Here is a 56,035-nt window from a genome sequence, read left to right as displayed (position 1 = left end):
TACGGCGAGCAGGAGGCCGACGATGAAGGCGCCGGTCAAGAGAAACACGATGCGGACAACAAAGGCAGTGGTGTTGAACTCGAACTCCGCTGGGTTGGGGCCCTCGGGGCGGGAGTAGTTGAACACCATCACCAAGAAGATCAGCGGCACGACCACCACGAGCGCGATGCCGATCCACCGCAGACAGTCGCTAATGAGCCGCCAGACTTCCGCTTTCTGCTCCGGCGTTTGGTCCTCGTTGCGGGCCGAGGGGATGAGCCGCTTTATCAGGGCTGAGTCTTCGAGCCAGTTGTAGGAGATCAACGCCACCGCAATAGAGAGCAGTCCGGTGACCGCGCCCGAAAGGTAGAACGCTGCCGGCGTCGTCCAGTGATTCCACGCCGGCACGGTTGGCAGCATGTACAGCCGGGCCATTGTCGCGATAAAGACGATGCCGACTGCGGCTGTGAGGAGTGCAAGGGTGCGTCGGAAAGCAACTGAGCCCTTGTCGAAGAACTGGCACGCAGCGAAGAGGAAGCCCAGCACCGCGAAAACACTGCCCGCGACCAGCTCCTGCGTGAGGCCGGAAGACCCGATGTTTCGCATGACGTTCAGCGCGTTCGCGGGGTTGCCGAGGTGGAAGAAGGCGAGGAAGAATCCCGCGATCATGATCGGGCCGATGGCGTAGAGTGCCGGCACACAAATCCTGTCGATGGCGTTGCGGGAGTACTTGGCGCGGCCGGCGACGGTGATGACGCCGAGCACCACAAAGGCGCCGACGGCCATTTGGCCAAACGTGGTGAAGAAGGTCAACGGCCACTCATGCATGTTCATGTCGCTAGATCTCCCCGTGGTTGGTGATCTCGCCGGCGTTGTAGGCATCCCACCGCTTGGCATCCTTGTGCGGGGTGATGCTCAGGCGCGGTTTGGTCAACGCGGGGTTGGGCAGCGGGGCAATGCCGGCGGCGTCGCCGTGCTCGGCGCGCAGCTGATCGATCGGGCCCCAATCCAGGGCGCGGGACGGGCAAGCCGAGACGCACGCCGGGTCTTTGCCCTCTGAGCGGTAGTCGGCGCAGAGATCGCACTTGGTCATCACACCCTTGTCCACATTGAACTGGGGTGCGGAGTAGGGGCACGCCCACTCGCAGTACCGGCAGCCGATGCACTTCTCAGGGTCCACGGCCACCACGCCGTCTTCCCCGACGTGCATGGCGGTGGTGGGGCAGACCTGCGCGCAGATCGGGTTGTCGCAGTGGTTGCACGAGATCGAGGTGTAGTAGGTGAACGTATTGGTGGTCAGCGTCCCGTCCGCGGTGTTCCAATCGCCACCGGAGTACTCCACCACGCGGCGCCAGTTCACACCGATCGGTGTGTCGTGCTTGTCCTTGCACGCGATCTGGCACGCCTTACACCCGTTGCACAGGCTCTGGTCGAAGTAGAAACCGAGGCGCTGATTCAGCCTATCCTTGCTGGTATCAGACATTGTTGATCACAATCCTTCTTCTTATTGCGCGGGTGCTTAGGCCTTCTCGACCTGGCAGATGGCGGTGTGCTGGGCGTTGCCTTTCGCCAATGGGGAGGGGTGCCAGCTGGTGAGCGTGTTCACCGACGCGCCGACGTCGACGCCGCCGTCCTTCGGGTTGAACCACGACCCTTGCGGCACCGAGATCACACCCGGGGCGATGCGCGGGGTGACGCGCGCGATAGAGCGGATACGACCGCGGTCGTTGTAGGCGAACACCGCATCGTCGTTGCGGATGCCCCGCTCCTTGGCGTCGACAGGGTTGATCCAGAGCACCTGCGGGTGCGCGTCATCTCGAAGCCAATCCACGTTCCCGTACGAGGAGTGCGTGCGGCCCTTGGTGTGGTGTCCGATCAGCTGCAGCGGGTACGTGTCGCTGGCCGCGGCGGCCTCCGCGCCCTCCCAGGTCTCGACGTACTCGGGCAGGGCGGTGATCCGGTCGCCGGTTTGAGCGTCGTCGAACTCCCACTCGCTTGCGATCTTGTGCAGCTCGGAGGAGAAAATTTCGATTTTGCCGCTCGGCGTCTCGAGCGGGTTGGCGTTAGGGTCCTTTCGGAAGTCCTCTAACGCGATGACCGATTGGCCCTCGCGGCGCCACACGCCCATCTCTTTCAGCTTCTCGTACGTCGGCAGCTCCGGGATGTCCTTGCGGGACTCGTCGAGTGTGTATCGCACCCACTCCTCCTGGGTGCGCCCCTCGGTGAACTTGTCCTTCACGCCGAAGCGGTCGGCGAGGTCCGCAACGACGTCGTAGATGGGCCTGCAGTTGTAAAGCGGGTCGATCGCTTGCGAGGCGAGAATGGTGTACTCCAAGTTGCCGGCCGAGCCCTGCTGAATTAGGTCGGTTTGCTCGGCGGTGGAGCAGTCGGGCAGGATGTAGTCGGCGTAGCGGGCGGAGACCGTCATCTGGATGTCGCTGACCACGATCAGCTCTGCCTTGGAATCGTCGCGGAGCAGCTCAATGGTGCGGTTGACGTCCGCGTGCTGGTTCGTGTTGGTGTTGCCGGCGTAGCTCCAGATCATCTTGATCGGCACGTCGAGCTTGTCCTTGCCGCGGACGCCGTCCTTTGTGGCTGTCATCTCCCGGCCATGGTCGACGGCCTGCGGCCACATCGCAACAGAGATTGAGGTCTCCACCGGGTTTTCGTACTGGGTGTTGAAGGGGTAGGTCATTGGCAGGGAGGCGGATCCTTCGCGGGCGCCGGTGCCGCCGCCCGGAATGCCGATCTGGCCGAGCAGCGCGGCCAAGGTGAACACTGCGCGGGCCTGGTTCTCGCCGTTGGCGTGGCGTTGCGGGCCCCACCCCTGAGTGACCGCGGTTGGTTTAGCGGTGCCCATTTCTCGGGCAAGCTGGCGGATCCTCTGGGCGGGCACGCCGCAGATCTTCGCCGCCCACTCGGGGGTCTTTTCCACGCCGTCGGGGCCCTTGCCCTCGATGTAGGAGCGGTACGACGCGTTTACCGGCGCGCCGTCCGGCATGTGCTCCTCGTCGAAGCCGAGGCAGTAGGTGTCCAAGAACTCTTGGTCGTGGAGATTTTCCTCGATGAGGACGTGGGCGATACCGGCGACGAACGCGGCGTCGGTACCAGGGCGGATGGGCACCCACTCATCACCTAAGCCGACTGCGGTTTCGGAGTAGCGCGGGTCGACGATGATTGTCTTCACACCGTGTTTTCTCTTCACCTGCTGGGTGACAAACGTTTCGCCGCCGCCGGACATGCGGGTCTCAAGCGGGTTGTTGCCGAACATGACCTGCAGCTTGGAATGCTTAACATCGTCGAAGGAGTTCGACGTGACCCACGAGCCGTAATGGTAGGGGTATGCGGCGGTGATCTGCGCGGTGGAATAGTCGGCGTAGTGGTTCAGGTACCCGCCGATCAGGTTCATGAACCGAGCGAACGGGGTTTCCGCGGGCGGCCACGACCTCGCGACAGTCGCGCCAATCGTGCCTGTCCCATACGCCAAGTAGATCGATTCGTTGCCGTACTCGGCGAGCAAGTCTTTCATCTTGTCCGCGATTTCGTCGAGCGCCTGGTCCCAGGAAATCTCCACCCACTCCCCGTCGCCGCGTTTAGTGCCGGGTTTGCGTTTCAGCGGCGTTTTCAACCTGTCCGGGTTGTAAATGCGGTGGCGGATGGAGCGGCCGCGGACGCAGGCGCGGATCTGCTGTGAGCCGATCTCGTCGCCGCCGGCGTCGTCGGCGAGCACCCGGGTTACAGCGCCGTCGTCAACTTGCAGGCGCAGCGGGCAGCGCGAACCGCAGTTGACCGTGCAGGCGGACCAGAAAATGCTGGAAGAGCCCGAGGCTTCCGCAGCGTTGCTTACCCCCACGCCCGGTACGCCGTGAAAGAGGTTGCCCGCCGCCGCGGCCACAGCGGTGGTGCCGCCTGCCAGTGCGGACCACCGCAGGAAACTTCTTCGGCTGACGTTGCGCGTAGGCCTAGTCGCAGTCTGCCCAGACTGCTCAATTGTGTCCATCGTGGTCCCTTCATCGTCCCCGTTTACATAGAGACTTCGAATGCAAACGTTAGGTAGTACGAATAGAGAGTAGGTCAGCTCAAACTAAAGTTGGACAATTTGCACCGATTGTGGCGGAGTTAACTTCTTTCGGGTGCGGGGCCTGCGATCGTGCGTTGGGGTGCGAGCCGCGAAGCTCAAGCGGGCTTAGTCTTTGCCGGGTGAGCTGCTAGAGTAGTGGGGTCCAATATGTACGGGTGAGCGTTCGCCTGCCTTTCGGCAGGTGGGGTGACTCATTTGGAATACTGTCCATACTCTTCTGCCGTGTTCGCGGCGGAAGCCAGGAGGCTTTGTGTCCGCAATTGCTCAGGCGTTCAGGGATCCGGATCTTCGCAAGAAGATCCTCATCACCCTCGCGCTGATGATCCTGTACCGCGTCGGTGCTCAAATCCCCACCCCGGGTGTTGACTACGCGCTGATTAACCAGCGCCTCCAAGACATCTCGCAGGGCGATCAGGCCTCGATGTTCTCCATCATCGGGTTGTTCTCCGGTGGCGCGCTGCTGCAGCTGTCGATTTTCGCGATCGGCATCATGCCATACATCACCGCCTCCATTATCGTGCAGCTGCTTACGGTGGTGATTCCGAAGTTCGAGGAGCTGAAGAAGGAAGGCCAGGCCGGGCAGGCCAAGATGACGCAGTACACGCGCTACCTCACGGTGGCGCTGGCGCTGCTGCAGTCTGCCGGCATTGTGGCCCTCGCCGACCGCGAGCAGCTGCTCGGCCGCGGGGTGCCGGTGCTCGTCGAGGACCGCAGCGCGTGGACCCTGATCATGATGATTATCGTCATGACTTCGGGCGCGATCCTGATCATGTGGCTGGGCGAGATCATTACCGAGAAGGGCGTGGGCAACGGCATGTCCCTGCTCATTTTTGCGGGTATCGCCACCCGTATCCCGATTGAGGGTGTCACCATCTGGCAGAACTCCGGCCCGGTCACCTTCTTCCTCGTGCTGGCCGCCGTCATCGCCCTCGTGGTCGGCATCATCTTCATCGAGCAGGGCCAGCGCCGCATCCCGGTGCAGTACGCCAAGCGCATGGTGGGCCGCCGCCAGTACGGCGGCTCCTCCACGTACCTGCCGCTGAAGGTCAACCAGGCCGGCGTGATCCCGGTGATCTTCGCCTCCTCGCTGATGTATGTGCCGGTGCTGATCACCCAGATCGTCACCATGAACCAGACCGCGCAGCCGGACAACTGGTGGATGAACAACGTCATGGCGTGGCTGCAGAACCCGGGTTCGTGGCAGTACATCCTGACCTACGTCGTGCTGATTATCTTCTTCGCCTACTTCTACGTCTCCATCCAGTACGACCCGGTGGAGCAGGCGGACAACATGAAGAAGTACGGCGGGTTCATCCCGGGTATCCGCCCGGGCCGCGCCACCGCCGAGTACCTCGGCTTCGTCATGAACCGCCTGTTGTTCGTTGGCGCGATTTACCTTGCGGCGATCGCGGTGCTTCCGAACCTGGCGATGGACGCGGGTGTTGCCGGCACCGGCGCGAACGGCATGAGCGGCTTCGGCGGCACGGCAATCCTGATTATGGTTTCGGTCGCCCTGACTACCGTCAAGCAAATCGAATCTCAGCTTCTGCAATCTAACTACGAAGGACTTCTGCGATAATGCGTCTCGTACTTCTCGGCCCTCCCGGAGCAGGCAAGGGCACCCAGGCCGCGATTCTCTCGGAAAAACTCGGCGTTCCGCACATCTCCACCGGCGACCTTTTCCGCGCCAACATCGGCGAGGGCACCCCGCTGGGTGTCGAGGCGAAGAGCTACATCGACGCAGGCAAGCTAGTCCCGACCGACGTGACCGCCCGCATGGTGGAGGACCGCCTGAACCAAGACGACGCCAAGGACGGCTTCCTGTTGGACGGGTTCCCGCGCACGGTTGAGCAGGCAGAGATCCTCACGGAGCTGCTGAACAACCGCGGTGAAGCGCTGGACGGCGTTTTGAACTTCGTCGTGGACGAAGACGTCGTGGTTGAGCGCATGCTTGCCCGCGGCCGCGCCGACGACAACGAAGACACGATCCGCACCCGTCTCGGCGTGTACCGCGATGAGACTGCGCCGTTGATCGACCACTACGGCGACGCCATCATCTCGGTTGATGCTGTCGGCGATGTCGACGAGATCAACGCCCGCACGCTGCAGTCGCTGGGTAAGTAAGCCCCGCATAAACTCGCGCGTTTTGGCCGGTGCTCGCACCGGCTTTTTGCGTTTCACTATCCACCCCGCGAAAAGGAGAACCGCCATGGCATTCCGCAAACGGCGCATCGCCGCGAAGACGCCCGAGGAGCTCGACGCGATGGAGGCGGCAGGTCGCATCGTCGGCGCCGCGCTGAAAGAAGTCCGCGCCGCCGCGAAGCCGGGAGCGACCACGCTCGATCTGGACACTGTGGCAGAGACGGTGATCCGGGACCACGGCGCCACGCCCACGTTTTTGGGGTACCAGGGCTTCCCCGGGTCCATCTGTGCTTCGGTGAATTCGGTTGTGGTACACGGCATTCCGTCGAAAAGCATTGTGCTTGCCGACGGCGACCTTATCTCCATCGACTGCGGAGCCACGCTGAACGGCTGGGTGGGGGACTCCGCTTGGTCGTTCGGAATCGGGGAGTTGGCGCCGGACGCGGAAAAGCTGAACCGCGCGACTGAGTGGGTGCTCGCCGAAGGGCTGAAGGCGATGGTGCCGGGCAACAAACTCACGGATGTCTCCCACGCCCTAGAGCGGGCGACTCGAGCTGCCGAGGAGCGGTTTGGAGTCGCGCTCGGCATCCTCGACGGCTACGGCGGCCACGGCATTGGACGCACCATGCACGAGGACCCGTTCCTGGCTAACGAGGGGCGGCCGAACAGGGGGCCGCTGATCCAGGAAGGTTCCGTGCTTGCGATCGAGCCGATGCTCATACTCGGCGGCGAGACCGACTCCGTGGTTGAAGACGACGATTGGACCGTCGTCACCGCCGACGGCTCCCCGGCCGCCCACTGGGAGCACACCGTGGCAGCGACTTCACAGGGGCCTCGCATCCTCACCCCGCGCGATTGACAGGCTATACTTTCGCTTCATGCTGAAGATTTCCCGCCGCGCCGCCGCGCTTTTGGCCACCGCAGGCATCGCCGCCACCGCGTTCGCACAGCCCGCAGCCGCGCTCCCGGCGCTGGCACCGCTCTCCTCTTCCGCCGGCGTCACCGCGGATTCGTTCCTGAACGACGCCAACAAAAAGTTCTCGGAGCTGAGCTCTTCCCGCGACAAAGCCTCCCGCGACAACGCGTGGAACCTGCGCAACTCGCTGCGCCGGCAAGCTGACTCGCTTGCGGTCTTCGGCCCGCAGGTGCCGGCTCAGGCTAAGGAGGGCATCGACAAGATTGTCGAGGCGCTGTTCCCGGGCCTGATCGCGGAGCGCACACCGAAGCCGGCACCCAAGCCAGCCCCGGCACCGGCTCCAGCTCCGGCTCCCGTGGCTGAGGCGCGCCCGGGCTTCGACTACGGGTCCTGCCCGAAGGACGCAAAGGCCTGCATCGACATCAACGGCCGCCGCTCCTGGCTGCAGAAGGACGGCCAGGTGTACTACGGCGCCGTCTTCATCGGCCCGGGCCGCCCGGGTTACGACACGCCGAAGGGCACCCACTACGTCAACCGCAAGGTCAAGGACGAAGTGAGCTACATCTTCAACATGGCCCCGATGCCGTACGCGACCTACTTCACCAACAACGGCATCGCGTTCCACGAGGGCGACCCGAACATCCTCTCGCACGGCTGCATCCGCATGTACTCCAAGGATGCGCAGAAGTACTTCAACGATCTGCAGATCGGCGACAAGGTGTACGTCTACTAGAATCTGCTCCTCGCAACACTGCTCCCGCTCATCTCGCAACCGAGGTGGGCGGTTTCGCTTTTCGCAGGTGAGGCACTATAGTCGAACGTTGGTGTAGACCAGATCGCACACGCCGACCGGTCCGCACCGCGTAGCAGTCAGGAAAATACGTCGAGTACCAGCGCAAACGCCGGTGCTTTAGGAAGTGGAGTGTATGGCAAAAGAAGGCGCAATCGAAGTTGAGGGCCGCATCGTCGAGCCCTTGAAGAACGCTATGTTCCGAGTCGAATTGGACAACGGGCACGAGGTTCTCGCCCACATCAGTGGCAAGATGCGCCAGCACTACATCCGCATCCTCCCAGAGGACCGCGTCATCGTGGAGCTTTCCCCGTATGACCTGGACCGCGGGCGTATCACCTACCGCTACAAGTAAATAAGCATTCGCCTCCTTACCCAGAGCGGTGCGGCGGGGACTACGTGCAAACAAAGCGCGCCCGCGTGAGTCACAGCTCGTCTACCTCCGGCCACGGTGGCCAGAGCCGCGCGAAACCACAACCCATCCTCCGGCACGGTCCGGACAAAGCGTTGCTTGGCGTGGACGGGTAGGGAGCAAACCACCGTAACAACCCGAAAGGAACGTGACCTCATGGCACGTCTTGCTGGTGTTGATCTGCCGCGCAACAAGCGCATGGAGATCGCACTGACCTACATCTACGGCATCGGCCCGACCCGAGCCAAGGAACTGCTCGAGAAGACCGGCATTTCTCCCGACCTGCGCACGGACAACCTCTCCGACGACCAGCTCGCAGCTCTGCGCGACGCGATCGAGTCCTCCTACACCGTGGAGGGCGATCTGCGCCGCGAGGTGCAGGCTGACATCCGCCGCAAGATTGAGATCGGCTCCTACCAGGGTCTGCGTCACCGCCGCGGCCTGCCGGTTCGCGGCCAGCGCACCAAGACCAACGCGCGTACCCGCAAGGGCCCGAAGAAGACCATCGCAGGAAAGAAGAAGTAACACATGCCACCGAAGACTCGTGCTGGCGCGCGTCGTGGACGCCGCGTCGTAAAGAAGAATGTGGCCGCCGGCCACGCTTACATCAAGTCCACCTTCAACAACACCATCGTGTCCATCACGGACCCGTCCGGTGCTGTGATCTCCTGGGCATCCTCCGGCCACGTCGGCTTCAAGGGCTCCCGCAAGTCCACGCCGTTCGCCGCGCAGATGGCTGCCGAGAACGCCGCCCGCAAGGCGATGGAGCACGGCATGAAGAAGGTCGACGTTTTTGTTAAGGGTCCGGGCTCCGGCCGCGAGACCGCTATCCGTTCGCTCCAGGCTGCTGGCCTGGAGGTGTCCTCGATCTCCGACGTGACGCCGCAGCCGTTCAACGGCTGCCGTCCGCCGAAGCGTCGTCGCGTTTAAGGCTGAAAGGAAAAGAGGTAACTTATCATGGCTCGTTACACTGGCCCTGCTACCCGTAAGTCCCGTCGCCTCCGCGTCGACCTCGTCGGCGGCGACATGTCCTTCGAGCGCCGCCCCTACCCTCCGGGGCAGGCTGGCCGCGCCCGCATCAAGGAATCTGAGTACCTGCTCCAGCTGCAGGAGAAGCAGAAGGCCCGCTTCACCTACGGCGTGATGGAGAAGCAGTTCCGCCGCTACTATGAGGAGGCCAACCGCCTCCCGGGCAAGACCGGCGACAACCTTCTGGTTCTGCTTGAGTCCCGCTTGGACAACGTTGTCTACCGCGCAGGCCTGGCTCGCACCCGCCGCCAGGCTCGCCAGCTTGTCTCCCACGGTCACTTCACCGTGAACGGCAAGGCTGTCGACGTTCCGTCCTTCAAGGTCACCCAGTACGACATCATCGATGTGCGCGACAAGTCGCGTTCGATGCTGTGGTTCGAGGAGGCCCAGGACAACCTGCTCGATTCCGTGGTTCCGGCCTGGCTGCAGGTCGTTCCGGACACCCTGCGCATCCTCGTGCACCAGCTGCCCGAGCGCGCTCAGATCGACGTGCCGCTGCAGGAGCAGCTCATCGTCGAGCTCTACTCGAAGTAAGCATTTTTCTACCCCACATCCGTTCCTACCGGCATCAAATAGTGGTTGCCGATTAAGGAGAAGTTCATGCTCATCTCTCAGCGCCCGCAACTGACCGAGGAGTACATCGACACCAACCGCTCGAAGTTCATCATTGAGCCGCTCGAGCCCGGTTTCGGTTACACCTTGGGCAACTCCCTGCGCCGCACGCTGCTGTCGTCCATTCCGGGCGCGGCCGTGACGTCGATCAAGATCGACGGTGTCCTCCACGAGTTCACCACGATTAACGGGGTCAAGGAGAACGTGTCCGAGATCGTCCTCAACGTCAAAGACATGGTGCTGTCCTCCGACTCCGACGAGCCGGTGGTCATGTACCTTAACGTCGAGGGGCCGGGCGAGGTTACGGCAGGCTCCATCGAGCCGCCGGCCGGCGTGGAGATCCACAACCCGGATCTGCACATCGCGTCTCTGAACGAGCAGGCCCGCCTGGAGATGGAGCTTGTTGTCGAGCGCGGCCGCGGCTACGTCCCGGCTATGCCGAACTCCGGCGGCGAGGCCGGCCGCATCCCGGTCGACCAGATCTACTCGCCGGTGACCCGCGTCGCTTACAAAGTTGAGGCGACCCGTGTCGAGCAGCGCACCGACTTTGACAAGCTGATCATCGACGTGGAGACCAAGAACTCCATGTCCGCCCGCGACGCGCTGGCTTCCGCCGGTTCCACCCTTGTGGAGCTGTTCGGGCTGGCCCGCGAGCTGAACACGATGGCAGAAGGCATCGAGATCGGCCCATCCCCGCAGGAGACGGAGTACATCGCGGCCTACAACCTGCCGATCGAAGACCTGAACTTCTCCGTGCGCTCCTACAACTGCCTGAAGCGCCAGGAGATCTCCACTGTCGGTGAGCTCGCCGAGTACACCGAGAGCGATCTGCTGGACATCCGCAACTTCGGCCAGAAGTCCATCAACGAGGTGAAGATCAAGCTCGCGAACCTCGGCCTGACTTTGAAGGACGCTCCGGAAGATTTCGATCCCACCCAGATCGAGGGGTACGACGCGGAGACCGGTGACTACGTCGACACCGCCGCGGACGACGCCGAGTAGAACATTCATCTTTGAGCTAGCGCTCATTTCACGCACACGAGGAGTTATTCATGCCTACCCCTAAGAAGGGTGCCCGTCTCGGAGGGTCCGCCAAGCACCAGGAGCACATCCTGCAGAACTTGGCGCAATCCCTCTTCGAGCACGGCGCTATCAAGACCACCGAGGCGAAGGCGAAGATGCTTCGCCCCTACGCTGAGAAGCTGATCACCAAGGCGAAGCACGGCTCGCTGGCTGACCGTCGCGCTGTGGCTGCTGAGCTGCCGAACAAGGCTGTCGTTGCGCACCTGTTCGACAACCTGGCTCCGCTGTTCGAGGGCCGCGATGGCGGTTACACCCGCTCCATCAAGCTGGAGAACCGCGCCGGCGACAACGCGCCGATGGTGCACATCTCCCTGGTGACCGAGGAGACCGTGTCCAACGCGGCTACCCGCACCGCGCGCGCTGCAGCCGCCCGCGAGGAGGCCGCAGCTCCGGTTGAGGTCGAGGAGACCACCGCTCCGGTCGAGGAGACCGCAGATTCGGTCGAGACCGAGCAGGTTGAGGCTGTCCAGGCTGAGGCCGCCGACGAGGCTGCTGTCGAGGCCCAGGCTGCTGAGCCGGAGACCCCGGAGCAGGAGCAGCAGAAGTAGGGTCCTGAAACCCCCTCTGCAAGCGCGTATCGCGCCCCGGGTGCCCCGCCACGATTGTGGTGGGGCACTTTTTTGTGTGTGCTGCGCTGCTACGCTGTTGCACCGATGGACCCCACTGACACGATCCGGCTGCGCTTCGATATCGCCTACGACGGCACCGACTTCCACGGGTGGGCACGCCAGAAGGGCGAGCTGCGCACCGTGCAGGCAGTTATTGAGGACGCGCTTTCGCTGGTGCTCCGCGCGCCCGTTTCGCTCACGGTCGCCGGACGCACTGACGCGGGTGTGCACGCCTCGGCGCAGGTGGCCCACGCGGACGTCCCCGAGGAGACGTTGCGCCAGCGATCGATTGATGGGGATGCGGGGAGGTTGGTGCGTCGATTAGCAAAACTGCTCCCAACCGATGTCCGTGTCTTCGGCGTACGGCAAGTGCCCCCGCAGTTCGATGCGCGGTTCGCCGCACTGACCCGCTCGTACACCTACCGCGTCACCACCCACCCAGCGGGCGCGCTGCCCACCCGCGCCCGCGACACGGCTGTTTGGGGAAAGCCCGTGGACATCGAGCGCATGCAGCAAGCTGCCGGCTACATGGTGGGGCTCAACAACTTCGCGGCGTTTTGCAAACCTCGCGAGCACGCCACCACCATCCGCGAAGTGCAGGCGTTTCGGTGGGGGGACGCGTCAAGCGAGAGCGAGCCCGAGCTCTACTTGGCGCACATCACCGCCGACGCGTTCTGCTGGAACATGGTGCGCGCGCTTACGGCCGCGTGCCTGACTGTGGGGGAGGGCAAGCAGGACCCGGAGTGGGCGAGGGGGCTATTGCTTGCCGACGCCCGCGAGCCCACCCTTCGCCTCGCCCCCGCGTGCGGACTCACACTAACTGGCGTGACCTACCCCAAAGACGAAGATCTCGCGGCCCGCGCGGAGGTGACGCGGGACCGCCGCAGCTTGTAGCTAGAATGCTTCCGGGAGAAAGGAGGAACGATGGCAAGCACAGCCGCCCTGTGGTTCGCGATCGCGTTCTTCCTGCTGCCCGGGTTCCTGATCGCGCTGGTGTCCGGCATGCGCGCGCCCGCTGCCGCGGCTGCGGCGCTGCCGGTCACCTTTGGCGTGATCGGCATGAGCGCGTGGATGTGGGGTTTGACTTCTGCGCCGTTCAACCTGTGGACGTACGGGGTGAGCCTGGCACTCGCCCTCGGCGCGGCCGCTGTGTGGCGCTTCGCCATAGCGCGCACTCGTGAGCGCCGCCCCCTCGACCCGGCTTGGATGCTGCCCGCCGCCGGCGTTGCCGCAGGCGCGTGGTTGTGCACAGCGGACCGCCTTCACTGGCTCCAACGCGCGCCCAACGGCGTCTACAACGTGGTCCAGGGTTGGGATTCGCAGTGGCACGCCAACGCGGTGCGCTTCATCATGGATACGGGCGTCGCGTCGCCAACGCGCATGGGTGAGCTGCAGAACATCGAGACGCAGGCGGTGCAGCTCTACCCTTCGGGCTACCACGCCGGCGCCGCCCTCTTTGGCGAGGCCGCCGGGCTGGATCCGATCCCAGCTCTGAACATCGCCCAGGTCGTGCTGTCGGGGATCGCGCTGCCGCTGACCATGGCCTGCCTGGTGCTAGCGTTTTTGCGCTCGCGGGGCCTGACCGCTCAGATCGCTGCCGCGTTTGCCGCCGTGGGTGTTGCTGGTGTGCCGCATGTGTTGTGGATTGCGGAATACGTCGGCATGTGGCCGTACCAGTTCGCAATGTCGCTGACCGGCATCGTCATCTGGCTGTTCCTGACCGTGCCGCGCGACCACGTTTCAGCGTTGGCCGCGGCGCTCGGGTTTTTGGGCTTGCTCTGCGTGCATCCGTCTGCGGTGAGCGTGGTCGTGGTCGCGGTCGCCTTGGCGTGGCTCACGTCACTGCTTGTCCGCCCGGAGCGCAGCCGGTTGTCGGACACCCTTTGGCTTGCGCTGCCTGCCGTCGGCGCCTCCGTCGTGTACCTTCCGCAGGTGCTCGCAGGCTCGAAGCAGGCGAGCGAGGTCTCCGGGTGGGTGGCGCAAGAGGCGCTCAACGACACCGACGCGTGGGAATCCTCCTTCTTTCTGCTGACGCGCCACGTGGAGGAGTTTTTCCCGGACTTCGACCCGATGCCGCTGCTCTGGCTCGGACTCATCGGGGCAGTAGTGATGCTCGTTTGGCGCGGCCAGATCTGGCCGAGCCTGTTTTACGCGGTGTGCCTTTTGACCACCGTGAACTCGACCGCACCGCTCGACGGCTGGGTAGGCGACGCCTTGTGGCAGATCAGCAGTCTGCACTACAACACGCCGCACCGCCTCATCATCCCCGTGGTGATGTGCCTGGTCGCCTCGGCAGCGGTCGCGCTCGCCGCCATGGTGAGGCTGGTCACCCTCGCCCCGCTCGCCGCGCGCCGTGAAAACCCGACCGGGGTGCGGGTGACCGCCGCAGCATCGGTGGTAGTTGCGGCAGGACTTACCGCGGTTGCGGTTCCCTCCGCTCGGGCATCGCTTGATGGCGCCAACGAGCACATCTTCACCGCCCCCCGCAACGACGGGCGCATGGTTAGCCAAGACGACATTGCCGCATTCACGTGGCTCGCCAGCCGCCCGGAAGCTTACGAGGGCCTCACCATCGGCGACCCGTCTGACGGGCACTCCTGGCTCTACGCGTTCAGCGGCGTGCCCACCGCATCGCGCCACTACCTCTGGCCCAACGCGGGACGCGGCGCTGCCTTCGACACCACGTTCTGGCACCCCGATTTCATCGGAGAAGGGCTGCGCGGGCGCGCCTCGGCCGACAATCCGGCCGACGAGGCCGTGGAGAAAATGAACATTCGCTTTTACATGGTCAGCCCCCAGTCCTTCTGGGACGGGCAGCGCACGAACAAGGAAGCCAACCTAGGCCTATGGGCGTCGAAGGGGATGACGCCCGTCTACCGCAAGGGTACGGTGGCGATCTTCGCTGTCAACGAGGCGTTCACCAGCGCCGAGCTCGCCGACATGCGCAAAGACGCCCTCGCGAACGGCTCGGATGAGCTGTTCGAGCTCGAGGCGGCGGGAACTACTGCTGCCAGCGGGTAGACAGAACGCCCGCGGCAGCGGCGGTACCCTGCGCGCGCCGCTCCCGCGCGGTATCCTCGAACCCGATTCTCGGGGGAGGGGGACACATGGCGCGCGTGCTGCCAACAACAAAAACTCAAGTTTCCGGACACAAGTTTATGCGCCGCCGGGTCGAGCACGGGCTCATCTTCGGCGACGTCCGGATGATCCACGATCCGCTCGCCTCGCGGCGCCGCGCCATGATCTTCGGCACCGTCGCGGCGCTTCTGATCTCCGGGGTGATGGGGCTGTTCGCGTGGATGGCCCCGAACCCGGATCCGGGCGGCGCGCCGATTCTGCGCGGAGCCGACGGGGCACTGTACGTGCGCGTCGACGACACCGCGCACCCAGTCACCAACCTGACCTCGGCGCGGCTGGTCGCTGGTGCGCCAGCGGAGCCTGCCCGAGTAGGCGACGAGGCGCTGCTGGCGATGGGCCGCGGCGTCCCCGTCGGGATCGCCACGGCACCCAACGTCTTCGCGCCGGCCGACTCCGACCACGAGGATTGGTCGGTGTGCACTTCAGGCGACACCGTCAGCGTGATTGCGGGCGAGGCCCCGCCGCCGCTGGGCGAGAACGAGGCTGTCCTCGCAGCCGCCGACAACCGCGAGTGGGTGGTCACCGCTCAGGGCCGCGCGCTGCTGCCGCCGCCGACCACACCAGAGGGGCGGATTCTGCGGCGCGGGCTGGGTATCGACGCCGCCACACCCCGCTGGACACCGCCCACCCAGGTCTTCGTCGCAGTCCGCGAGCTGCCGCCCTACGCGCTGCCTCACCCCGCACCAGCGGTGCTCACAACAGCCGAGGGAGCATGGTTGCTTATTGACGCCCACGTGCAACCCATCACACCCACCCAAGCGCACCTGCTCACCAGTGCTTCAGCCCAGGTCACGGAGGTTGATCCCCCGGCAATCGCCAACTACCCCGATCTCGATCCGCCAATCGTCTTACGCCTGCCCGCGCGGGTACCCGAGTGGCTCGACCCAGCGGCGCGCGCAATCTGCGCCGGACCCGAGGGCGGCGCAGCGGCGCTGGCTGAGGACGCGCCGGACGGTGGGGCTGTGGACGGGGCGGTCGAACTGTCCGGGTCGTCGGTGGCCACCCACTTCGCCGGGCTCGCCGCAGGAGCCGTGGGCATCGATTCCGGTTTCGGCTACCACGTGGTCGCGACAAGCGGGCTGCGCCACCCAGTGCCCGACGAGAAGACGTTAGAGATCATCGGCGTGCAGCGCGTCGATGAGGCGGCGTGGAGCATCGTCTCGTTGCTTCCGGAAGGTGAGCCGCTGAACCGGCAGTCGGCGCTAACGGCGGCGTACTAACGAGGCCGCGGCAACCAGCGCGGCCAGCGGCAGCGCCACCCACCATTTCCCCGGAGCGCTCGAGGCCGCGCCTGCCGCCGGCAAGATCACGATCGGGTCCGACGCGGGGACGTCGTCCGGCGGGAGGTGGCTAATTAGCCTGCCCGCGTCGAGCGCCCCGCCTCGGGGTTCAGCCGCGGCATAGACCAGCTCCCTGACCTGGGAGGGACTTAAACGGGGGTAGCGCTCAAGCAGTAGCGCCACCGCGCCGGCGACGCGCGGGGCCGCAAAGCTGGTTCCCACGTACGGGGCGACTTCACCGCGCGCACCGCGGGTGCCCGCCGCCCAGCCGCTGCCGTCGGAGGCGAGGGCTAGTGGTACCGCCCCGTCGGCAGAAACTTCAGGGCCGGGCGCGCTGATGGAGTAGCTTGCCACCGTGTGCGCGTCGGCGCGGGCGCCGACCGCGATGACGGTGGGGAAGTGGGCCGGCACCACGGTGAACCCTTGGCCACAGGTGTCGGAGGCGTTACCGGCTGCGGCGATGACCACCGCGCCCTGTGTTTCTGCCCTGGCGAGCGCCTCCTCGACCACGGCGAGGTCCACGCGCGGCGCGACCTCCGGCGGAAGACACGAGACGACGGAGATGTTGATCACCCGCGCACCCTGGTCAAGCGCGTTGTGGATTGCTGCGGCGAGCGTGGCAAGTGAACCGGCGAACTCGGTCTCGTCGCGGCTGCGGTAGTGGGCAGAGGTCTGCCGGATCGAGATCACGGACGCGCCGGGCGCCACCCCGATTGTTTGCCCTGCGATGATGCCTGCGACAACGGTGCCGTGGCTGTCGCAATCGAAAAGCGGGTCGGGGGAAGCGGGATCCACAAAATCTTGCCCGGCGCGCAGGTGCGGCAGTTCGGGTGAAGGTGCTACCCCGGTGTCGATGACGGCCACGGCGACACCGGCGCCGGTGGCGAACTGGCGCAGCGGTTGAAGATCTGGGGCGCCGGCAAACGGCGCGTGCGCAGGTGCGGCGCAGGCGTAGTCCTGGGCGCGGGCGGCGGGGATGAACGCGGTCGCTGTTGCCGCCAGGGCGAGGGCGGTGGCGATGGTGCGTTTCATTACAGCCCCCGGATGAGCGCGAACAGCCCGGTCATCTGCACGGCAACCGGGATGAGCGCGATGATGGCGGCGGCTTCGGCGCGTTCAAACCAGGCCACCGTGGTTGGCTCCAGCTCGGGCAGGTGGGGTGCCCACAGGGGCGCGGTAGCAACGGCGGCGGCCACGGCAGCGGCGAGCACCGTTTCAGCGGTGCCCCCGCCGGCGGTGGCAACGACCACCCCGGCCAGCGCCGCGAGCGCCGCGATAGTCAGCGCGGCGCGCGAAACCGGGTAGTGGTGGCGCAGGGCGTGCAGCCCAAGGGCGCCGGCGGTAGCCAGGCACAGCGCGATCGGCCAGGTGCCGCCGGTAAGAGAGGCCCACGCAAGAGCCGGAGCCGCACACGCGGCCGCCGCGGCGGAGAGTGCGTCGGCGACCGCCACTGCGCTCGCGCTGCGCGCGTCCACGTCGAGCTGGTAACCGTCGGAATGCGTCAGCTCCTCGCCAGCGGTGGGGATCCGGGGGATCTTCAACCCCGCGGCGCGGCTGGCCAAGCCTGGAGTTGCCGTCACAGCGGTGACGCTGGCTAGCACTGTCATGGCCGCCGGGGCGAGGGAGGCGGGCAACCACGCGCCCAGCGCGCCGATGGCGGCAATGGTGCTGGTCGCGAGGTGGAACGTGGTTGCGGCGGGGCCCGAAAGACGCGCCGCGGACCCAGCGGCGGCTGCGGCGGCGCAGGTGATGGCGGCCGCGGCCGCGCCAACGGCGGGGTCGGTGCCGGATACCCACTCGGCGCGCGGCCCTGCGACCCACGCGCCGGCAGCCGCCGCGCACAACGGCGGAACGGGGAAGAAGAGCGGCTGCGAGCTGCGCAGCCGTGCAAGCAGCGCCAGCGCCAACGCCGCGGCCGCGAGCGCGGCGGCGAGACCTGCGTGCGGGATGAGGACGAGCGCGATGCCGGCGCAGCCCGCGATGCCCGCCGCGGTGTCGAGGCCGCGGGCGTCGTGCGCGGCGGCAGCGGCGGCGGTGAGTGATTCTGTGGCGTCGCGGACCACCGGCGGCGAGGGCGGCTCGGCGGGGGTCAGCGAGATGATGGAGCCGTCGACAAGCCGAAGCTTGTGCAGCGGAGCGTACATGTCCAGCGGCGCCCCTGCGGCGGTGGCCGCCTGCCACGGGCGCGGGATGTGCGGAATGTCGATGATGCGCGCGAGTTCGGGCAACACTTCGGCGAGCGCGGACGATGTCGGCAGCGTGACGTCGATGTCGCGGTGGACGTCAGCCGCGCTGATGCGAACGGTGACACGGACAACGTGATGGGTTGACGAGGCAACCATGATTTCCCCCATGTGAAAAGCGCGGAACCCCCGTTTGCCCGCGCGTGGACGGGCTCAAGTATGCCGTAGGAGCCTAAGCCCGTCCACCGGTGGGCGAATCAGCCGCGTCCTGCAGGAGCTTGAAGACAGCCCTATACTTTGCCTGCATCGCGGATTGGGGGTCCGGATCCAAAAGAGGGGGAACCGGCGTCCGCGGGAGTACAGGGGGAACTTCACGCATGCTCGGCCTCGACCACAACCCGGTCATCGCTCCGATTCACGTCGCGCCGGAAGACGGCGCGCCGCCGCTGCCAACCGGCTCGCTTCGCGCCGAAGCGGTGCCGGGAGTGCAGAAAGATCAGCCCATCGCGCTGATCAGGGTGCTCATTCCCGTCATCATGGTCGCCGCGGTCGGCGCGGTGATGGCGCTGATGGTGGCCTCTGGCCGCCAGATGAGCCCGATGATGCTGATCTTCCCGCTCATGATGCTGATCGGGCTGATTGGCCTGTTCAACCCGGGCGAGGGCAAGAGCGACATCGACGAGACCCGCCGGGTCTACCTGCGGCACCTCGACGCGTTGGCGAAACGCGCCCGCGCAGGCGCGGACATGCAGCGGGCGCATTTCAACTACCTGCACCCGAAGCCGGCCGAGCTAGCGATGGCAGTCTCCACTCAGCGGGTGTGGGAGCGCGGTGCGCAGTCGGCGCAGGCGCTGCAGGTGCGCGTCGGCACGGGAGCCACCGCCTTGCACACGCCGGTCGAGGTGGATGACCCCGGCTCGACGGAGGACCTCGACCCGGTGTGCGCGGTCAGTCTGCGCCGCACCGTCGCCGCGGTCAGCGCGGTGCACGGCATGCCGATCGTGGTCCAGCTCGCTGCGTTCCGCTCTGTCACCTTGGCCGGCCCGCGGGCCCACGACGTGGCGCGTTCCATCGTTTGCCAACTGGCGTTTTTCCACGGCCCGGAGCTCGTCGGCATCGACGCCGCATCCTCGGGCTTCAATTGGACAAAGTGGCTGCCGCACGCACGGACGCCGCAGGAGGCGCAGTGGAGCTTGATGCTTGTCGACGCCACCTTCAACCCCCCACTCGCCACCGCCGACTGCACTATCACGGTGCACCCCGACCCCGACTTCTTCGTCGACGAGGACGCGCTTCACCTCGTCTGCGACGACTCGGTGACTGTGTTGACCGCGCGCGGTCCGGAATTACTCGGCGACGTCGACGCCTTCACCGGCGCCGAGGCCCTCCTCGTGGCCCGGCGGCTCGCCTTCTACCGCCGCCCCGACGCCGCAAGCGGTGAGGCCGGCGCCGACGTGCTTGCCATGCTCGGCCTGGACCGCCTGGAGGCAACCGGCGGCCACGCCCGCGTCGACGCGGCTGACGTGGCGGCGATGTGGCCGGGCCGCGAGGGCACGCGCCAACGGCTCACCGTGCCGATCGGCACGACACCGGACGGCCAAGCGGTGTTCATCGATTTGAAGGAGGCCGCTCACGGCGGTTCCGGCCCGCACGGCCTCTGCATCGGCGCGACGGGCTCGGGTAAGTCGGAATTGCTTCGCTCGCTGGTCGTCGCCCTGGCCGCCACCCACTCGCCGGACGAGCTGAACCTTGTCCTCGTCGACTTCAAAGGCGGCGCAACCTTCCTCGGCTGCGAGGGGCTGCCGCACACGTCGGCGGTGATCACGAACCTGGAGGACGAAGCGGTGCTGGTGGAGCGGATGTACGACGCGTTGTCGGGGGAGATGCACCGCAGGCAGGAGCTGCTGCGCAAGGCGGGCAACTTCGCCAACATCACCGACTACACCCACGCCCGCCTTGCCGGCGCGCCGCTCGACCCGCTGCCCGCGCTGTTCGTGGTGGTCGACGAGTTTTCTGAGCTTCTCACGCAGCACCCGCACTTCGCCGACCTTTTCGTGGCGATCGGCCGGCTGGGCCGGTCGCTGGGTGTCCACCTGCTGCTCGCGTCGCAGCGGCTGGAGGAGGGCAAACTCCGCGGCCTGGATTCGCACTTGTCATACCGCATCGGCCTCAAGACCTTTTCGGCGGCGGAATCGCGCCAGGTGCTCGGTGTGCCGGACGCCTACGAGCTGCCGGGCGAGCCCGGCTCCGGCTACCTCAAGGCGGGCGCCGACGGGCTCACCAGGTTCCGCGCGGTCTACGTCTCGGGTCCGGTGCGGCGCAAGGTGGCCGGGCGCGCCGGCGCGAACCCGGTGTTCGTGCACGAGTTCACCGGTTGGGATGAGGCTGAGGAAGCCCTCGACGCCGCGCGGGCGGTGACCGAGGTTATTGAGACCGACACCTCCACCACGGTGGTGGACGCCGTGGTGGAGCGCACCCGGGCGCTCGCCGCGTTCGCCGGAATGCGCGCGCACCAGGTGTGGCTGCCGCCCCTGCCCGAGCAGCTGGCGCTGTCTAGTGTGCGCCCCGGCGACGGGGACTTCGGGTTCCTGCGCGTGCCAATGGGGTTGGTAGATGAGCCCTACCACCAGCGCCAAGACATGCTGCTGCTCGATCTCGCAGCTTCCGGCGGCCACGCCGCGATCGCCGGCGCGCCGCAGACCGGCAAGTCGGAGTTGCTCCTCACGCTCGCCGCCTCCGTGGCGCTCACGCACACCACCGACCAGGTCGCGATCTACGCCATCGACGCTGGCGCCGGTGGGCTCGACCAGATCGAGGTTCTGCCGCACGTGGCCGGCACCGCGGCAAGGGGCGACGAGGAGAAGGTGCGGCGCGTGGTGGATGAAATCACCGCCGTGCTGGACAACCCCGATCCCGGTCACGCGCGCCACACGCTACTGCTCATCGACGGCTGGCACGCGCTGCTCGCAGCTGACTCCAAACTGGAAGACTTGCGCGACCCGCTCACCCGAATCGCGTCCGAAGGTCCTGCGGCCGGCGTGCATCTGGTGATCACCACGCAGCGCTGGTCCGCGGTGCGCAGCAACGTCCGCGATCTGATCGCCACGCGGTGGGAGCTTAAACTCACCGAAGCGATGGATTCGATGATCGACCGCCAAGCGCAAACCACGTTGCCCGCCAGGCCGGGCATCGGGCTCACACCGGAAGGCAAAGTCATGCTGGTCGCGCGCACGGTCGCCGAGGATTTCGCCCACATTTCGCAGGTCACCGCGGGGCAGGTGCGGGTGCCAGCGCTGAAGGTCCTGCCGGCGCACGCACCAGTGCAGTTGCTTATCGACGCCGCCACCACCCCCTCAATCCCGTTAGGCGTCGGCGGACCCCGCCTTGAGCCGCTGTGGAGCACCTCCGGCCACGTCGTCGCCACCGGCGCAAGCGGCTGCGGCAAGTCCACCTTCATCGCCGCCGCGGTCACCGCTATCCAGGCCATGCCGCGCGAGGCCGCGCGCATGGTCATCCTCGACCCGCGCCGCGCCCACCTCGGGCGCGCGGACGACACGATGGTCGCAGCCTACGGCGCGTCGCCGACATCCATCGAAGATGCGGTGAAGGCGCTCGTTCACACACTCAGCGCGCGCCTTCCCGGCGCCGGCATCTCCCCGCAGGAACTGGCCCAGCGCAGCTGGTGGCAGGGCCCCGAAATCTACCTCGTCATCGACGACATGGACCTGGTCAACGACGCTGTGCTCCGCGACGTCGCCGAGCTCGTCCCGCACGCCCGCGACATTGGTCTCCACATCGTCTGCGCCCGGAAGCTCAGCGGCATATCAAGGGCACTCTACGGCGGGTTCTTGGGCGCGCTGACCGACATCTACCCAGACGTTTTGGTAATGGACGGCAACCGGGACGAAGGCAGCGTCTTCGGGGTTAGGCCCAAACCCCTGGCGCCGGGGCGCGCAACCCTGGTGCAGCGCGGCGAAACTGTCGGCGCAGTCCAAGTCGCCGCGCCGTACGAGGAAGGCGGAAGCCTGTGAGCGCCGAGGCACCACCCCAGCTCCGGATCACGGTGACGGATACCTCGACCGTGTTCACGGGAGCCGCGAACCTCCACCGCTTCGACGCGCCCTCGGAGCACGAGATCGCGGTGTTTGTGCGGAACGTCTTCGGGCCGCATCCCGAGGGTGCGCACGTGCACGTCAGCGCGTCTCGAAGCCGCCTCGAGCGCATTGAAGCGGCGCTGGGGGAGTACGACATCGCGCTCACTACCGCGGAGCTGCCGGAAGTCCCCGACGACGACCCGAAGGTGCCGGCGGACGAAGAAGAGGGCGTCGAGGAGTGGGAGGAGCCGCAGCGCTCGACGGTGGTGGTTGCTGCTGCGGTAGCGGTCGTGGTGGCGCTGGTCGCGAGCGCGACGGTGATCCTGGCTCGCTGGTTCATGGCTGCCGCGGAGCCCGAGGGACCCATGGAGATCGAGGAACCGGAGGAGACTGCGACTGAGGTTGTGGAGAAGGGGGATGAAGGGGGCGTCGATAAGCAACTGCCCCCTGAACCGGAAACCGTGTTCTTGGAGGAAGCCGGGGTGCGCGTGGAGCTGCCGCACGGGTTCACTGCCGGCGACGTCGGCGGGAACTGGCGCGCGACCGGGCTTGACCCCGATTTTCGGCTGCACATAGCTGTGGAGGAGCTCTACAACCTGCCCGCCCAGGCGATGGCGGATCAGGTGCTCGCAGAAATTGACGCGGACGATGAAACCGAGTTGGTGCGCGCCGACGGGCAGGTGCTGACCTACCGCGAAATGCCCGGCGACGGCTCCGAGGTGCTCTGGAAGACCTGGCCGGAGGGCAACCACCAGATCTTTATCGCCTGCCACACGCGCACTGCGCCGACAAAGGTGCAGTCGGCCACTTGCCGGATGGCGATGGAGTCGGCGGAGTTTTCCCCGGAGCCGAAAATTTCTTGAGAACCGATGGAACCGGAAGCGTGTTTTGTGAGTCCAACTATGTGAACAGTTCACCGCTATCGGCTGTTCTTACCTGACACCTCGAGGGGGAAACACCATGAGCCAATTCAAGACCGAAGCCGACGTGATGCGCTCGACCGCGGACCGCGCGGACGCAGTCAACGCCGACGTCAACCGCGAAATCGACCGCATCCAGGAAGTTGCACAATCCGTGCGCAGCTCCTGGGAGGGCCGCGCCCAGCAGAGCTTTGACCAGCTAATGGTCCGCTACGACGACGCCCAGCGCCGGTTAACGGAGGCGCTGTCCGACATTTCCGGCAACATCCGGGACAACGCGAAGCACTACGAGAACACCGATGTGACCACCACCGAAAACATCGACCGCTTGGCCGCTACCCCGGGTCTCGCGCTGTAGCGCCGACGCCGCCCACGACGACACACTTTCAAGGAAGAACCCATGCAGATCAAGTACAACTTCGCCCAGATTTCTAACACCGCCCAAGACATCCGCTCCTCCGCAACCCGCATCAACGGCCAGTTGCTCGACCTCAAAGACATGATCAAGCCGATGACCGACACCTGGGAGGGCGAGGCCGCGGCGAGCTATCGCGCCCACCAGGCAAAGTGGGACCAGGCGGCGGAAGACCTCAACCGCATCCTGAACCAGATCGCCGCCACTGTGGACGAGGGCAACAACCAGATGATGGCCGTCAACACCGCGGCCGCGAACAGCTGGGGGTAAGCCCCGGCGCGCCGAACAGCAAATGGGGGAGTAACAGCGCGATGCCCGCCCGCGCCGCTTGAAACAGAGCGGCGCGGGCGGGTTTTGTTTCCTGTGTGAGCCTGCCGTAGGGTGTAACACCTGTGCGTTTCGCATGTCTTCCGCCGGGTCTCCACCGGCCGCCGGCGGGACAGACTGCGCACCGATTCTGGCCGGCAGCCATCTAGACAGACTTTAAAGGAGTCATGCATGTCTACTTACCACCCGAAGAGCGGTGACATCACCCGTAAGTGGTATGTCGTCGACGCAACCGACGTGGTGCTGGGCAAGCTTGCTTCCACCGTCGCAGACATCCTGCGCGGTAAGCACAAGCCGCAGTTCGCACCGAACGTCGACACCGGCGACCACGTCATCGTGATCAACGCCGACAAGGTCCACATCTCCTCCAACAAGCGCGAGCGTGAGATGCGCTACCGCCACTCCGGTTACCCGGGTGGTCTGAAGTCCATGACCCTGGGCCGCGCGCTGGACGAGCGTCCGGATCGCGTGATCGAGGAAGCTGTGAAGGGCATGATGCCGCACAACAAGCTTTCCCGCGAGTCCATCAAGAAGCTTCACGTCTTCGTCGGCGACGAGCACCCGTACGCCGCCCAGAAGCCGGAAACCTACGAGTTTAAGCAGGTGGCACAGTAATGACCGAGCCGAACAACTACGCAGAGGACGCCTACACCGCTGAGGACATCGACATCGATGCCGCGACGGCCGCGACCGAGGAGTTCAACTACACCATCGGTGACGCGATCGCTCCCGAGGTCGACGAGGCTGAAGGCGACGCGGTTGAGCCGGTGCAGCTGCACGAGGGCCCGATCCAGACCGTCGGCCGCCGCAAGCGCGCTATCGCCCGCGTGACCGTCACCGAGGGCGAGGGTGTCATCACCGTCAACGGCCGCGCGTTCGAGGACTACTTCCCGAACAAGCTGCACCAGCAGGACATCCTGCAGCCGCTGACCCTGCTCGAGCGCGAGGGCCAGTTCAACATCAAGGCCAACATCTCCGGTGGCGGCCCGACCGGCCAGGCCGGTGCACTGCGCCTCGCCATCGCCCGCGCACTCAACGTCTACAACCCGGCTGAGCGCCCGACCCTGAAGAAGGCTGGCCTGCTCACCCGTGACGCCCGTGCAGTGGAGCGCAAGAAGGCTGGTCTGCACAAGGCACGTCGCGCACCGCAGTACTCCAAGCGTTAAACCGCTTGCGTTCTGCGCTGCGGCCGCACGCGCAACGAATGCCGCCACTCCGGTTGAAGTGGCGGCATTTTTGTTTTCAAATAATCCACCGGCGGGTAAAGCGGCCGTTTCCGGCGGGTGCATAATGGAATTTATGACTCGACTTTTTGGAACTGACGGCGTTCGCGGCTTGGCCAACGAGGCCTTGACCGCGCCCCTAGCCATGAAGCTCGGTGCCGCTGCGGCAACCGTGCTGACCAAGGACCGGCCCTCCGGCAGCCGCCGGCCGACCGCGCTGATCGGCCGAGATCCGCGCGTCTCCGGCGAGATGCTGGCTGCTGCGATGGCTGCTGGCATGGCGTCGAAGGGCGTCGATGTCTTGCGTGTCGGCGTCATACCAACGCCCGGGCTTGCGTTCCTCACGGACGATTACGGCGCCGACATCGGCGTGATGATCTCCGCGTCGCACAACCCGATGCCGGACAACGGCATCAAGTTCTTCTCCGCCGGAGGCAAGAAGCTTCCCGACGAGATCGAAGACGAGATCGAGACAGCTATCGCCCAGCTGGACGACACTGGTCCGACCGGCACCGGTATCGGCCGCATTATCGAGGAGGCGCCCGACGCCCAAGAGCGCTACCTCGCACACCTGAAGGAGGCTGTGCCGGCGGATCTGAACGGGATCAAAGTCGTCGTGGACTGCGCTAACGGTGCGGCGTTCGAGGTCGCGCCAAAGGCGTACGCGGCCGCCGGCGCAGAGGTCGTCACCATCTTCGACAAACCCAACGCGTTCAACATCAACGACGGCTCGGGTTCCACCCACATGGAACAGATCCAGGCGGCGGTGGTAGAGCACGGCGCGGACATCGGGCTGGCGCACGACGGCGACGCGGACCGCTGTTTGGCCGTCGATGCCGAGGGCAACATCGTCGACGGCGACCAGATCATGGCGATTCTGGCCACCGGCATGCAGGAGCGCAACGCGCTGTACGACAACACCCTGGTAGCGACCGTGATGAGCAACCTGGGGCTGAAGATTGCGATGCGCGAGCGAGGCATCGAGCTCAAGGAGACCGCAGTAGGAGACCGGTACGTGCTCGAGGAGCTCGGCCGCGGCGACTACTCGCTGGGCGGCGAGCAGTCGGGCCACGTCGTCATCCCGGCGCACGCCACCACCGGCGACGGAACGCTGACCGGTCTGTCGCTGATGGCGCGGATGAAGGAGACCGGCGCTTCGCTCAAAGAGCTGGCGACAGTCATGCAGGTGCTGCCGCAGGTGCTGATCAACGTCCCGGTGTCCGACAAGTCGAAGATCATGGACGCTGCCGAGGTGCAGAGCGCGATCAGCGACGCCGAGACCGAGCTCGGGGAATCCGGCCGTGTGCTGCTGCGGCCCTCCGGCACCGAGCCGCTGTTCCGCGTCATGGTCGAAGCGGCGAACGAGGAGCAGGCGCGCAAGGTTGCAGGCCGCCTCGCTGCGGTTGTCGCTGCGGTGTAGCCAGTTAGAGTCAGCGCCTCCGCCAAGATTTTCCCCCGCCATGGAACCGGCACCGCAAAAGCGGAGTCTGAATACGTGGCAACTGTTTCGCACCCGGCTGCGTACGCGGCCGGGTTTTAAGAAGGGGGAAGGCTTTGGAAGCACAACAAGGCCCGCAGCTCGACACAGATGAGCTGCGCACGCTCTACGGCGCGGCCATAGCGTCGTACGAGGACGAGGTTAGCCGGCTGCAACACGAGCGTGTAGAGGTGGCAACCACCGATTTCGGGGCGGGGTTCAGCGCCCAAGGCACCCGCATCGTCGGGGCGCTAGACAGATTGCACGACACCTCGCTTGCGTACCTTTCGACCCGGTCGGCGAACTGGGAGAGCATCCTGTCCCTGGTCGACGATGTGACCGATCACGACGACGCTGCCTCGGCATCGTTGAACGGGGTGAACTGGTAGATGGTCACCACCACAATCAACAGCGCATCCCAAGACCCGTGGACGCTCACGATCAACGCTCAGGTGCACGCGACGTTATCGTTGATGGACGCCACACCGGGAGTTACCCCGGCGCAGCGTTCGCAGGCTCGATCTCTCGCCGGCGACATCCGCACGCTGCTGGCCCGCTCGACTGGGTTGAACTTGGACGCTTTCCGCGCAGTAGCGCGGGGAATCAACGGCGCGCGCCGCGCTGTGAACGCCCGGCCGGGGTACTTGCCGCAGGCTGAGTCATCTAGGTCGTGGTTCGACCGTGAAGGTATCAGCTTGCGCGAACGCCTCGACGCGAAGAAGGAAGAGCGGCACTTCCAGAAGCGCAAGCGCGTGGCGGACCGCATCGACCAATGCTGCGCGTGCATTGAAACAATCCGCGCAGCGGCGGCGAAGGCCGTTGAACTCTTCCTCGACACCGCCAAACGCCTCCTGCAACTTGTGGGAGCGTTCCCGTTTCCAAAGCTCGGCTCCATGGCCGCAGAGTTGGTCATCAAGGCGTTGCACGCCGCCCGCGCGGCGGTTTCCGACCACAACGATGCGGTCGAGCAGTGCCTCGAAGAGATCGCCGACAACATTGATGACGCAGCCGACGAGCAGCCGGCGGCACCCGTCAATTACGAATGCGATTGCGCCTGCGCAGACGATGCTCCCAAACGTAAACCAGGCGGGGTGGGTACCGCTCCAGCTGGCAATCCAGCCGCGCCGGGGACGGCAGCTGCAGAAACAACGGCGGTAAGCCACACGCCGGAAGACGTGAAGCCGGTCGGTGCCACCGCTTCCTCCTCGACTGCCTCGGCCGGTGCAGTGCCCACCACTCCGGCGTCTGCGCCGCCAACCGCTGCGGCACCAGCTCCAGCCCCGGCCGCACCTTCCGCGGCTGGTTCTGCATCGCCAGTGTTGGACGGGGTGAGGGCTGGTGACCGTCCTCCCGCCGCGCGGCAGCAGCCCGGCGCAACACCGACAGCGCGGCGTTGCCGCACAGCTGAGAGCTCGCCCGCGACCGCAGCCTCCGATTCGGCTCAGCCGCAGCAGCCGAAGCAGCCGAAGGTCGAGTTCGACTACGAGGTGCCCGGCGAGCAGAACGCTGGGCTGGAAACGGTCACCTGCACCGTTGCCGAAACCATGACTCTGCCGTCAGCTGCGGGCGAATCCGACCCCGCCCGGCTGATTGGCACGCCACTCGGCCGCCTGGGCGCGGTTGCGGTGCTCGGCGGGGTCGGATTCCTCGCGTACTCGCTCTATGAGGCCGCCCAAGCGCACTGCGCCTGCGAGTGCTGCACATCGACCGGTGGTGGCGACCCCGTGCCTTCACCCGCACCCGCACCCACTCCTGAGGAAAAGGAGTGCGACAATGTCGCCGCACCCCCTCCTGAGCTAGATAAAGTTCCTGAGCCCGTGCCGCCCAAGGAAAAATCTGCCATGATGCATACGGTGCCCGCAGCGCAGAGCAGCGGCACCGGGGGAAGCTCAATTGCGACACCGAGCTCCACATCCAATGGTCCGAGCGGACCGCAGCCTGCCGCGCCGGAACCAAGCGCGGCCTGGGGGAGTAAGAAACTGGGGGATTGGTAATGGATTTTATGGAGTTCGCCGAGCGCTACCAGCGGCGCACCGCGAAGCGGCTGGAGGATTTCGAGGCGATCCTGCGCGACACGCAGAAGAAGATGGAGGTGACAGCCCAGCAGTACGCGGTTTCACGCGAGCTGCACCCGCAGCGGCCTCCGATGCCTATCCCGCGAGGTGAGTACGGCATGCCGCGCCGCCGCGACCGCAACCAGGCGGCCCAGGGTCAAGTGCAGTCCGTGCTGCGGCGCGAGGGGCCGGGGAGTCCACCGTGGGAAACGCCCCGCTAAGGCGGCGCGCTAGAAAAGGGAAAACTTCGCGTCGTCGCGGGTGAGGCCGGCTGCCTCTGCGAGGGCATCGCCCGTCAGGGAGTCGATGTTCTTGCCGGAGGCCTCCGGATCAGAGAACGCGGCGTACTTCTTTTCGCCGGCGAGCTGGTGCAGCAGGAAGCCGGTGAGCAGGCCACGTGTGGTGGCCTGCACACCGCGGTTGGAAGCGCCGATGCCAAGCACGCGCCACCCGATGCCGTCCTCAGAGAAATCCTGCTGCGCCCCCTTCTTCACGGCGCGGTAGGACACGTCCCCGGCCCAGTTGTAGGCCAGCTTCGCCGGGTTTCCCGAGTTGAACAGGGAGTTGGAATCTTCGCCCGAGCCCACGATCATGCCGGGGATAAAGATGTTGCGCGCCGCCTCAACCGCGGAGGGAGCCACGTTCGCGGGGAAGAGCGGGGCAACCGCCTTCACCTTGGCGTTGTCGACGGCGGTCAGCACCGCGGCCCCACCGCCCATGCCGTGGCCGGCCACACCGAGCTTGCCGGGGGAGACGGTGATGTTGCCGTTGCCCATCCGCACGGCGCCAAGCACCTGCAGCGCCGTCTCGAGATCAGCCGCGAAGCCGCGGTGGTCCGGGTTCAATCCGGTCTCGGTGTCCGGCGCGGCAACAACGATGCCCCAGCTGGCCAAGTGGCGGAGCGTCTCGGTGTAGGCGCCGATGCCCCGGCGCCAGTCGTGGCCGAACGCCACGCCAGGAAGGTCTTTGCCCTCGGCCGGCGCGTACACCTTGCCCGGCAGACCGGTGTAACCGAGGTCGCCCTCGAGCACACGGTAGGGGCCGCGCTTCGACAAGTCAGAAAGTTGCTTCAAATTCGCAGACACACAGCCAACTCTACTTGATTCGGTGTGTGGCCACGGGTTTGTTTGCGCTAGGGTGGCTGGGGTGCTTGGGGCACTCTCACTTGCGTTCATTGACTCGATCAACCTGCTGCTCATTGCGGTGATCGTTGCCGTCGGCATCGTCGCCCCCCGGGGCAAAGGCGGCTACGGCGCGATCACTGCGCTGCTGGTTGCCGGAGACTGGCTCGGCGTCGCTGGACTCGCGCTTGTGATGCTCGCGGTGTTCGACGGCCTCGGTCCGGCGGTCCAACGGTTCGTGGACGGGCCTGTGTTCGGCATCGTGCTGATAGCCACGGGCGTCGCCACGGCCCTTCTCGCGCTGTGCGGCGGCGACAACAGCGCGCTCGTGAACAAAATCATGGCTCCGCTCAAAACCCCCTCCGCGACCACAGTCTTTACGGGTTTTGCCCTCGGCGTGATCCAGTCGGCGACCTCGGTGCCGTTTTACGGCGGCCTCGCTCTGCTGTCCACCGCCGGGGTCGATGCCGCCACCCGCTACGGAACCATTCCGCTGTACGCCACGATCGCGCTGTCGCTGCCAACGCTGTGCGCTCTGCTGGTGGCGTGGGTGAGAGCGGTGCCTGATTCCGCTGCGGGCCGCACGCTCGAGTGGGCCCGGCGGCACCCGTCGACGGTTTCGCTGGCGGCGACGTGGGCGGTGTCGGCCTTGCTGATCGTGCTGGGCGCGGTGCACCTGCTGTAACGTAGGCCCATGAGTTTGACCGCCCGCATCGATTTGGATGCTATCGCCCACAACACCCGTGTGTTGAAGCGGCAGGTGGGGCAGGCTCGGCTCGTGTGCGTGGTCAAAGCAGATGCGTACAACCACGGCGTCGAACGCGCGGTGCCGGTGATGGCAGCGAACGGGGCGGACGCGTTCGGGGTGACCACCCTCGCTGAGGCGCGCGCAGTGCGGGCAGTGACGGATCTGCCGGTCATTTCTTGGCTGTGGGACCCGGGCCAGGAGTTGCCCGAGGACATCGAGCTGGTCGCCCCGACGAGAGAGCATTTGCAGATGCTTATCGACGCCCCGTTTACCCCCACCACCTACCTCAAAGTGGACACCGGCATGCACCGCTCCGGGTTCGACGAGTCGCAGTGGGACGTCGTCTTCGCCCTCGCCGCCGCCGCAGAGCGCGACGGCCGCATTGCGGTGAAGGGACTCATGAGCCACCTCGCCTTCGCGGACGCGCCCGCGGAGCCCTACACCTCCCTCCAATGCGAGCGCTTCACCCGCGCCCTTGAGCGCGCCGTCGCCGCGGGGCTGAACCCGGTTTGCAACCACCTCGCTAACTCGGCGGCGGTGTGGACGCGCCCCGACCTCCACTTTCAGCAGGTCCGACCCGGCTTGAGCCTTTACGGGCTAGAACCGGTCCCCGGCGACGACCACGGGCTGCGCGAGGCCATGTCGTGGGTGGCGAGCATCCTCGCCGTCAAGCCGGTCAGCGCTGACGATCCGGTCAGCTACGGGTTGACGTGGCGCGCGCCCGAAGACGGCTACACCGCGGTCGTCGCTGCCGGCTACGCCGACGGGGTAAGCCGCGCGTGGCAGCCGCACCTGGAGGTCGCGGTCGGTGGGGTGCGCTACCCGGTCGTCGGACGCGTGTGCATGGATCAGCTGGTGATCTGGCTCGGGCAGAACGAGGCGGGTGTGCACAGCGGCGACGAGGCAGTGCTCTTCGGCGAAGGCGGCATGTCCGCCACCGAGCTGGCTGAGCGAGTCGGCACCATCAACTACGAAATCGTCTGTGCGCCGAAGGGGCGCACCCAGCGGCAGTACAGGAGTAGCGATGAAAACGGCGTTTCCTGAACAAGGCAGGCGCGTGTGCGAGCAGGCGGCGGAAACCAGAGAGCTCGGCCGCGAGCTGGGCGCCGCGCTTGAGGCTGGCGACGTGGTGATCCTCGACGGCCCTCTCGGCGCGGGCAAGACGACGCTTACCCAAGGCATCGCAGACGGCATGGGGGTCAAGGGCAGGGTGACTAGCCCGACGTTCGTGATTGCGCGGGAGCACCGCTCCCTCGACGGCGGCCCAGCGCTCATCCATGTGGACGCGTACCGGCTGCTGGGCGAGGGGTCGTCCGGCGATCCCCTGGGAGAGCTCGACGCGCTTGACCTGGACACCGAACTCGAATCAGCAGTGGTGGTCGCTGAATGGGGCGGGGGGCTGGTGGAGCAGATCGCGGCGGAATATCTGCTGGTCACTATCGACCGGGAATCAATGGTGCGCGAGGACCCGAGTTCGGAGGGGCGCATTATTACCTGGTGCGCCGCACGTGGCGGCGGGTTGTAGGCTTGGCACCATGCTGAAACTCTCCAACACCCAGCGCACCTGGGTCATCCTCGCTGCCGTGGCGTGGATTGTCGCCCTCGTCGGTCTCATCGCGATCCCGCTGTCGCGCCCCGCAGCCGCTCCCGGCCAGACCGTCGTCGCGCCGACAAACTCGCTGTCCACCACACTGCGTGACGTGCAGCCAAGCGGCGGCGCTGTCGTGGCGCAGCTGGTCAGCCCGGAACTGGTGTACGACGCGAACGAGTACGCGGGTTACACCTTCCTCTGCCCGAACGAGCCGCAGGAGCTCATCGACGCCAAGCTCGAGGCCTTCGCCCTGGCGGAGAGCCCGGACCTCGAGGGCGACAGCGGCTACGTGGTGCTGCTCCCGCCGGACGTCGACGCTCCGGTCGCCCTCGACCAGGTCGACCTGAAGCAGATCGATATTTGCACCACCCCGCACGCGGAAACCTACCCGCTGCAGGCTGGGATGCCGTTCTACTTCGCTGACGGCCACTGGGAACTGGGTATCCGCCAATAATGCTCGTTCTGGCCGTTGATACCGCCACGACCGATCTCATTGTCGGTCTGGCAGACGCAGATTCCGGCCGCGTGCTGGCCGAATCGGTGGAAACCACACGGGCGCACAACGAACGGCTCGTGCCGGCGGTGGAGAGCCTCATGGCCGAAGCGGGCGCGGCGTACCGCGATCTGGGCGCGGTCGTCGTGGGGTGCGGGCCGGGCCCGTTCACCGGGTTGCGGGTCGGTATGGCTTCCGCATCAGCGTTTGCGCAAGCGCTCGGGATCCCCGTGCACGGTGTGGTCACCCACGACGCTGTGGCGGAGCTGGCCGGCAAAGGCAACACCTTGGTGGTGACGGACGCGCGCCGCCGCGAAGTGTACTGGGCTCACTACGTCGGCGGGGAGCGCGTCGCCGGCCCGGACGTGTGCGCGCCGGGCGCGGTGCCCGTTCACAAGGTCGACGTGCTCAGCGTGCCTGAGCCGCTGCGAGACAAACTCACGGTGCAAGCTGGTGAGGTCACCTACGTCGCGCCGCGCGCTGAGGGCCTGGTCAAGGCGGCAGACTTCGACGCGGCGCCCGCCCCGCTAGTGCCGCTCTACTTGCGCCGCCCGGACGCCACTCCGCCGAAATGATGTTCAGGGAGCTGGTGCTTGCCGACGCACCGTCGGCCGCCGCAATCGAATCCCAACTTTTTGCCGGCGAAGGCCCTTGGTCGCAGGAGGCGATCGCGCACGAGATTGCCGCGCCGCACACCTTCTACGTCGGCGCTTTCGACGACAAGCACCTCGTCGGCTACGCGGGACTGGCAATGCTGGGACCGAAAACCGACCCGGAGTTCGAGGTGCACACCATCGGCGTTGCGCGTAATTTCCAGGGCCGCGGCATCGGCAGAGCGCTCATGGACCAGCTGATGCACACTGCGGACCTTTTGGACGGGCCGGTGTTTTTGGAGGTGCGCACCGACAACGCGCCGGCTATCCGGCTCTACGAAAGCTACGGGTTTTTCGTGGTCGGCACGCGCAAGGGCTACTATCAGCCGTCCGGCGCAGATGCGTACTCCATGCAGCGCGAGCGTCACAGCCGAAGGGGTAGAACTGAATGATCATTCTGGGTATTGAATCCTCCTGCGACGAGACAGGGGTGGGTATCGTGCGCCTTGGCGGCGGCGGTGAGGTGGAGATCCTCGCCGACCAGGTCGCCTCGTCCATGGAGCAGCACGCGCGCTACGGCGGCGTCGTGCCCGAAATTGCCTCCCGTGCCCACCTCGAGGCGATGCCGCAGGTGATGGCGGCGGCGCTTGAGCAGGCCGGGATCGAAAAGCCGGACGCGGTGGCGGCGACGGTTGGACCCGGACTCGCCGGCGCGCTGCTGGTCGGCGCCAGCGCCGCGAAGGCGTACGCGGCGGCGTGGGGTGTACCGTTCTACGGTGTCAACCACCTCGGCGGCCACGTCGCGGTGGCGAACTTGGAGGGCGAGGCAGAGCTCGAGCACGCGGTGGCGCTTTTGGTTTCCGGCGGGCACACGCAGCTGCTTGAGGTTGAGGCGGTCGGCAAACCGATGCGCGAGTTGGGCTCCACACTTGACGACGCAGCGGGAGAGGCCTACGACAAAGTCGCGAGGCTTCTGGGGTTGGGGTACCCAGGAGGACCGGTCGTCGATAAGCAAGCTGCCCTCGGGCAGCCAACCGTGACGTTCCCCCGCGCCTTGACCCGCGCCGAGGACATGCGCGGCGAGCACCGCTACAACTTCTCCTTCTCCGGCGTCAAGACCGCGGTCGCGCGCTACGTTGAGGCGGCCGAGCGTGAGGGCGCCGAAATTTCCGTGCCGGACGTGTGCGCTTCGTTCCAGGAGGCTGTGTGCGACGTGCTGACGATGAAAGCTGTGCTGGCCTGCGAAGATACCGGCGCGGCGACGCTGCTGCTCGGCGGCGGTGTGGCGGCGAACTCGCGGCTGAGGGAGCTGGCGGCGAAGCGTTGCGCCGAGCGGGGCATCGAGCTGCGCGTGCCGCGGTTCGGCCTGTGCACGGACAACGGCGTCATGATCGCGGCGCTGGCGGCGCAGCTGATCGCGGAGGGGGCGTCCCCGTCGTCGTTGGGCACTGGCACGGACACCTCGCTTGAGGTGGAAACGGCGGTTGTCAGTTAGCACTCTCGTGGGTAGAGTGCTAAACGGGTTGTCTCGAGCACAGTTGTTCACCCGCGACGACGGCTGCGCGACATGGGATTTACCGCAAGAACATTCCAAACGCTCACATTGACAAGACGAAAGGTCAGCTACTGATCATGGCAAACGTCAACATCCGCCCGCTCGACGACAAGGTGCTCGTGCAGATCGCCGAGGCTGAGACCACCACCGCTTCCGGCCTGGTTATCCCGGACTCCGCCGCTGAGAAGCCGCAGGAGGCTGTGGTCATCGCTGTGGGCCCGGGTCGTCTGGACGACAACGGCGCACGCGTTGCGATGGATGTCAAGGAGGGTGACACCGTCATCTTCGCCAAGTACGGCGGCACCGAGCTGAAGTACAACGGCGAGGAATACCTGCTGCTCTCCGCCCGCGACCTGCTCGCTGTCATCGAGAAGTAACAAGGGGGCGAGACGCCACTCATGGCAAAACTGATCGCATTCGACCAGGAGGCCCGCGAGGGTATCCAGCGCGGCGTCGACACGCTCGCCGACGCGGTGAAGGTCACGCTTGGCCCGCGCGGCCGCAACGTCGTGCTGTCCAAGAGCTGGGGCGGCCCGACCGTCACCAACGACGGCGTGACCATCGCCCGCGACATCGACCTCGAGGACCCGTTCGAGAATCTCGGTGCGCAGCTGGTGAAGTCTGTCGCCGTGAAGACCAACGACATTGCCGGCGACGGCACCACCACCGCAACCCTGCTCGCGCAGGCGATGGTGGCCGAGGGGCTGCGCAACGTTGCGGCGGGCGCGAACCCGATCGAGCTGAACCGCGGCATCGCCGCAGCGGCAGAAAAGACGGTCGAGGAGCTCAAAGCGCGCGCTACCGAAGTGTCCTCGTCCAACGAGATCGCGAACGTGGCCACCGTGTCCTCCCGCGACCCGGAAATCGGCGAGATGGTCGCCGGCGCGATGGACAAGGTGGGCAAGGACGGTGTGCTCACCGTCGAGGAATCCCAGTCCATCGAGTCCTACGTGGAGCTGACCGAGGGCATCTCCTTTGACAAGGGCTTCTTGTCGCCGTACTTCGTAACGGATCCGGACGCAGGCCAGGCGGTGCTTGACGACGCGCGCGTTCTCCTCGTCCGCAACAAGATCTCCTCGCTGCCGGACTTCCTCCCGCTTCTGGAGCAGGTGGCAACCGAGTCGGTGCCGCTGCTCATCATCGCGGAGGACGTTGAGGGCGAGCCGTTGCAGACGCTGGTGGTGAACACCCTGCGTAAGACCATTAAGGTCGTCGCTGTGAAGTCCCCGTACTTCGGCGAGCGCCGCACCGCGTTCATGGACGACCTCGCAGTGGTCACCAACGCCACGGTGATCGACCCCGAGGTTGGCGTGAACTTGAAGGACGCCACCTTGGAGCACTTGGGTTCCGCGCGTCGCGTGACGGTGACGAAGGACGACACCGTCATCGTCGACGGTGCCGGCTCCGCCGAGGCGGTGGAGGAGCGCCGCAACCAGCTGCGCCGCGACATCGAGACCACGGATTCGACGTGGGACCGCGAAAAGATGGAGGAGCGCTTGGCGAAGCTCTCCGGCGGCGTCGCGGTGATCCGCGTCGGCGCGGCCACCGAAACCGAGATGAACGAGCGCAAGTTGCGCGTCGAGGACGCCATCAACGCCGCGCGCGCCGCGGCCCAGGAAGGCATCATCGCCGGCGGCGGCTCCGCGCTCGTGCAGATTGCGAAGGAGCTGGAGACCTACGCCGACGGTTTCGAGGGCGAGCAGCGCACCGGTGTTCTGGCGGTGTCGCGCGCGCTGACCAAGCCGGCGTACTGGATCGCAGAAAACGCCGGTCTCGACGGCGCGGTTGTCGTGTCCAAGATCGCTGAGGTGGGCAACGGCGAAGGCTTCAACGCCGCCACCTTGGAGTACGGCAACCTGATCGAGCAGGGCATCATCGACCCGGTGAAGGTGACCCACTCCGCAGTGGTCAACGCCGCATCCGTGGCCCGCATGGTGCTGACTACGGAGGCATCCGTGGTGACGAAGCCGGAGGAAGAGGACGAGGCCGAGCACGGCCACGCCCACGCCCACTAACTGCCGCGCTCGCCGTCGTACGGCAACGCGAAGGCCCTGGCCCCGTAAAACGGGGGCAGGGCCTTCACTTGGTGTTGGGGCTTGCGTCGCTAAGCCTTGGACCTACTTGGCGGACGCTGCGGCCACCTTCACACCGCCGCGTGCGCCGCGCAGCGCCGCCTGGCGCTCGGACTCGCTCATTCCGCCCCAGATGCCGTACGGCTCAGCCACGCGCAGGGCGTGTTCGCGACACTGGGAAAGCACCGGGCACTGGTAGCAGATCGCCTTGGCGCGGTTCTCGCGTTGCGTGCGAGCCCTGCCGCGCTCGCCGTCCGGGTGGTAGAAGATCTCTGACGCTTCACCGCGGCAAGCGCTATGCAGCTGCCAATCCCAAAAATCGGCGTTCGGTCCGGGAAGCAAGTGCGGCAGGGACATTGTCGTCTAGCTCCTTATTGTGTGCCTCAAGTAGTGCCGGAAAAGTAGTGTTCTCTGCCCGGGTGAACGGCGGGTAACCGTGCGGTAACGTGAAGCTTTAAACACTCTTGACCCTGGGAAAAACGACGCTTTAAGCTGGGAATTTGCTCAAGGTTAAGCGTGGGTGAATTTCAGCCTAAAAGTTCATAGCCTGCGGAACCTAGCCCCTGAACCTGTGGTGCGGGGGCGGGCAGTTGTACGCTGACCAACTGACGCGTTGAGGCGTGATGCACAAGAGGAAGGAGCGCCGTGCCGCAACCGGACACCGAAGACGAGCTCGCCCGGCTTGTGCCCCTCGCCGCCGGCGGCGACGCGAAGGCTCTACAGCGGGTTATCCGCCTCATCCACCCCAACGTGCTGCGCTACACCCGCGCGCGCATCGGTGGCGGGCGAACTCCGACCGCGGAAGACGTCGCGCAAGAAGTGTGCCTGGCAGTGGCCACCTCAATTCACAAGTACCAAAACATGGGCAAACCGTTCATGGCGTTCGTGTACGGCATCGCGTTCAACAAGGTCGCCGACGCGCATCGGGCTCTGTTCCGCGACAAGCTCACCCCCACGGAAGAGGTGCCGGACACGGTGGACACGGGGGTTACCCCCGAGGCTTACGCCATTGACGTGGATGCGCGTAACCAAATTGAGGGTTTACTCGATGAACTAGGTGATAAGGCGCGCGACATCATTATCCTGCGGGTGTTTGTGGGCCTTTCTGCGGAAGAAACAGCCGAGGCCGTGGGTTCAACCCCGGGCGCGGTGCGGGTGGCTCAGCACCGCGCGATTGCGAAGCTGCGCACGATGATCGAAGAACAGGACCAGTGAGATGACACGGCGCGCCGATGAGCACCACGAAGAAGACGCGACCACGCAGTTCGCGCCGGTAGACGGCACCGATGCGCTGCTCGACGCGCTCGCACGCGGGGAGGACCCCACGCACGGGGCCGATCCGCTCGCGGGACTTTTGCTGGCCATGAAACGAGACATCGAGCGGCCGATGCCGGAAGAGCCCTCGGTTGACGCGGTCGAGCCGGAACCTGCGGAGCCGATCTCGCTTGCGGAGCAGCGCACGAAACGCGCCCAGACTGGTGTGGGCGGGATGGGGGAGGCGGCGGGGCGTCGGCAAGCAACAAGCCCCAAGCGCACGAGGATGAATCCGTGGGCTGCCGGGTTTATCGGCGCTGCAGCAGCCTCAGCCCTGATCGCCGGATCGGGCGCGGCGCTGTACAACGCAACCCCGGGCTCCCCGTTGTGGGGCGCTTCTACCGCAGTCTTCGGCGACCGCGCTGCCGCGGTGGAGCTGGCGTCCACCCTCAAAGAGATCGAAGTGGCGAGCCAAGCGGGCGATTCCGACTACCTTGCCCAGCTGCTGCAGCAGGCGAACCGGCTGGTGGAGTCGATGAACCCGGTCCCGGGCCCTGGTGAGGGCAGCGCAGATGATGATGCGGCACGTGACGGGGAGCGGCCGGCGACGGTGACCGTGACGGTGACTGTTTCGCCGGAGCAGGAGCGTCCGGCGCAGCCAGACAAGCCGGCGCAACAGGAACCGGCCGCGCCGGCGAACCCGTCGGCGGCCCAGCCCGCGCCGAGCTCGCACCAGGCGCCGCAGCCGGCGCAACCTGCCCAGCCCACCCAGCCGCAGCAGCCTGCGCCGTCAGCGCAGCAGAGTCAGCCGGCGCAGCCGCAGTCTCCGACAAACCAGGGGCAGGCGAGCCAGAACAGCCGCCAGTCGTCTCAGGCGCCCCAGCCTGGGCAGTCCTCGCCGAAGGTGCAAACCAGCGCGCCACAGGGTGAAGGGCAGGTGCCTCAGGTGGTGCCGAAGCAGTCCCCGCAGGTCAACACCCAGTCGAGCTACGGCGCTGGTGTTGACGAGGTGGCGCCGCAAGTCGTACCGGCGCGGTGAGCGCCGGTGCACAGGGGGGGCTAGGGGGTAGGGGCTAGCGGGCGTCCAGCCCGTCGAGGAAGCCCATGGCGTACTCCCACGGCACGTACGCATCGACGTTCGGGTCGGCGCCCGGCTCGTGCACCGGCGGCAGCTCGCCGCGCAGGGACGCGAGCATGTTCTGCTCCATGATTTCCCAGTCGTAGTAGTGCAGCTGCTCGCAGTCTTCGCACTGGAAGAAAATGCCCTGGATGCCTCGCGGGCGCAGCCGGCGCATGCAGTCGCGCACGTAGCCCAGGTCCTGGATTACCTCTGCGCGCTCTTGCTCGGAGAGCGGCTCGGCGACCTCGTCGTCCTCGATGAACGATGCCGGATCGTTCGGGTCGTCCGCGAACGGGTCGAGGGGCATCATGTCGTCGTAACTCACAAGGCCCAACTCTAGTCACCCGCGCAAACACGGAATCCTCGCCCCGCCTCCTTCGCTCCGAACGCAGCTGTGCTGGGCTTTCACCGGCGTTAGGCCGTGTGTGGGAGGTGCGTAATATTATGTGCAAAAGCCGTAACTGTCAGGAGAGGAACACATGGCAACTGAGCGAGTTCTCACCGGAGGCGACGACCCGGAGAAGGTGGCGTTGCGTGGCTTGACGTTCGACGATGTGCTGCTGCTTCCGGCGGAGTCGCACATTGTCCCGTCCGAGGTCTCCACCGCAACCCAGTTCACCCGCAACATTTCGCTGCGCATCCCGATCGCGTCTGCGGCGATGGACACGGTCACCGAGTCCCGCATGGCAATTGCCATGGCACGCCAGGGAGGTATCGGCGTGCTGCACCGCAACCTGAGCGCGCAGGAGCAGGCGGAGCAGGTCGACATTGTGAAGCGCTCCGAGTCCGGCATGGTCACCGACCCGGTCACCGCAACACCGGAGATGACGCTGCGCGACGTTGACGTGCTGTGCGCTCGCTTCCGCATTTCCGGCCTCCCGGTGGTTGATGAGGGCGGCCGTTTGGTTGGCATCATCACCAACCGTGACATGCGCTTTGAGCCGGACTTCGACCGCAAGGTCGCTGAGGTGATGACCCCAATGCCGCTGGTCGTGGCCAAGGAGGGCGTGAGCAAGGAGGAGGCCCTGTCCCTTCTGTCCGCCAACAAGGTGGAGAAGCTGCCGATCGTTTCGGACAACGGCACCCTCGCCGGCCTGATCACGGTGAAGGACTTTGTCAAGAGCGAGCAGTACCCGAACGCCTCTAAGGACGCCGAGGGCCGCCTGATGGTCGCCGCGGGCGTGGGCACCGGCGAGGACGCATACGAGCGCGCCGGGATGCTGGTTGAGGCTGGCGTGAACGCGCTGGTGGTCGACTCCGCACACGCGCACAACAACCGCGTGCTTGAGATGGTCTCCCGCGTGAAGAAGGACTTCGGTGACCGCGTCGACGTCATCGGCGGCAACCTGGCCACCCGCAGCGCTGCGCAGGCCATGATCGACGCTGGCGCTGACGCCATCAAGGTCGGTATCGGCCCCGGCTCCATCTGCACCACCCGCGTTGTGGCGGGTGTCGGTGCCCCGCAGATCACCGCGATTCTTGAGGCGTCCGTGCCGGCGAAGAAGGCTGGTATCCCGGTTATCGCCGACGGCGGTATGCAGCACTCCGGCGACGTGGCCAAGGCCATCGCAGCCGGTGCGTCCTCTGTCATGCTCGGCTCGATGCTCGCCGGCACCGCCGAGGCTCCGGGCGAGATCGTGGTCGTGGGCGGCAAGCAGTACAAGCGCTACCGCGGCATGGGTTCCATGGGCGCGATGCAGGGCCGCGGCCTGACGGGCGAAAAGCGTTCCTTCTCCAAGGACCGCTACTTCCAGGCTGACGTTGCCACCGAGGACAAGCTCGTGCCGGAGGGTATTGAGGGTCGCGTGCCCTACCGCGGTGAGATCGACGCGATCACCCACCAGATCGTGGGCGGCTTACGCGCAGCGATGGGCTACACCGGCTCCGCGTCGGTGGAGGAGCTGCAGACGAAGCAGTTCGTCCAGATCACGGCGGCGGGCTTGCGTGAGAGCCACCCGCACGACATCACGCAGACGGTCGAAGCGCCGAACTACCGCGGCTAGGAGCAGCATGCGCGAAACAGTAGAAATCGGTATTGGCCGCGAGGCCCGGAGGGCCTATTCGCTTTCCGACGTATCGCTGGTCCCCACCCGCCGCACCCGTTCCTCGCAAGACGTGGACACCACGTGGCACGTTGACGCCTACATCTTCGACGTGCCGATCGTGTCCCACCCAACGGATGCGCTAGCCAGCCCCGAGTTTGTCATCGAGATGGGCAAGCAGGGCGCGCTCGGGGTGATTGATGCCGAGGGGCTGTGGGGCCGCCACGCAGACCTCGATGCGGCGATTGCTCAGGTGGTCGCCGTGGCAAACCCCGACGGGGTTGATACGCAAGCTACGGAGGTGCTGCAAAAGCTGCACGCCGCGGAACTCGACCATGACCTGCTTTGGGAGCGCATCCGCCAGGTCCGCGACTCCGGTGTCACTGTCGCGGTGCGCGTGAGTCCGCAGAACGCGCGCGAACTTGCTCCCGTGGTGATCGCCGCTGGTGCCGAGATCCTCTTCATCCAAGGCGCGCTGGTTTCCGCCGAGCACGTGCAAAAGGGCGGAGAGTCGCTCAACCTGAAGGAGTTCGTCGGTTCGCTCGAGGTCCCGGTCATTGCTGGCGGCGTGTTCGACTACGCCACCGCGACACACCTGATGCGCGCAGGCGTGGCGGGTGTCATTGTCGGCTCCGGAATGAGTTTCGGCCCGCAGAACATGGGGCTTCCTATCGCCACCGCTATTGCGGATGTCGCGGCTGCGCGCCGCGACTACCTCGACGAGACAGAGGGCCGCTACGTGCATGTCATCGCCGACTCGGAGGTGTATAACGCCAACGAGATCGCCGTTTCTTTGGCGTGCGGCGCCGACGCAGTCATGGTCGGCCTCCCCTTGGCGCGCGCCGAAGAGGCCGCCGCGGGCGGCGTGTACTGGGAGGCCCAGGCCGCGCACCCGCGCAACCCGCGCGGGGCTGTCATGCCTGATTTCGACCACCCCAAGTTCCCGCTCGAGGTGGTGCTCAACGGCCCGTCCAGTGACCCATGGGGCAACCTGAACTTGGTCGGTGCGCTGCGCCGGACGATGGCGAAATGCGGCTACACCACTGTCAAGAGCTTTCAGAAGGTGCAGCTGGCGGTGCGCCCAAGGCTCTAGGGTTCGGGTGTTCGCGGAGGTAGCGCGATCGGTTATCATTTGTCACCGTGACTACTCCGCAAACCCGCCCCGTTTTAGTCGTTGATTTCGGCGCCCAGTACGCCCAGTTGATCGCCCGCCGCGTGCGCGAGGCGAACGTGTACTCGGAGGTGGTGCCCTCCACCATCACCGCCGACGAGCTGAAAGCGAAAGACCCGGTTGCGCTCGTGCTCTCCGGCGGCCCGTCGTCCGTGTACGCCGACGGAGCCCCGCACCTCGACCCGGCGATTTTCGAGCTGGATTTGCCGATCTTCGGCATTTGCTACGGCTTCCAGCTGATGACGCGGGCGCTCGGCGGCACCGTCGCCGAGACCGGCGCGCGCGAGTACGGCCGCACCCAGATGACCGTCACGGGCGGCGTGCTGCACAACGGCCTGTCCGAGTCTCACCCGGTGTGGATGTCGCACGGTGATTCCGTTACTGAGGCGCCGGAGGGCTTCACCGTCACCGCGTCTACGCCGGGAGCGCCGGTCGCTGCGTTCGAGAACTTCGAGCGCAAGTTCGCGGGTGTGCAGTACCACCCAGAGGTGCTGCACTCTCCTCACGGCCAGCAGGTGCTGACTCGCTTCCTCACCGAGATCGCCGGTGTGGAGCAGAACTGGACCGCATCTAACATCGCCGACCAGCTCATCGAGCAGGTGCGCGAGCAGGTCGGTGAAGGTCGCGCGATCTGCGGACTGTCCGGCGGTGTCGACTCCGCTGTGGCGGCCGCGATTGTCCAGCGCGCAATTGGTGACCGTCTCACCTGCGTGTTCGTGGACCACGGTCTGCTGCGCCAGGGCGAGCGCGAGCAAGTCGAGACCGACTTCGTCGCGGCGACCGGCGCGAAACTGGTGACTGTGGACGAGCGCGCCGCGTTTCTGGACAAGCTCGCCGGGGTGACCGAGCCAGAAGCGAAGCGCAAAGCGATCGGCGCCGAGTTCATTCGCTCCTTCGAGCGCGCAGTGGCGGATGTGCTGTCGGACCAGGACGTCGATTTCTTGGTGCAGGGCACGCTCTACCCCGACGTGGTTGAGTCCGGCGGAGGTACCGGCACGGCGAATATCAAGAGCCACCACAACGTTGGCGGTCTGCCGGACGACGTGGAGTTCACGCTCGTTGAGCCGTTGCGCCTGCTGTTCAAGGACGAGGTTCGCGCCGTTGGCCGCGAGCTCGGCTTGCCCGAGGTCATCGTGAACCGCCAGCCGTTCCCGGGCCCGGGCCTGGGCATCCGCATCATCGGTGAGGTCACCGAGGAGCGCCTCGACACCCTGCGCGCGGCTGACGCGATTGCCCGCGAGGAGCTGACAAAGGCTGGACTCGACGAGCAGATCTGGCAGTGCCCGGTTGTGCTGCTCGCGGACGTGCGCTCCGTCGGCGTGCAGGGCGACGGCCGCACCTACGGCCACCCGATTGTGCTGCGCCCGGTCGCCTCCGAGGACGCGATGACCGCGGACTGGGTCCGCGTGCCGTACGAGACGCTGGAGGTTATCTCCACCCGCATCACCAACGAGGTAGCGGATGTCAACCGCGTGGTCCTCGACGTGACGTCGAAGCCGCCCGCCACCATCGAGTGGGAGTAACGCGCTGCGCGCTGTAGCGCTTAACCGATCAGGCCGGCTGCTCGTAGTAACGAGCGGGCGGCCTTATCTGTCTCTTGGAGCATGAGCGGGTCGGTGCCGGGCATGGGGGAGATGGTGGTGTCCGCCCACTGTTCGCCGGTGGGGATGCCAACTATGTGGAGGCGTTGATCGAGTGAGCCGTCGGGGTGCACCGCGCGGCGGGTGGCGTCGTCGGTCTCCGGCGCTGCGGTGGGGGTGCCGCTGGGCGCGAACGGGCGCACGCGGCCGCTTGCAACGAGTGCTGCCGTGAGCGGGTCGGCGGCGCGGCGGAGATCTGGGCCGGGGAGGAAGGCGTCGGCCAGCGCGGAGGCCCGGGCGGTGCGCTCACCGCTCGTGGCCACGACCGCCCCGTTCTCGACGCGGACAGTAGGCTGCGGTCCGAGGAACGTGACCAAGCCCGCCTCGTGCAGGGCGAGCAGCTCTCGGGTACGGAACAGCGGAGGGCCGCTGCCCACCATCTGGCCGAACGCCATGTACTGCGACAGCGCGTGTTCGGGTGCGCCTCGGCCGTTCTCCGTCGCGATGGCAACCGGCTTGCGGCCCGCGGAGATCGCCCACAACCCCGCCTTGAGCGGCGAATCCCACGCGGCCTCCGCTTCCGAGATATCACGCGCCATGCCGGCTACGATCAGCGCGCCCAGCTCATCCGTTGTCGCGGAAGCGGTGCCTGCGAGCGGGTCAATCCAGCGCGTCATGTCGAACGGCTCAATGCTGTCGGCGTCGATCACACCTACAAGCGCGGCCGTCAGCGCGCTCGCCACTGGGAGGATGCTCTGTGTCGTGGCGGGAGTGACCAAGTCGACAGTGTCGATGATGGCGAGCACCTCGTAGAGTGAAATGCGCAGCGCCTGCGGGTGCTTCTCGGCGACGGTGCGGTAAAACTCGCTGTATGCGTCACGCGCGAGGGCCGGCCACAGGTCGCGGCCGAAGGACACAGGCTCCCCCGACTGATCGGCCGCTGTCATCGCGGCGTGCAACCGCACCAAGTTCGCTTTCGGCGGAAGCGAGCGGTACTCCGATTTCGGCAGGTACGGGTAGCCGCGCCCGGAAGTGGCAATCAGGTGCGGCTCTTCCCCTGAAGGCTCGTAGCGCACCCCGGCAGCTTTGGAGTTGTCAGGGATGAAACGGCCGCCGCGGTCAACGGTGGCAAGGGCCATGAGGTCGAAAAATCCCATGCCCAAACCGCGCACGAGGACGCGTTCGCCGGGGCGAAGCGCCGCGATGTCCTGCTCGACGGGGTTGTTGGCGGTGACGTAGGTGAACCCGGCGCCTGCCTCCCTCGCGCCCGCAACCTCCGGCAGGACGGGGAGCACCCACCCGGTTGCCAGGGCGGTGGCGGAAGAGGGGATCAACGTGGCGTCGTCAAGCAGCAGCTCATCGAGGCCTCGAGCCTGCCTGATGCCGACCACCCGAGCGTTGTGCTCAACCACCGCGGCGTTTGCGGGAAGCGCTGCTTTTGCCACGCGCCACACCCAGCGCAGGTACTCGCCGTAGAGCGCGCGGGACGGGTTGGACTCGGGGCGGGTGGCGGCGATCTCGTCTGCGAACTCCGCTGGGACATCCGGAGTGATGGCAACAAACGGCGCGCGCTTCGCGTCGCTGATGCCTCCGACCTCGCCGCGCAGCAACTGGATCCATTCGTACATGGTCGGGCCCTCGAGCACGGGGGCCGTGACGGTCGCTCCGGGCTCAGCGAACAGCGTGACTGCGCCGGCGAGAGTGTTCATGCACAGCGTTCGGATTTGGCGGGTGTCCCACACGCGGCCGGCGCCGATCTGTGCGTCGTCGATCACGTGGAGTGTGAACGGTGCATCTGTGGGGTGGGAGCGCAGGTAGGCGGCAATGCGTTCTGTGATCGAGATGCCGCGGGGGCCGGCACCGACGATGGCGATGTGTGCGGATTTAATGAGCGGTCACCGTGCCCATGTACTGGCGCGCGTCGATGGTCAGAAGTTGCCCGTCGGCGCGCTCGTTTACGGTGTTGCTCGGGCACAAGGCAGAGCCGGAGCCCACCTCGCAACGAGTGTCTACCGGCACGTTCTCCGGCAGCAGGATGTCGATGTTGCCGAAGTAGTTGCCGATCTCGATCGTCGCGGGCGAGTCCAACGGCTCCAACTCCCGCAGGTCCAAGGTGATGTCCCCGGCGAGACGGTGCAGGTCCGGGATCGCTTCGACGTCGTCGTAGGTGAGGGTGATGTCGCCGGTTGCCCAGTTCGGACCCGCTCCGAAGGAGTAGCGGCTGACGTTCGGCCCCGCCGCGATCACCGCACCCGCGATGCCGAGCCCTGCGAGGCCGACGGGCAGCCACAGCCAGCGGCGCTTCGAGCCGCGGTCGTGCGCCGTAGGCGCTTGAGTCTGCGGTGCCGGGGAGGCGTCCGCGGCCGCGGGATCGGGCAAGTGCCACAGTTCGGGGGCGGTGCCGAGCGGATCCCACGCCGGGGGAGTGGCGCGGCCGACAGCAGGGTGCGGATACCCCTGCGGAGGGGTCAGGTGCGTGAAATCAAACAACGGGGTCGGTTCGTCTGCGTGCGGCGCTGCCGGTTGCGGGTCCGGTTGCCGCGGCGGCTGCGCGTACGGGTGCGGAGGTTGCGCGGTGTGCGGCGGTTGCACCGGCTGCACGTCGTAGGGCCGCCGGACGCTCGGGTCGAGCTGGAACGGGTGGGGGTTCGGCAGAGCGCGGGTGGTGCTTGCGCTCTGTTTCGGCGGCAGAAGGCCGGCCGGCGGCTCTGGCGCGCGTTTGTAGGCCAAGTACCAAGCAGTGAACGCAACCGCCGCCATGACCAACAGTGATCTGAGACCCTCGCCGGTGGTCGCGGAGGGAAGGAAGATCACCAGCCCGACAATGAGCGCCCAACCGGTGGAGCGTTCGCGCTTTTCCATCTCCGTGAGCGTGGAACTCTGCGCCGTAATCGCCTTGCCGGGGCTGACCACCATGCCGAAGCGGGGCATGTTGAGCCAGCACAGCAGGTACAGAAAAATGCCGCCGCCGCCAGCAAGGCTCAGTGCGACAAACACCAGCCGGACCAGCACCGGATCCAGCTTGTAGCGCGCGCCGATACCCTCGCACACGCCGCCTATCAGTGCCTTGCCGCCCTGATCCTTCGGGATGCGCGGCGGGCGCGTTTCCCACATCCTGTCCAGCTCGGCTTGAAAGCCGCTTCTGCTGCCGCTGTTTTCCATGGCTTCATTGTTCCCTACGTACCCAACATCAGGTCGGCGGTGAGTTCGAAACAAGTGCTCGAAACAGCTACTCGAAATCTACTCGAAACGAATGTTTCTAGTTTGAGCTGCAGTTTTTCATCTACTCGAAACGGTTTCGAGTAGATTTCCCTCCGCGCTTTCTAGTCCGCGTAGGCCAGGCGGCGCGATCCGTCCACGTGGGGGAACAGCACCCACGCCGCGCCGAAGAGAACGATGAAGCAGGTTACGGCACCCCACGCAGGCCAGCCGGCCAGCGGCGCCAGCATCAGCAGTAGCCACCACAGCATCAGCGGAAGCAGCATGCTTATCGACGGCCTCCTGTCCACTCTTCTCACATCCGCATACTCCCGCATCCGCTTTCGGTATGGGTGCGCCAGCGTTATTGTCAGGGCCGCCGCCACGCACGCCAGTGCGATCACTAGTTTCGCGCCAGTGGCAAGCTGCGACACCATGATTGCGACCGACCCAGCTGCGCCCGCTGAGCCAACAAGCCGCACGGGTGCAGGAGTCGGAATCGGCGTGACGCGGTTGCGGGCATCGGATGCGGAAAGCGGGTTCACGTGTAGGTACGTTACCGCGGAACAGCTGGGCGAATAAAAGAGAGACTACGTTTCGGTTTAGAAAATGTGTTCGACCTTTGTGGTTGTCTGTGTTGGGGGCGCGGTGCATACTGAACGGCGTGAGTGGAACGTCTATTCGAGCACTCGCGGCGCCCCCCGGGGAGGCCGCGGGGGTGCAAGAAGCTGCAGCGCAGCCTAGTCGTGCTGAGCAGATTGCCCAGTTAAGGGCGAAGATGGCGCAGCTCGGCGGGGAGGTCCCCCGCCCGGTTGTAGAGGATGCCGAGGTCCTCGCTGTGCCAGGACCGCTCTCGCACGTGCTGCCGAACGGCGGGCTGCCTAGGCAAGCCGTGAGCCACTGCAGTGACACGCCGTCGCTGGTGGTGGAGGTCATTGACCAAGTCACCGCAGCCGGCGGGCACGCCGGCGTGGTGGGGTGGCCGGAGCTGTCGTACGCGGGCGTAGACCGCGACGGGCTTGAACGCGTTATCGCTGTCCCCGATCCGGGCATCGAGGATCTCGCGGTTGCTGGCGTGCTGGCGGAGGGGCTCGACTTGGTGGTCCTGCGCTCGCGCACCGCGCTCGAGCTCACCCCGGTGCGCGCGCGGCCCCTGCTCGCCCGTGTGCGCAAAGGCAACGCCGCGCTCATGGCAGTCAACGTCCGCGTGCCCTCGCCGGCGCTGTCCCTCGAGGGCGCGATCGCTGATTTTCACGGTATCGGCCGTGGGACGGGCCGCATCCGCGGCATTGAGCTGCGTGTGCGAGCCGAGCAGAAGGGTGCCCGCCCAGCGAGCGCGACCGTCACCCTGGGGCGCGCCCCGGCGCAGCAGCAGCAACTGGATCGTCCGAAACTGCAGGTGGTGATGTAGGGTGCGCGTCGCTGCGCTGTGGTTTCCGGATTGGCCGGTGCAGGCGGCGAAGCTTGAGTTGGACGATGAGATTGAAGAACCCGTCGCCATCGCCAGCCAGCACCGCATCAAGGTGTGCTCGCGCGCCGCCCGCGCGCTCGGGATTCGCCGCGGCATGCGGGTGCGCAACGCGCAAGCCGCTGCTCCCGAACTCACTGTCATCGAGGACAACCCGGACCGCGACGGGCGCATGTTCGCCTCCCTCGGCGCCAGTTTGGACGACGTCGCCGCGTCCGTCGAGGTGCTGCGCCCGGGCCTCGTGGTCGCGGATCTCGAGGCGGCGGCCCGTTTTCACGGCAGCGAGGACCGCGCGCTCGAGATGCTTATTGATGCGGCGTCGCGCCGCGGCATCGACGCCTTCGCCGGGGCCGCCGACGAGATCGCTACCGCCGTCATCGCTGCGCGCACATCACACATCGTGCCGCCAGGGGAGTCGGCGGCGTTCCTCAGCCAGCACCCGGTCAGGGCGCTCACCGCGGAGGTTGCTCTCGGCGCAGACGCGGACACGGTGCGCACGCTGAGCCAGCTTGGTGTCGCCACTCTCGGAGACATCGCAGCGATTCCACCAGCCGCGATGACCACACGGTTCGGCGCTAGCGGCATGCATCTTCACCGGATCGCCGCGGCCGCGCCGGACCGCCGGGTGGCCCCGGAGTTGCCGGTGGCCGACCTCGCGGTGGCGATCACCCCGGAAGACCCGATCGAGCGTGTCGACGCGGCTGCCTTCGCCGCCCGCGCGCTGGCGGCGAGTTTGCACCAGCGCCTCAAGGACGCTGGCCGTAACTGCCTGCGGCTAAAGATCACCGCGGAACTGGAAAGCGGCGACCGCGTTGAGCGGGTGTGGCGCACGCGCGAGGCGTTGAGCGAATCGGGCACAGCGGACCGGGTGCGCTGGCAGCTCGGCGGCTGGCTCACCGGCGGCGGCGCAGGCGCTATCACTTCGCTCATCCTGGAGCCGCTGGAGCTCGCTGAGCCGGAGTCGGTAGGGGAGCTGTGGTCGGACGGTGCGTCTTCAGACGGCGCGCGCCGCTGCGTTGAGCGGGTGCAGTCCCAACTGGGCATCGACGCGGTGGTGCAGCCCCGCCTCGTAGGCGGCCGCGGTGTCGCGGAACGCGTCCGGATGGTTCCGTTTGGTGAGGTGCCACCGGAGGTTTCCGAGCAGTCGTGGCCCGGTGCGGTCCCGGCGCCGCTGCCGGCGCGCCTCGGCGGGGGCATCGACCACCCCGCCTCCGGCATTACGTTGATCAGCGCCGATGCAGCCGCCGTCCAAGTCACCGCTGAGGCGTTACTATCCGCTGATCCCTATGCGCTGAAGTGGGGCGACAAGAAGTATCTGGTCACCGGGTGGGCGGGGCCCTGGCCCGTCGACGAGGGCTGGTGGGCGGCCCCAGAGCGCCGCAACAGGGTGGCGCGGCTGCAGGTCGTGGGCCGGCTCGGGGGATCAGACGGTCCGGTGTCGGGGTGGTTGCTTGTGTGGTCGAGGCGGAGTTGGCGTGTGGAGGCCGTCTATTAGCACCAGCCCGGCGCTAGCCTTGGACGATGTCGATAACCAAGCGCTTCGGGTCTTCGAGCACCTGCACGGAGTAGGGCGCCTCGGCGCGCAAGCCCACCACGATCTGGCTGCGGCCGGCGTAGGTGCCGCCGCTGGCAACGTCGACGATGTTGCTCGTCGGGCTCAAGCGCTCGACACCGGTCTCGTCCAAGCCGAGTTCGCCGGGGTACACAGTGCCGTCGACGTTGATGCTCAAAAACGCGGTGCCGCTGACCGGAAGCGGGCGGCCGATCGTGGCCTGCAGCGGCGTCGGGGTGTAGTCGACGAACCAGCCTGGGTCGCCGTCGCCGGCGAGATCTACCACCACGCGGTCGAAACCTTCGTGGTTGCCCACGCGGACACCAGCTACTGCGAGCTGCGCCGGCTCCGAGGGGCGCTGCGTCTTTGGCGACGGGTTGGCCGAGCCGAGGGGTCTGAGCACCGCCGTGCCGGTGGTGGATGTGGCAGACCCAGTGTGGTGCGGGCCAACCCCGGCCATCACCGCAGGTTGGCTAAGCGGAGCGCTCCTAGAACCGTCGCCGACCGCGGGCACTTGCCCGCAGCCCGCCACCCCAAGCCACAGCGCGGCGGCCGCTGCAGCCACCCCAGCTGCGCGGCGCGCGGCATCTTGGGCCGACGGGGGAAGAAAAAACACAAAATTCACGCTAACTCGGCCGCGTTGGGCGGCAAAACTCAAGAGGGGTGTTCGGGGCAATGGTTACCGAAACGTTAAGTAGTTAGAGTGAAGGGCATGCATTGCTCAGATGTCGAGGTCGAGCCGCTGCCCGGCACCGCCAAACCAGGATCCACCTACGTCCTCTTCGAGTGGCCGGATGCCTGGAGCCGCGACGTGCTCGACGGCGACACCTTGGGACCTGAGTTGTCTGCCCGGATCAAGGACCACGTGGAGGCAAACCACGCCACGTTTTTGTTGATTCGCCACGCAACACGCGAGCGCCGGCTCATCCAGGACCACCACGTCTACCTCGTCTTCGCCGACCAGGGTGTAACCGAGGTCCTCCACGTCGACGGGCCGGAGGCGGTTTTGGATCTGGATTTATCGGGTCCGGGGAAGAATAGGGGGGCGTCGGTAAGAACAAAGCCCCTGCTGTTGGTGTGCACCCACGCCAAGCGCGACCAGTGCTGCGCGATCAAGGGCCGCCCGCTGGTCCGGCAGTTGCAGCGCAGCGACGACATGGTGTGGGAGACCTCGCACATCAAGGGCCACAGGTTCGCGCCGACAATGCTGCTGATGCCGTGGGCGTTCAGTTACGGGAGGATGAACGAGCAGGCAGCCCGTGCGTTGCTCGAGCACGCCGAGGCGGGGCTGTACTTCGTGCCCGGCAACCGCGGCCGCGGCACCCTTTCGGCACCGGCGCAGGCAGCGGAAATCGCGGTAGCGGCAGAGCTGTCGCGCGGCGGTGCGCAGGTTGGCATGGAGCAGCTGCTTGTCGACGCCCCCACAATCACCACCAACCGCTCCAACGTGCGAGTCACCGACACGGCCACCGGCGCCGCGTACGAGGTGGCGCTCAGTCTTCGCGACATCGGCGGTGTCGTCGACTCCTGTGGCAAGCAACCGAAGACCGGTCAGGCGTGGGTGGTGGACGCAGTCGAGCGCGTTTAACTTGCGCGTTTAGATGTAGCGGAGGAGCGCGTCCGCGACCGCGTCGATGACGTGGTCCGTCGCAGCCTGGACGTCCGCGGGCGAATGCGGGAAGCTGTGCGAAATGTCCGCGGCATCGTGCATGGACAGGTCGTTCCACGAGTCGCCGAAGGAGTAGAGCTCCACGTCCTCGCGCCGCGCGCCGAGCGTGCGCAACAGTTCGAGGATGCCCGTGCCCTTGCTGCGGCCGGCAGCCATAATGTCCACGTAGTCCTGGTTCTGCGCGACGGTGACGTTGTCGAACCGCTGGGCCCAGCGCACCACGTTCGCGCGCAGCGCCTCGTTCTCCGGCACCCAGATCGGCACCACGGCAAAGGTGTGGTGGTCGATGTCGTCCGTGGTCAGACGGGTGAAGTGGCCGGTGAACGCCGAGACCCGCGGGGTGTTCAAAACAAACGCGCCGTCGATGGGCCCGACCGTGGTGCCGAAGACAGCGACGTCGGCAGTGTTCTTGAACTCAGCAACCGCGGCGCGCAGGATGTCCGGGTCAATGGGGTAGGCGTAGATGAGCTCGTCATCGTCGCCGGTGGTGGCCGAGGCGCCGTTGGAAAGCACCCGGTAGTCGTAGGTGAGGTCGGCGTCCCCGATGCCGAAGGTGAGCGCGGAGCGTGAGCGACCGGTGGCGGCGACGGCGAGGTGGCCCGCCTCCCGCCACGCGCGGATGGCCTCTAAGTCTTCCGCGTTGAAGCTGTGGGTGCCGTCGCCGCGGCTGTGGAGCAGGGTGCCGTCGAAGTCGAATGCCGCAATCTTCACGCTGATCAAGCGTACCTAGCGGCGCATGACCTTCTTCGACAGCCAGTTGCCCAGGAACTGCGCCAGCTGGACCACGACCACGATCACGATGACCGCAGCCCACGTCACCTGCGGTTCGAACTGGCGGTAGCCGTACACGATCGCGAAGTCGCCCAAGCCGCCGCCGCCGATGTAGCCCGCCATCGCGGACATGTCGATCACGGCGATGAAGATGAACGTGTATCCCAGAATCAGCGGGCCGAGGGCCTCCGGCAGGATCACCGTGCGGATGATCGTCCACGGGCCTGCGCCCATGGAGCGGGCTGCCTCGATCACGCCGGGGTCGATGGCGACAAGGTTTTGCTCCACAATGCGCGCGACGGTGAACGTCGCTGAGAAGCACATCACGAACGTGGCGGCCGAGCGGCCGATCGTGGTACCCACCACCGCCAGGGTGATGGGGTAGAGCATTGCGATCATGATGATGAACGGGATTGGCCGGAAGAAGTTCACGGCCACATTGATCAGCGTGTACACCGCGCGGTTCTGCAAGATGCCGCCCGGGCGGGTGGTGTAGAGGAAGATGCCGAGGAGCAGGCCGAAGAAGCCTCCGACGACCATGGTGATCGCCACCATCCACAGCGTGTCCCCGATCGCAGAAACAAAGGTGGGGCCGAGGCGGTCCCAGTTCGGCTCCGCGAGGATGAATTCGTTGATGTTGCTCGTCATCGGGTGATCTCCTCGATGTCGGTGGTGAGCTGCAGCGTGGACAGGAACTCGTTGATCGCCGCGTCGTCGCCGTTGAGGCGCACCGTCATCTTGCCGAACGAGTGCTGCTGCAAGGTGGCGATGCCGGCGTGAACCGGCTGCACGGTGACCCCCTTCGCGCGGGCGGTCTCGGCGGCGCCGAAGAAGCCGGAGTTCTCCTTGAGATCCACGGTGAAGAGGCGGCCGGGCGCTGCGTCCAAAAGCTCGCGCGCCTCCACCTCGTTCGGTGTGTTGCGCAGGCTGGTCGAGACGAAGCGCTTCGCCACGTGAGTCTGCGGGTGCGAGAACACCTCGTAGACGGAGCCGTACTCCACCACGCGGCCGTTTTCCATCACGGCGACCTTGTCGGCGATGGAGCGGATCACGTCCATCTCGTGGGTGATCACCACGATGGTGATGCCGAGCTCCTCGTTGACACGGCGGAGAAGCGCGAGCACCTCTTCGGTGGTTTCGGGGTCGAGTGCGGAGGTGGCTTCGTCGGCAAGCAAAAGCGACGGGTTCGTCGCGAGAGCGCGGGCGATGCCGACGCGCTGCTTCTGGCCGCCGGAGAGCTGCTCGGGGTAGTTGTCCCCGCGCTCCGACAGGCCGACGAAGTCGAGCAGCTCTGCAACGCGCGCCTTGCGCTCGGCCTTGCCCGCGCCCGCCAACTGCAGCGGGTACTCCACGTTGCCGGCGGCGGTGCGCGAGGTCAGCAGGTTGAACTGCTGGAAGATCATGCCGATGTTGCGGCGGATGCCGCGGAGTTCTTTTTCGGAGCGGCCGACGACGTTAGTGCCGTCTAAAAGCAACTGCCCCGAGGTTGCCTGATCAAGCCCGTTGATCAAGCGCACGAGTGTCGACTTACCGGCACCCGAGTATCCGATGACGCCGAGGATCTCCCCGGGCTCGACGGTTAATGTGACGCCGTCAACTGCGACGACCTCGCGGCCGCCGGAGCGGAAGACCTTGCTGACGTCCTGGAATTCAATCCGGGTGCCGGTTGTAGCCATTTACTTTTCGTTCTGCTCGAGGCGGTCGAGGATGTCGTTCAGCTCGTCTGCCGGACGCTCAACCTCGACAGCGGTGCCGCGGGAATCCTTCTGCACGGCCTCGCTGACGGCTGCGTCGTGCCACAGCTCGGCGAGCTTGACGTAGGTCGGGTTGTCAACGTCTTCCGCGCGGGACGCGAAGACGTTGATGTACGGCTCGCCCTGCTCCGAACCCGGGTCGTCCTGGAAGATAGCTTCGCTTGGCTCGATGCCGGCGCGGTCCAGCCAGGAGTTGTTGATGATGGCCGGGCGGCCCTCCTTGTAGGCGGACGGGGTCTGAGATGCGTCAACCGGCACCACAGAAACCTTCGAGGCAGCCGAGTCGATGTCAGCCGGGGTCGGCGCGAGCGCGTCGGCGCCGTCCTTCAGGGTGACCAGGCCGGCCTGAACCAGCACGTTGATCGCGCGGCCCTGGTTGGAGTCGTCGTTCGGGATCGCGACCTCGGTACCCTCAATGCCGTCGAGGGAGTCGTGGTCCTTCCAGAACAGCGCGAGCGGGTAGATCTCGGTGGAGCCGACGACCTTCAGGTCGTTGCCGGAGTTGGCGTTGTACTTAGCCAGGTAGAGGATGTGCTGGAACTTGTTCAGGTCCAGCTCGCCCTGCGCGAGAGCCTCGTTGACCGGCGGGTAGTCGGAGAACTGCACGATGTCGAGGGTGATGCCGTTCTCCTCGGCGAGGTCGGAGAACACGCTCCACGCCTGCTGGTCTGCGTCGGTGGTGCCGATGCGGACGACAGTGTTGCCCTCAGCGGCTGCGTCGGTCGCGTCGGTGGAGTTGGACTCGTTGGAGCAGGCGACCAGGCTGGTCGCGGCGATGGTGGCGGCTGCGAGCGCCGCGGTGATGCGGGAAGTGCGCATGACGTTGGATCCTCTTGCTTTCTTTTCAAGGGGGGTGCAAAAACCTACGGTTGCAGAATCTATCACCGTCCGTACCGCTTAGTCTATTCGGGCGTTTGTGGGGAGCTTCGCCGGTCGCTGCAAGCGTTGGAACACAGTTTCGAACACTGCTATCGTGGGAAGCATGAGATTCAACGGGGGCGAGCCGCTTTCGTGGTCCCGTTTGGAGCGTATCCTGTCGGGCCGGCCAGGCCCTGCGCCGCAGCCGGCCGCGCACACCGGTGCCCCGGAGGGGCTGCTTCCATCTCGCCCGGCTGCCGCCCCGCGCGCCGCCGCGCGCCCGTTCGCGGAGCTGCACGCCGTGTCCTCCTACAGCTTCCTCGGCGGGGCGAGCGAACCTGAAGACCTCGTGGCCCGCGCCGCGGAACTGGGTTTATCTGCCCTGGCCATCCTGGACCGCGACGGGTTCTACGGGGCGGTGAAGTTCGCCGAGGCCGCCGCCGAGTGCGGCATCGCCACAGTCTTCGGCGCGGAGCTGACACTCGGCAGCGAGGAGGAGCCCCGCATTCTGCCCGTCATCGCCCGCGGTCCGGAGGGCTACCGCCGCCTGTCGCATTTGATGGCGGACGCGCACATGGCCACCCGCGAGAAAGGCAAAGTTGCGTACCCGCCGCTGGAGCTTATCGGCGAGCGGCTGGGAGGAGCGTGCGTCGCGCTCGCGG

57 protein-coding genes (2 of these 57 cut by a window edge) are annotated in these 56,035 nt (G+C 66.3%); 41 read left to right on the top strand and 16 right to left on the bottom strand.

Annotation, left to right across the window (positions count from 1 at the left end; translation table 11 throughout):
- The 3 genes in view from V6D40_RS02860 to V6D40_RS02850 are tightly spaced (at most 36 nt apart) and all read right to left on the bottom strand, a layout consistent with a single transcriptional unit that may run on beyond the window.
- A protein-coding gene (locus V6D40_RS02860; RefSeq protein WP_334288851.1) for a dimethyl sulfoxide reductase anchor subunit family protein crosses the window boundary here: on the bottom strand, window positions 1-813 show its 5' portion. It extends 129 nt beyond the left edge of the window; 813 of the gene's 942 nt are visible here — the first part of the coding sequence; the start codon lies at window positions 811-813; its stop codon lies beyond the left edge, outside the window.
- A gap of 4 nt (window positions 814-817) precedes the next feature.
- Window positions 818-1,462, bottom strand: coding sequence for a DMSO/selenate family reductase complex B subunit (locus V6D40_RS02855; protein ID WP_334288850.1), 645 nt, complete (start codon window positions 1,460-1,462; stop codon window positions 818-820).
- Between the two features lie 36 nt (window positions 1,463-1,498).
- Window positions 1,499-3,979 (bottom strand): DMSO/selenate family reductase complex A subunit, encoded by a 2,481-nt coding sequence (locus tag V6D40_RS02850; RefSeq protein ID WP_334288849.1) that lies wholly within the window; start codon window positions 3,977-3,979, stop codon window positions 1,499-1,501.
- A gap of 331 nt (window positions 3,980-4,310) precedes the next feature.
- On the opposite strand from V6D40_RS02850, the gene secY reads away from it, so the two are divergent.
- The 13 genes from secY to eccB all read left to right on the top strand — a co-directional run bounded on the left by secY (window position 4,311) and on the right by eccB (window position 16,010).
- Window positions 4,311-5,639 (top strand): preprotein translocase subunit SecY, encoded by a 1,329-nt coding sequence (gene secY / locus V6D40_RS02845; protein ID WP_334288848.1) that lies wholly within the window; start codon window positions 4,311-4,313, stop codon window positions 5,637-5,639.
- The gene (locus tag V6D40_RS02840) at window positions 5,639-6,184 is read left to right on the top strand and encodes an adenylate kinase (RefSeq protein ID WP_334288847.1); all 546 of its coding nucleotides are present in this window, start codon (window positions 5,639-5,641) and stop codon (window positions 6,182-6,184) included. The genes secY and V6D40_RS02840 overlap by 1 nt, the downstream gene beginning before the upstream one ends.
- 85 nt (window positions 6,185-6,269) lie before the next feature.
- The gene (map, locus tag V6D40_RS02835) at window positions 6,270-7,061 is read left to right on the top strand and encodes a type I methionyl aminopeptidase (protein WP_334288846.1); all 792 of its coding nucleotides are present in this window, start codon (window positions 6,270-6,272) and stop codon (window positions 7,059-7,061) included.
- Window positions 7,062-7,080: 19 nt separating this feature from the next.
- Window positions 7,081-7,851: a L,D-transpeptidase gene (locus tag V6D40_RS02830; RefSeq protein ID WP_334288845.1), complete on the top strand. Its 771-nt coding sequence runs from the start codon at window positions 7,081-7,083 to the stop codon at window positions 7,849-7,851.
- Between the two features lie 193 nt (window positions 7,852-8,044).
- Window positions 8,045-8,263 carry a translation initiation factor IF-1 gene (infA, locus tag V6D40_RS02825; protein WP_018017508.1) on the top strand — a complete coding sequence of 73 codons (219 nt, stop codon included), beginning with the start codon at window positions 8,045-8,047 and terminating at the stop codon, window positions 8,261-8,263.
- A gap of 213 nt (window positions 8,264-8,476) precedes the next feature.
- Window positions 8,477-8,845: a 30S ribosomal protein S13 gene (gene rpsM / locus V6D40_RS02820; RefSeq protein ID WP_234948216.1), complete on the top strand. Its 369-nt coding sequence runs from the start codon at window positions 8,477-8,479 to the stop codon at window positions 8,843-8,845.
- A gap of 3 nt (window positions 8,846-8,848) precedes the next feature.
- Window positions 8,849-9,250, top strand: a complete 402-nt coding sequence (rpsK, locus tag V6D40_RS02815; RefSeq protein ID WP_234948217.1) for a 30S ribosomal protein S11 — start codon at window positions 8,849-8,851, stop codon at window positions 9,248-9,250.
- Between the two features lie 27 nt (window positions 9,251-9,277).
- Window positions 9,278-9,883: a 30S ribosomal protein S4 gene (gene rpsD, locus V6D40_RS02810; RefSeq protein ID WP_334288844.1), complete on the top strand. Its 606-nt coding sequence runs from the start codon at window positions 9,278-9,280 to the stop codon at window positions 9,881-9,883.
- 66 nt (window positions 9,884-9,949) lie between these two features.
- Window positions 9,950-10,963, top strand: a complete 1,014-nt coding sequence (locus V6D40_RS02805; protein ID WP_334288843.1) for a DNA-directed RNA polymerase subunit alpha — start codon at window positions 9,950-9,952, stop codon at window positions 10,961-10,963.
- A 50-nt stretch (window positions 10,964-11,013) separates the two neighbouring features.
- Complete coding sequence (gene rplQ / locus V6D40_RS02800) at window positions 11,014-11,592, top strand: 50S ribosomal protein L17 (protein ID WP_334288842.1); 579 nt, start codon at window positions 11,014-11,016, stop codon at window positions 11,590-11,592.
- Between the two features lie 105 nt (window positions 11,593-11,697).
- A complete protein-coding gene (gene truA / locus V6D40_RS02795; protein WP_334288841.1) occupies window positions 11,698-12,546 on the top strand; it encodes a tRNA pseudouridine(38-40) synthase TruA in 849 nt (282 codons plus the stop codon).
- 30 nt (window positions 12,547-12,576) lie between these two features.
- Window positions 12,577-14,673, top strand: a complete 2,097-nt coding sequence (locus tag V6D40_RS02790) for a DUF6541 family protein (protein ID WP_334288840.1) — start codon at window positions 12,577-12,579, stop codon at window positions 14,671-14,673.
- A gap of 86 nt (window positions 14,674-14,759) precedes the next feature.
- Window positions 14,760-16,010, top strand: coding sequence for a type VII secretion protein EccB (gene eccB, locus V6D40_RS02785; RefSeq protein ID WP_334288839.1), 1,251 nt, complete (start codon window positions 14,760-14,762; stop codon window positions 16,008-16,010).
- Here the strand turns inward: eccB and V6D40_RS02780 are convergent.
- Both V6D40_RS02780 and eccD read right to left on the bottom strand, forming a co-directional pair.
- Window positions 15,993-17,102 (bottom strand): S8 family serine peptidase, encoded by a 1,110-nt coding sequence (locus V6D40_RS02780; protein ID WP_334288838.1) that lies wholly within the window; start codon window positions 17,100-17,102, stop codon window positions 15,993-15,995. The genes eccB and V6D40_RS02780 overlap by 18 nt on opposite strands.
- The gene (eccD, locus tag V6D40_RS02775) at window positions 17,102-18,412 is read right to left on the bottom strand and encodes a type VII secretion integral membrane protein EccD (protein ID WP_334288837.1); all 1,311 of its coding nucleotides are present in this window, start codon (window positions 18,410-18,412) and stop codon (window positions 17,102-17,104) included. The genes V6D40_RS02780 and eccD overlap by 1 nt, the downstream gene beginning before the upstream one ends.
- Window positions 18,413-18,630: 218 nt before the next feature.
- On the opposite strand from eccD, the gene eccCa reads away from it, so the two are divergent.
- The 10 genes from eccCa (at window position 18,631) to V6D40_RS02725 (ending at window position 28,984) form a co-directional block, all read left to right on the top strand.
- Window positions 18,631-22,284, top strand: a complete 3,654-nt coding sequence (eccCa, locus tag V6D40_RS02770) for a type VII secretion protein EccCa (RefSeq protein WP_334288836.1) — start codon at window positions 18,631-18,633, stop codon at window positions 22,282-22,284.
- Entirely contained in the window at window positions 22,281-23,210 is a 930-nt protein-coding gene (locus V6D40_RS02765; RefSeq protein ID WP_334288835.1) for a type VII secretion-associated protein, read from the top strand. Before eccCa ends, V6D40_RS02765 begins: the two co-directional genes overlap by 4 nt.
- 97 nt (window positions 23,211-23,307) lie before the next feature.
- On the top strand, window positions 23,308-23,625 hold the full coding sequence (locus V6D40_RS02760; protein ID WP_334288834.1) for a WXG100 family type VII secretion target: 318 nt from the start codon (window positions 23,308-23,310) through the stop codon (window positions 23,623-23,625).
- 42 nt (window positions 23,626-23,667) lie between these two features.
- Window positions 23,668-23,952 (top strand): WXG100 family type VII secretion target, encoded by a 285-nt coding sequence (locus V6D40_RS02755; protein ID WP_334288833.1) that lies wholly within the window; start codon window positions 23,668-23,670, stop codon window positions 23,950-23,952.
- A 228-nt stretch (window positions 23,953-24,180) separates the two neighbouring features.
- Window positions 24,181-24,624, top strand: coding sequence for a 50S ribosomal protein L13 (rplM, locus tag V6D40_RS02750; protein WP_334288832.1), 444 nt, complete (start codon window positions 24,181-24,183; stop codon window positions 24,622-24,624).
- Complete coding sequence (gene rpsI / locus V6D40_RS02745; RefSeq protein ID WP_334288831.1) at window positions 24,624-25,175, top strand: 30S ribosomal protein S9; 552 nt, start codon at window positions 24,624-24,626, stop codon at window positions 25,173-25,175. The genes rplM and rpsI overlap by 1 nt, the downstream gene beginning before the upstream one ends.
- Before the next feature lie 133 nt (window positions 25,176-25,308).
- Entirely contained in the window at window positions 25,309-26,652 is a 1,344-nt protein-coding gene (glmM, locus tag V6D40_RS02740) for a phosphoglucosamine mutase (protein WP_334288830.1), read from the top strand.
- Window positions 26,653-26,786: 134 nt separating this feature from the next.
- Window positions 26,787-27,098: a hypothetical protein gene (locus V6D40_RS02735; RefSeq protein WP_334288829.1), complete on the top strand. Its 312-nt coding sequence runs from the start codon at window positions 26,787-26,789 to the stop codon at window positions 27,096-27,098.
- Window positions 27,099-28,703, top strand: coding sequence for a hypothetical protein (locus tag V6D40_RS02730; protein WP_334288828.1), 1,605 nt, complete (start codon window positions 27,099-27,101; stop codon window positions 28,701-28,703).
- Window positions 28,703-28,984 carry a hypothetical protein gene (locus tag V6D40_RS02725; protein WP_334288827.1) on the top strand — a complete coding sequence of 94 codons (282 nt, stop codon included), beginning with the start codon at window positions 28,703-28,705 and terminating at the stop codon, window positions 28,982-28,984. Before V6D40_RS02730 ends, V6D40_RS02725 begins: the two co-directional genes overlap by 1 nt.
- Window positions 28,985-28,993: 9 nt before the next feature.
- On the opposite strand, the gene V6D40_RS02720 is transcribed toward V6D40_RS02725, so the two are convergent.
- Entirely contained in the window at window positions 28,994-29,848 is an 855-nt protein-coding gene (locus V6D40_RS02720) for a poly(ethylene terephthalate) hydrolase family protein (protein ID WP_334288826.1), read from the bottom strand.
- A 61-nt stretch (window positions 29,849-29,909) separates the two neighbouring features.
- Between V6D40_RS02720 and V6D40_RS02715 the strand changes: the two genes are divergently transcribed.
- The 9 genes from V6D40_RS02715 (at window position 29,910) to groL (ending at window position 36,879) form a co-directional block, all read left to right on the top strand.
- On the top strand, window positions 29,910-30,569 hold the full coding sequence (locus V6D40_RS02715; RefSeq protein WP_334288825.1) for a hypothetical protein: 660 nt from the start codon (window positions 29,910-29,912) through the stop codon (window positions 30,567-30,569).
- Window positions 30,570-30,578: 9 nt separating this feature from the next.
- Entirely contained in the window at window positions 30,579-31,676 is a 1,098-nt protein-coding gene (gene alr, locus V6D40_RS02710) for an alanine racemase (RefSeq protein WP_334288824.1), read from the top strand.
- Window positions 31,657-32,157 carry a tRNA (adenosine(37)-N6)-threonylcarbamoyltransferase complex ATPase subunit type 1 TsaE gene (tsaE, locus tag V6D40_RS02705; RefSeq protein WP_334288823.1) on the top strand — a complete coding sequence of 167 codons (501 nt, stop codon included), beginning with the start codon at window positions 31,657-31,659 and terminating at the stop codon, window positions 32,155-32,157. The genes alr and tsaE overlap by 20 nt, the downstream gene beginning before the upstream one ends.
- Window positions 32,158-32,167: 10 nt before the next feature.
- A complete protein-coding gene (locus tag V6D40_RS02700; RefSeq protein WP_334288822.1) occupies window positions 32,168-32,677 on the top strand; it encodes a hypothetical protein in 510 nt (169 codons plus the stop codon).
- A complete protein-coding gene (gene tsaB, locus V6D40_RS02695) occupies window positions 32,677-33,291 on the top strand; it encodes a tRNA (adenosine(37)-N6)-threonylcarbamoyltransferase complex dimerization subunit type 1 TsaB (RefSeq protein WP_334288821.1) in 615 nt (204 codons plus the stop codon). Before V6D40_RS02700 ends, tsaB begins: the two co-directional genes overlap by 1 nt.
- A complete protein-coding gene (rimI, locus tag V6D40_RS02690) occupies window positions 33,288-33,761 on the top strand; it encodes a ribosomal protein S18-alanine N-acetyltransferase (RefSeq protein WP_334288820.1) in 474 nt (157 codons plus the stop codon). Before tsaB ends, rimI begins: the two co-directional genes overlap by 4 nt.
- A complete protein-coding gene (gene tsaD, locus V6D40_RS02685) occupies window positions 33,758-34,804 on the top strand; it encodes a tRNA (adenosine(37)-N6)-threonylcarbamoyltransferase complex transferase subunit TsaD (protein WP_334288819.1) in 1,047 nt (348 codons plus the stop codon). Before rimI ends, tsaD begins: the two co-directional genes overlap by 4 nt.
- Before the next feature lie 137 nt (window positions 34,805-34,941).
- A complete protein-coding gene (gene groES / locus V6D40_RS02680) occupies window positions 34,942-35,241 on the top strand; it encodes a co-chaperone GroES (RefSeq protein ID WP_334288818.1) in 300 nt (99 codons plus the stop codon).
- 21 nt (window positions 35,242-35,262) lie between these two features.
- Window positions 35,263-36,879 (top strand): chaperonin GroEL, encoded by a 1,617-nt coding sequence (gene groL / locus V6D40_RS02675; protein ID WP_334288817.1) that lies wholly within the window; start codon window positions 35,263-35,265, stop codon window positions 36,877-36,879.
- A gap of 102 nt (window positions 36,880-36,981) precedes the next feature.
- On the opposite strand, the gene V6D40_RS02670 is transcribed toward groL, so the two are convergent.
- Window positions 36,982-37,293, bottom strand: coding sequence for a WhiB family transcriptional regulator (locus tag V6D40_RS02670; protein WP_334288816.1), 312 nt, complete (start codon window positions 37,291-37,293; stop codon window positions 36,982-36,984).
- A 288-nt stretch (window positions 37,294-37,581) separates the two neighbouring features.
- On the opposite strand from V6D40_RS02670, the gene V6D40_RS02665 reads away from it, so the two are divergent.
- Both V6D40_RS02665 and V6D40_RS02660 read left to right on the top strand, forming a co-directional pair.
- A complete protein-coding gene (locus V6D40_RS02665) occupies window positions 37,582-38,151 on the top strand; it encodes a sigma-70 family RNA polymerase sigma factor (protein ID WP_334288815.1) in 570 nt (189 codons plus the stop codon).
- Between the two features lies 1 nt (window position 38,152).
- Complete coding sequence (locus tag V6D40_RS02660) at window positions 38,153-39,229, top strand: hypothetical protein (protein WP_334288814.1); 1,077 nt, start codon at window positions 38,153-38,155, stop codon at window positions 39,227-39,229.
- 34 nt (window positions 39,230-39,263) lie between these two features.
- Here V6D40_RS02660 and V6D40_RS02655 read toward each other — a convergent pair whose 3' ends face one another.
- Window positions 39,264-39,635 (bottom strand): DUF5319 domain-containing protein, encoded by a 372-nt coding sequence (locus V6D40_RS02655; protein WP_442891879.1) that lies wholly within the window; start codon window positions 39,633-39,635, stop codon window positions 39,264-39,266.
- Window positions 39,636-39,789: 154 nt separating this feature from the next.
- Between V6D40_RS02655 and guaB the strand changes: the two genes are divergently transcribed.
- From guaB to guaA, 3 genes are read left to right on the top strand one after another with little or no spacing between them, the layout of a single operon-like run.
- Window positions 39,790-41,313, top strand: a complete 1,524-nt coding sequence (guaB, locus tag V6D40_RS02650) for an IMP dehydrogenase (protein WP_334288812.1) — start codon at window positions 39,790-39,792, stop codon at window positions 41,311-41,313.
- A 7-nt stretch (window positions 41,314-41,320) separates the two neighbouring features.
- Window positions 41,321-42,445, top strand: coding sequence for a GuaB3 family IMP dehydrogenase-related protein (locus V6D40_RS02645; protein ID WP_334288811.1), 1,125 nt, complete (start codon window positions 41,321-41,323; stop codon window positions 42,443-42,445).
- Between the two features lie 47 nt (window positions 42,446-42,492).
- Window positions 42,493-44,046, top strand: coding sequence for a glutamine-hydrolyzing GMP synthase (gene guaA, locus V6D40_RS02640; RefSeq protein WP_334288810.1), 1,554 nt, complete (start codon window positions 42,493-42,495; stop codon window positions 44,044-44,046).
- 20 nt (window positions 44,047-44,066) lie between these two features.
- Here the strand turns inward: guaA and V6D40_RS02635 are convergent, their stop codons facing one another.
- From V6D40_RS02635 to V6D40_RS02625, 3 genes are all read right to left on the bottom strand, one after another.
- Window positions 44,067-45,992, bottom strand: coding sequence for an FAD/NAD(P)-binding protein (locus V6D40_RS02635; RefSeq protein WP_334288913.1), 1,926 nt, complete (start codon window positions 45,990-45,992; stop codon window positions 44,067-44,069).
- Window positions 45,988-47,265 (bottom strand): PspC domain-containing protein, encoded by a 1,278-nt coding sequence (locus tag V6D40_RS02630; RefSeq protein WP_334288809.1) that lies wholly within the window; start codon window positions 47,263-47,265, stop codon window positions 45,988-45,990. Before V6D40_RS02630 ends, V6D40_RS02635 begins: the two co-directional genes overlap by 5 nt.
- Before the next feature lie 161 nt (window positions 47,266-47,426).
- Window positions 47,427-47,846 (bottom strand): hypothetical protein, encoded by a 420-nt coding sequence (locus tag V6D40_RS02625; RefSeq protein ID WP_334288808.1) that lies wholly within the window; start codon window positions 47,844-47,846, stop codon window positions 47,427-47,429.
- A gap of 119 nt (window positions 47,847-47,965) precedes the next feature.
- Between V6D40_RS02625 and V6D40_RS02620 the strand changes: the two genes are divergently transcribed.
- On the top strand, window positions 47,966-48,712 hold the full coding sequence (locus V6D40_RS02620) for a hypothetical protein (RefSeq protein ID WP_334288807.1): 747 nt from the start codon (window positions 47,966-47,968) through the stop codon (window positions 48,710-48,712).
- Window position 48,713: 1 nt separating this feature from the next.
- A complete protein-coding gene (locus tag V6D40_RS02615; protein ID WP_334288806.1) occupies window positions 48,714-50,264 on the top strand; it encodes a Y-family DNA polymerase in 1,551 nt (516 codons plus the stop codon).
- Window positions 50,265-50,277: 13 nt separating this feature from the next.
- On the opposite strand, the gene V6D40_RS02610 is transcribed toward V6D40_RS02615, so the two are convergent.
- Window positions 50,278-50,937, bottom strand: a complete 660-nt coding sequence (locus tag V6D40_RS02610) for an AMIN-like domain-containing (lipo)protein (protein ID WP_334288805.1) — start codon at window positions 50,935-50,937, stop codon at window positions 50,278-50,280.
- Window positions 50,938-51,033: 96 nt separating this feature from the next.
- Here V6D40_RS02610 and V6D40_RS02605 point away from each other — a divergent pair, with 96 nt between their 5' ends.
- Entirely contained in the window at window positions 51,034-51,909 is an 876-nt protein-coding gene (locus V6D40_RS02605; RefSeq protein ID WP_334288804.1) for a sucrase ferredoxin, read from the top strand.
- A gap of 9 nt (window positions 51,910-51,918) precedes the next feature.
- Here V6D40_RS02605 and V6D40_RS02600 read toward each other — a convergent pair whose 3' ends face one another.
- The 4 genes from V6D40_RS02600 to V6D40_RS02585 are packed head-to-tail and all read right to left on the bottom strand — an operon-like array spanning window position 51,919 to window position 55,334.
- Complete coding sequence (locus V6D40_RS02600) at window positions 51,919-52,701, bottom strand: HAD-IIB family hydrolase (RefSeq protein WP_334288803.1); 783 nt, start codon at window positions 52,699-52,701, stop codon at window positions 51,919-51,921.
- A gap of 15 nt (window positions 52,702-52,716) precedes the next feature.
- Entirely contained in the window at window positions 52,717-53,397 is a 681-nt protein-coding gene (locus V6D40_RS02595; RefSeq protein ID WP_334288912.1) for a methionine ABC transporter permease, read from the bottom strand.
- Between the two features lie 8 nt (window positions 53,398-53,405).
- Window positions 53,406-54,437 (bottom strand): methionine ABC transporter ATP-binding protein, encoded by a 1,032-nt coding sequence (locus tag V6D40_RS02590; RefSeq protein ID WP_334288802.1) that lies wholly within the window; start codon window positions 54,435-54,437, stop codon window positions 53,406-53,408.
- A complete protein-coding gene (locus V6D40_RS02585; RefSeq protein WP_334288801.1) occupies window positions 54,438-55,334 on the bottom strand; it encodes a MetQ/NlpA family ABC transporter substrate-binding protein in 897 nt (298 codons plus the stop codon). It abuts the gene before it with no gap.
- A gap of 163 nt (window positions 55,335-55,497) precedes the next feature.
- On the opposite strand from V6D40_RS02585, the gene V6D40_RS02580 reads away from it, so the two are divergent.
- Window positions 55,498-56,035: the 5' portion of an error-prone DNA polymerase gene (locus V6D40_RS02580; RefSeq protein ID WP_334288800.1), read on the top strand. 2,630 nt of this gene lie beyond the right edge of the window; 538 of the gene's 3,168 nt are visible here — the first part of the coding sequence; the start codon lies at window positions 55,498-55,500; the stop codon falls past the right edge of the window.

Source organism: Corynebacterium sp. Marseille-Q4381 (assembly GCF_036881695.1).
Taxonomy (GTDB): domain Bacteria; phylum Actinomycetota; class Actinomycetes; order Mycobacteriales; family Mycobacteriaceae; genus Corynebacterium.
Note: the sequence above shows the minus strand (reverse complement) of the source record. Positions and strands in the feature narration are given on the sequence as shown.

Bases quoted from the DNA above. Each gene is read 5' to 3' on its own strand.
- V6D40_RS02855 (WP_334288850.1), bottom strand. From the start codon at position 1,462: ATGTCTGATACCAGCAAGGATAGGCTGAATCAGCGCCTCGGTTTCTAC.
- V6D40_RS02850 (WP_334288849.1), bottom strand. From the start codon at position 3,979: ATGGACACAATTGAGCAGTCTGGGCAGACTGCGACTAGGCCTACGCGC.
- V6D40_RS02840 (WP_334288847.1), top strand. From the start codon at position 5,639: ATGCGTCTCGTACTTCTCGGCCCTCCCGGAGCAGGCAAGGGCACCCAG.
- map (WP_334288846.1), top strand. From the start codon at position 6,270: ATGGCATTCCGCAAACGGCGCATCGCCGCGAAGACGCCCGAGGAGCTC.
- V6D40_RS02830 (WP_334288845.1), top strand. From the start codon at position 7,081: ATGCTGAAGATTTCCCGCCGCGCCGCCGCGCTTTTGGCCACCGCAGGC.
- infA (WP_018017508.1), top strand. From the start codon at position 8,045: ATGGCAAAAGAAGGCGCAATCGAAGTTGAGGGCCGCATCGTCGAGCCC.
- rpsM (WP_234948216.1), top strand. From the start codon at position 8,477: ATGGCACGTCTTGCTGGTGTTGATCTGCCGCGCAACAAGCGCATGGAG.
- rpsK (WP_234948217.1), top strand. From the start codon at position 8,849: ATGCCACCGAAGACTCGTGCTGGCGCGCGTCGTGGACGCCGCGTCGTA.
- rpsD (WP_334288844.1), top strand. From the start codon at position 9,278: ATGGCTCGTTACACTGGCCCTGCTACCCGTAAGTCCCGTCGCCTCCGC.
- V6D40_RS02805 (WP_334288843.1), top strand. From the start codon at position 9,950: ATGCTCATCTCTCAGCGCCCGCAACTGACCGAGGAGTACATCGACACC.
- rplQ (WP_334288842.1), top strand. From the start codon at position 11,014: ATGCCTACCCCTAAGAAGGGTGCCCGTCTCGGAGGGTCCGCCAAGCAC.
- truA (WP_334288841.1), top strand. From the start codon at position 11,698: ATGGACCCCACTGACACGATCCGGCTGCGCTTCGATATCGCCTACGAC.
- V6D40_RS02790 (WP_334288840.1), top strand. From the start codon at position 12,577: ATGGCAAGCACAGCCGCCCTGTGGTTCGCGATCGCGTTCTTCCTGCTG.
- eccB (WP_334288839.1), top strand. From the start codon at position 14,760: ATGGCGCGCGTGCTGCCAACAACAAAAACTCAAGTTTCCGGACACAAG.
- V6D40_RS02780 (WP_334288838.1), bottom strand. From the start codon at position 17,102: ATGAAACGCACCATCGCCACCGCCCTCGCCCTGGCGGCAACAGCGACC.
- eccD (WP_334288837.1), bottom strand. From the start codon at position 18,412: ATGGTTGCCTCGTCAACCCATCACGTTGTCCGTGTCACCGTTCGCATC.
- eccCa (WP_334288836.1), top strand. From the start codon at position 18,631: ATGCTCGGCCTCGACCACAACCCGGTCATCGCTCCGATTCACGTCGCG.
- V6D40_RS02760 (WP_334288834.1), top strand. From the start codon at position 23,308: ATGAGCCAATTCAAGACCGAAGCCGACGTGATGCGCTCGACCGCGGAC.
- V6D40_RS02755 (WP_334288833.1), top strand. From the start codon at position 23,668: ATGCAGATCAAGTACAACTTCGCCCAGATTTCTAACACCGCCCAAGAC.
- rplM (WP_334288832.1), top strand. From the start codon at position 24,181: ATGTCTACTTACCACCCGAAGAGCGGTGACATCACCCGTAAGTGGTAT.
- rpsI (WP_334288831.1), top strand. From the start codon at position 24,624: ATGACCGAGCCGAACAACTACGCAGAGGACGCCTACACCGCTGAGGAC.
- glmM (WP_334288830.1), top strand. From the start codon at position 25,309: ATGACTCGACTTTTTGGAACTGACGGCGTTCGCGGCTTGGCCAACGAG.
- V6D40_RS02730 (WP_334288828.1), top strand. From the start codon at position 27,099: ATGGTCACCACCACAATCAACAGCGCATCCCAAGACCCGTGGACGCTC.
- V6D40_RS02725 (WP_334288827.1), top strand. From the start codon at position 28,703: ATGGATTTTATGGAGTTCGCCGAGCGCTACCAGCGGCGCACCGCGAAG.
- alr (WP_334288824.1), top strand. From the start codon at position 30,579: ATGAGTTTGACCGCCCGCATCGATTTGGATGCTATCGCCCACAACACC.
- tsaE (WP_334288823.1), top strand. From the start codon at position 31,657: ATGAAAACGGCGTTTCCTGAACAAGGCAGGCGCGTGTGCGAGCAGGCG.
- V6D40_RS02700 (WP_334288822.1), top strand. From the start codon at position 32,168: ATGCTGAAACTCTCCAACACCCAGCGCACCTGGGTCATCCTCGCTGCC.
- tsaB (WP_334288821.1), top strand. From the start codon at position 32,677: ATGCTCGTTCTGGCCGTTGATACCGCCACGACCGATCTCATTGTCGGT.
- rimI (WP_334288820.1), top strand. From the start codon at position 33,288: ATGATGTTCAGGGAGCTGGTGCTTGCCGACGCACCGTCGGCCGCCGCA.
- tsaD (WP_334288819.1), top strand. From the start codon at position 33,758: ATGATCATTCTGGGTATTGAATCCTCCTGCGACGAGACAGGGGTGGGT.
- groES (WP_334288818.1), top strand. From the start codon at position 34,942: ATGGCAAACGTCAACATCCGCCCGCTCGACGACAAGGTGCTCGTGCAG.
- groL (WP_334288817.1), top strand. From the start codon at position 35,263: ATGGCAAAACTGATCGCATTCGACCAGGAGGCCCGCGAGGGTATCCAG.
- V6D40_RS02670 (WP_334288816.1), bottom strand. From the start codon at position 37,293: ATGTCCCTGCCGCACTTGCTTCCCGGACCGAACGCCGATTTTTGGGAT.
- V6D40_RS02660 (WP_334288814.1), top strand. From the start codon at position 38,153: ATGACACGGCGCGCCGATGAGCACCACGAAGAAGACGCGACCACGCAG.
- guaB (WP_334288812.1), top strand. From the start codon at position 39,790: ATGGCAACTGAGCGAGTTCTCACCGGAGGCGACGACCCGGAGAAGGTG.
- V6D40_RS02645 (WP_334288811.1), top strand. From the start codon at position 41,321: ATGCGCGAAACAGTAGAAATCGGTATTGGCCGCGAGGCCCGGAGGGCC.
- V6D40_RS02630 (WP_334288809.1), bottom strand. From the start codon at position 47,265: ATGGAAAACAGCGGCAGCAGAAGCGGCTTTCAAGCCGAGCTGGACAGG.
- V6D40_RS02605 (WP_334288804.1), top strand. From the start codon at position 51,034: ATGCATTGCTCAGATGTCGAGGTCGAGCCGCTGCCCGGCACCGCCAAA.
- V6D40_RS02590 (WP_334288802.1), bottom strand. From the start codon at position 54,437: ATGGCTACAACCGGCACCCGGATTGAATTCCAGGACGTCAGCAAGGTC.
- V6D40_RS02585 (WP_334288801.1), bottom strand. From the start codon at position 55,334: ATGCGCACTTCCCGCATCACCGCGGCGCTCGCAGCCGCCACCATCGCC.